This window comes from Halopenitus sp. H-Gu1, assembly GCF_041821145.1.
Taxonomy (GTDB): domain Archaea; phylum Halobacteriota; class Halobacteria; order Halobacteriales; family Haloferacaceae; genus Halopenitus.
Genome location: NZ_JBGUBC010000022.1, coordinates 1 through 45,280 on the forward strand (window position 1 = coordinate 1; position 45,280 = coordinate 45,280).

The following is a 45,280-nucleotide window of genomic DNA, read 5'->3' on the forward strand; positions in this document are numbered from 1 at the left end:
CATAGGCGAGTTTGTCATCAGCCGGAGACAGACACTCAGGGAGCAAAATAGTTCGGCAGTCTCTTCACTTTCACCCCGATTTGCGGACATTTTTAGAAAAGCGCCGTGTTATCCGAGATTATGAGCCCTGAACAAGTCATCCAATGGTTTACCAACCTCTCTTTAATCTTTCAGCTTACCTTGGTGGGGTTAGTTATGGTGGCAGTCCAACAAGTACGGCAGAAACATATCGGACGTGTTGGCACAGTCGGAATCGGCATCATCGTTATTCAACAAGCCTACCCCACATGGGAGACGCTTCCTCAGATATGGCAAATATATGTAGCCGGAGCGGGCGTGTGTGGTCTAATAGCAGGCGTTTCATATCTCACCAAAGCCTCTCTTCCAAGTGAGTTCTACAAATTCGTCTTCTATGTCTATGGAGCGTTCACGGTTGGGATAATTCTGATATTCGGATTTCCGTAGCGAAGATTGATTCAAGGAGAGTTTGCTTCGTCAAACGCCCATAGGGCCATATCCACTTCCCGTGGAAGAATCCCCTCTCGCTGAGCGATATCCCGAACAACACCCATGTAGAAGCTGTATGCTTCCGGGGATGAATTGTAGTCCTGAAAGCTTCGCATGAACTCAACATATTGGGGGTAGGTCTGAGGGTCTAACAGATGGGGCTCAGCGGCTCCGAGAGCGCGAAAGGCCCGATAGTCTACAACCGCATTATTCGCGGGCTCATGCATGGTGAGAATCGCTGAGGCGACGGGAACCCGAACCCCCTTGAGTTCCATTAGGGCTTCTACTTTGTCTACGTCTGAGTTCGTTTGAAATGCTACAGCACTTCGCTGTTCTACAAAATTGGCGTTGTTGTCTTTGAGAAGATGGTCTATCCGACCGCCGGATTTCCACTCGCCAATCTTCCGAAGCTCATCCCGGTAGATGTGTCCCCGCTGTTGGAACTCAGATGAGATAGACCCCAATCGGTAGTCCTTCTCTTTCTTCCACGCTCCCGAACCATCCCGATACTCTATAGATTCATCCGGGTTCACCGCTTCATACTCGCTTATCCACTTCGGGAAATCCAACGGCATTGAGAAGACCTTGAGATACCGGATGGATATTCTTTCTGTTGGGAAACCCAAATTTTGATTCTACTGGATAGGTCTTCACAGCACCAAGGTAGAGAGAAATAGAGATTATTCGTTCGGGACTACCAAATTTGTTCGACCGCGCTATTCCGCGTCTCCGCGTCGGAGTGAAGATACTTCATCGTCGTATTCAGGCTCTTGTGTCGAAGCTGTTCCTTCGCGTGGTGAGGCCCAACGTGGTTCGCCCAATAGGTAGCGACCCCGTGGCGGATGGAGTACCACGATATATCTCTGTGTTCGGGAATCGGAACGTCGCCGTTATTGATTATCCGCTGAAGGAGTGCGTTACAGGACTTAGAACCGTACTCAGCCGACTTCTGCGTTAGCCACAGTTCCTCTCTGCCGTCGTACTTCTCCAACGAAGCCCGTTCATCAAGCCACCGCTTGAGTGCCTTCGCCGTCCGTCTCTTTATCGCACAATTCCAATGCGCTTCGTTCTTCGTGGATTCGTCCTTCGGGATGTTCAGTTCGTTGTCTTCGAGGTTCACCCACGAAACCTTAGCCCGCCCAACTTCGATAGGCCGTAGCCCGGTATCTAGCGTGACGGCAATCATTGAAGGGTACTTCCATGAGTTCGCCCGCTTGAACTCCGCCGGGCCGACCTTCTCTTTCGGGATTCCAAGCCGTTGGGCTACGAATCCCTTCAGTTCGCTTCGTTCTTCAGGCGTGACGGAGTGGTAGCCTTTGACCGATGAGTGTTCGAGAGCGGCCTGATACAACGGTTCAAACGCACTACGGCGGAGATAGTCGCGCTCATCGCCGTTGGACTGTGAGAGTTCAATATCTACTTCCCACTCGTAATCCGTTCCCCGAACGTGGTTACTGAAGCGGAAATACCGCTGAATATCCTTGGCGTGATGGAGAACGGTGGAATCAATCATCCCATCCGATTTATCAAGAACACGGATGAACTTGTCCGCGTGTTCGGGCGTGAACCGCGTGGTGTATTGACTCTCGTAGCGCCACAGCCACCGGAAGACGGTTTCTAGCTTGTAGTGCGTTGATTCGAGGGTGGTTTCTGCTAGCCCTTCGTGTTTTTCGGGATTCTTCCCGTAGCTAGCGAGCCACGATAGAAGTTCGCGCTTGAAATCACGGTAGTCGTCTACCATGTTCAGCCCGAAGTTCTCCAAGTCGTCTCTCGACCGCTTACTCACCAATGGATACCCAAAGTCGTACTCTTCGGGCGCGGGGGATATCGCCGTGGTTTGCACATCCCCGCTTTCGAGGTTGTCCAAGGGGTCGGCCTTGTTCATCGTCCGCGCTCACCCCCGTAATCGCGGGACGGCGCGAGGGCCGAGTTTATAGTGTCCTGACAATACACCGAATCGCAAGACGGCGTAGGGGTGTCCGTGTAGTAAAACGGACTGTTTCTGAGTTCCATTTGTTCTCTCCTGAGAAGGGCGTAAAATGGGGAGAGACGGCTTGAAACACCGCTTAAGCCTAGGCCGGGATTTGAACCCGGGCTCTCGTCCTTACCAAGGACGCGCTTTACCGCTAAGCTACCCAGGCGCAGATGGTGGTTGGCCGGATTCGTCTTTAGGCGTTTCGATCCGTTCCCCGGTCGCGACTCCGTCACACGGTTCGGGTGGACGATCGTCGACGCTTGCATCGGCGTGTCGGGTCAAAATCGACACCCGTGGTCGGGTTCACACGCGCTCCTCGGAGAGCGTCGCGATTCGGTCCGCGGTCCCGTCCGAGAGAGCCTGTCCGGCGGGCGGGAACCCGCCGTCGTAGTCGGCGGCGAGCTCGCGGGCGTACGCGAGCAACTCCGTGGGTGGATCGCCGCCGACGGCGGTCGTTCCGGCCACGACCGCGAGCTCGAAGACGTCCTCCTCGAGGTTGCGGTCGAGGGCCTCGATATCGGCGTCGGGCTGCCGCCGCTGGGTCTGATCGCGACCGAACGACCGGACGACCTCGACGGCGGCGTCGGCGGCCTCCGTACGCGACAAAAGCGAGAAGCCGCGTGAGACGAGCACGTCCGCCGCAAGCACGTCGAGATCGGCATCGATATCGGTTCCTTCGGTGGCAGCCAGCCACGGTTCCTCGTGGGCGAGCCGGCGGGTGAGTCGGAGTCCCTCGTAGATAAGCTGGACGCCGGCCGCGCGCTCGGCCACTCGTTCGACGGCGATGTCCGGCGAGAGCGCTCGAGCGGTGACGATCGCCAGAACACCCGGCGTCACGGCGGTATCCACGAGCCTGTCGTCGAGGACCGAACGGAGACGCGTCGGCTCCACGTCGGCGAGCGCCTCGCGCGCGGCATTACGAGCCCGCACGACGTCATCCATCACGTTCAGCGTGGGCCGCAAGGGGCAAAGACCTTTGGAAACGCCGACATCGTGGACCGGTCACCGGCTTCGAGTCGGCCAGTTCACTCCTGGGGAAGGTGTCCGGACAGCGCCTCGGCCACGATCGTCGCGGAGGCCTCGTTTTGCATGGACGCCTCCCGACGGAGATCGACGTACGCATCGATCGGGAGATCTAGGGTGATGCGACCGGGGGTAACTCCATGGGTCCTGAGCGCGTCCGTGGTCGTCGTACCGTCGTTTATCTCGGAGGCGATGGACCGGACATCACGAACCGTGAGATTCCCGTCGAGGGCGCTCCAGGCGAGCAGGTACCGGTCCTCGCCGCCCACGCGAGCGATATGCTTGGCCGCGGTGGGTGGAATGTGACCGCGGGCAACGTGACGACGGATCGCCTGTGGCAGATCGTGAACGCGTGCCCACTTGCGGATGAACGAAACGGAGACGCCGTCGCCGGCACGTTCGGCGGCATCCTTGTAGGAGCCGACCCCACGAACCAACGCGGCACAGGCGGCAGCACCACGCAACATCAGGACGTGGTCGTCGCCACCGACGTCTCCGGTGGCGAACCGATGAACGACCGCGGCCGCCTCCGCGACGCTCTCCTCGTCGTCGGGATCGAATCCCATCGCTTGGGCGGCGCGCTCGCCGGTGATCTCGGGGTCGGAACGGACGACCGGTTCGCCGACCGGCGATCGACGATCGGCGCGTGGCTCCTCGGGCATACACGTATCTGGGCATCCAGACGCAAAATACCCTCGCCACTTGGCAAACGCTGTGACCGTCGATGACGGACGGATCCCCCGCGCTGGCTCGGTTTTCGTGGAAGCCACTCGAACTATGTCCCACAGCGACCGCCGGGATCGAAAATTCCGCTCGGGCGATCGTCCGGGTCACCGGCAAAATCGACGATCGACTCGTAGCGTCGATCATCGATCCACCGCAGAATCCGGCGCTATCGATCGATCGCCTCGCTGATGGACGGTGCTGACGCCTCGAATCCGTCAGCACGCAACTCCGCGGCGAACCGATCACATCGATCACCGTGGTTCACCAGGATCTCGGCGTCTGCATACGCTTCAAGCAACTCTCGAATGCCGGTCCGGTCCGCGTGTGCGGAGAAATCGTACTGCTCGAGTTGGGCGCTGATCGCCATGATGCGCCCGTCGATCTCGGCGCTGCCCGTCTCCAGGAGGTCTCTTCCCGGAGTCCCCTCGACCTGATAGCCGGTCATCGTGATCTTGTTCGTTGGGTTCGACCGAATTTCCGGGATGTACGTCATGGCGGGACCACCGGACAACATTCCACTGGTGGTGATGATCGCCGCCTTCTGATCGGTGAGCCGTTTGCGCTGACCATCCCGGCCGGTGACGAATCTGGCGTGTGATTTCGCCCGCCTGAGGGCATCGGCGTCGCGGACGAACTCGGGATACTGACGGAGCATCTCGGTCACCTGTTTCCCCATACCATCGACGTAGCAGGGAATGTCGTACTTCTCACAGATGAGCAACAGCTCCTGTGTGCGTCCGATCGCGAAGGCGGGGACGACGACCGTTCCCCCCTCCCAGAGCGTCGTCTTGACGCTCCGGGCGAATCGTTCCTCTAACGTACTTCTGTCCTCGTGTTCGACGTCGCTGTACGTGCTCTCACAGATGACGACGTCCGCATCAGGACGTGCGGTCGTTCCGGCGACGAGCCGTTGATCGTCGGTATGGAAATCCCCCGTATAGAGGAGTCTGGTGTCACCGTCGTCGACGAGAACGTGCGCACTCCCGGGGATGTGGCCGGCGTTGTAGAACGTCACCTCGTGGCCTGCGGCCGCAAACGATTCCTGGTACCCGTGGACCGTGGACGCTTCGGTGACACGTTGTACGTCGTTTTCCGTGAACGGGCACTGGAGCGTGCCCCCATGGAGCTTCAGCGTGTCGCGAGCGAGTGTGAGCGCCAGTTGGCCGGTCGGCGGCGTCCAGTGGATCGACGGTCGAGACGTCCCCGAAAGGAGGGTCGGAATGGTGCCGACGTGATCGAGGTGGCCGTGGGAGACGACCACGGCGTCGGGATCGGGCGTCTCCACCGGAAACTGGGGCGGGTTGCCGGTTAGCATCCCGAAATCGAGCAGCAGGGAGTCGTTCACGAGGATGGCACTCCGACCGACCTCGCGAGCGCCGCCGAGAAACCGGACCTTCATCGATCGATCGTGGGGGCGCCCGACGCTAGTGCGCGTCGATCCGCGACTCGGATCGCCTCACCTTGCGTCCGTGACGAGGTAGGTTCGGCCGCCCCGGCGTTCGAGGTAGACTTCGGTGCCGGCGACCGCGTTCGCCTCGATCCGTTCGGGAATGCGGCTGGCCGCGTACTCGGTCACGTCCACGCGCGTCGAGCCGGAATATCGAGTCGATCTCATCGCATCGGTGCTCATACCTGAACGCTCGCCACGATTTCACCTATAACTCATCCAACAGCATACTGAAAGTGAAACTGAAACGAGACCCGAGGAGAGAGGATCAGACCGAAGAGACGGGAGCAGGAATCAACGGGCTGTCGAACCGCTTGAGAACGGACCTGCGTGGGAGGATCATGGGGGGTGATCGCCGTCAACGATTCACGTCGAGTTCGTCGTCGTCCTCGACGACACGGACGGTGAATCTGTCGTAGCCGCCGTAGGCCGTCTCGAGCGCGCCCAGCCACCAGTTCCACCGCTCGACGAGCGTCGATCCCTCGGGAGCATCCCGGAGGTGCCGGAGGACGTCGGGGACCGTGAGTGCGTGGCCGCGATCGCGTTTGGGCTTGCCGGAGTCGGCGAGATCGCGAGCCTGACGGGCGATCACCCGCCGTTCGGCGTCGCTCCCGCCGAACTCCTCGGCCAGCGCGGACTCGAGACGACGGGCGTCCATACGCTATCTTGGAGCCGCACCTATATTAGTGTGAAGGTGTGTCATGAAACGTGCATACGATCGACCGCGTGCACGCTACCGTTCGGGTTACTCGCCGGGCTCCACGGCGTCGGGAGTCGCCGTTGGCTCCTCGGGTTCGACACGGCCGAGTCGCAGCGCGTTCCCCGTTACGCCGAGGCTCATGCCCATATCACCCACGAGGACCGCCATCGCGATCGTGACGTATCCGAAGGGGGCACCGGCTGCAAGCAGGGCCTTCACGCCCAACGAGGCGACGATGTTGGTTCGGATCACTCGCGACGCCCGATCGGAGAGGTCGACGAGATACGGCAGGCGGGTGAGGTCGTCGCCCATCAACGCGGCGTCGGCGGTCTCGAGGGCGGCGTCGGTTCCGGCGGCACCCATCGCGACCCCGACGGTCGCAGTCGCCAGTGCCGGCGCATCGTTGACGCCGTCTCCGAGCATCAACACGCCGCCGTCGCTCTCCTCGCGAAGCTCCCGGATGACCTCGAGTTTCTCGTCGGGAAGGAGATCCGCTCGTACCTCGTCGACGCCGACACGGTCGCCGATCGCCGCGGCCGTCCGCTCGTTGTCGCCGGTCACCATTACGACGCGACCGATCCCGAGATCGTGGAGCCGGTCGACCGTCCAGGCGGCCTCCGGACGGACCGTGTCCGCAACCGCGATGACGCCCTCGATATCCTCGGCCGTCCCGACGAGTATCACGGTCTTGCCCTCGCGTTGGAGCTGCGGAATCGTCTCGTTGACCAGATCGACGTAGGCACCGTGTTCACAGTCATCCGTCTCGACGTCGATCGCCTCCCCCCCCGCGAGCGTCGCTCCGCCGTCCGATCGCGGCGTCTCGTCGTGCGCTTCGTCTTTGCTGCTCCATGAATTACCTCCGTCGGTCCGGACGTGAGCGTGTTCGAGATCGAAGCCCAGATCCGCGAACAGCGCCGGTTTTCCGGCGTAATGCGTCTCACCGTCGATGTCGGCTCGAACGCCCTCGCCGGTGATCGCTTCGAAGCTGTCGATCGCGCGACTGGGGAGGCCCCCCTCCTCGGCGTGGGAGACGATCGCCCGCGCGATCGGATGCTCGCTACGGCGTTCGAGAGCGGCCGCACACGCGAGAACGTCTTCCTCGTCGTCGTGGGCGATCGGGATCACGTCCGTCACGCCGAGATCGCCCGTGGTGAGCGTCCCCGTCTTGTCGAGGGCGACGGTCTCGATCTCGCCTGCCGACTCCAGATGACGGCCTCCCTTTATGAGGACGCCGTTGCGGGCGGCCGCGGTGACTCCGGAGACGACGCTCACCGGCGTCGAGATGACGAACGCGCACGGACAGGCGATGACCAAAAGCGCCAGTCCGCGAACGAACCATTGGGTGAACGCGCCGCCGATCACGAGCGGTCCGATCACCATGGTCGCGATCGCGAGTCCGACCACGACGGGCGTGTACACCCCGGCAAACCGGTCGACGAACCGCTCGGCCTCCGTTTCCTCGGCGCTTGCTGCCTCGACGAGTTCGACCACCTTCGCGATCGTCGACTCGGCTGCGGGAGCGGTTACCTCGATCTCCAGGTACCCCTCCTCGTTGATCGATCCGGCGTAGACCTCGTCGCCTTCCGTTTTCCCCGCGGGAACCGATTCGCCGGTGATCGGCGACTCGTCGACCGCGGAGGAGCCGGTGACGACGACGCCGTCAAGCGGCACCTTCTCGCCCGGTCGAACGGCAACGTGCTCGCCCACGTCGACCTCGCTTGCGGGAACCGTCACCTCTTCTTCGTCGCGTCGGACCGTGGCCGTGTCGGGCGAGAGCTCCATCAACTCCTCGATGGAATTTCGTGCGCGGTCGATCGAGAACCGTTCGAGGAGTTCGGCGGCCGAGAACAACACCGCCAACGTGGCGGCCTCGAAGGGGGCGTCGATCGCGAACGCACCCACGATTCCGGCGGTCATCAACAGGTCGATGTCCAGATTCAGGTTGCGTGCGGAGTAGTATCCCGCCCGCAGGATCGGCGGCGCGGCGACCCCGATCGCGAGCACGTACGCGATCCACGATCCCGTTATCGTCCACGGACCGACCGTCGCGATCGACGGATCGAGACCGGGGAGCGTCCACTCGACGATCAGCCCGGCTGCAAGGAGGATCGCCCCAACGCCGGTGGCCATCGCCCGCGGCGTCCGATGTAGCGGCGGCTCCTCGTTGCCATTCTCAGTATCCACCACGTCATAGCCGGCCGACTCGACCGCCGCGATCAATCCCCTCTCCGTGACCGTCCGTGGGTCGTAGTCGATCACGACGATACCGGTCGTCGGGCGAGTATCCACTTCGAGGACGCCGTCGATCGACAGAGCGTTCTCCACCTTCCCGGCACAGGAGGAACAGTCCATATCCGGTACCGATAGCCGCGCCGTCTCCCCACGGTCGACCTGGTAGCCGGCCGACTTCACCGCATCGACGATCGCGTCGGGACGAATTCGCCCGGGGTCATACTGGACGAGCACCGTCCCGTTCGTGGGACGAGTGTCGATCCCGATTACCCCCTCTCGATCGGCCACTGCGTTTTCGACCTTCCCGGCACAGGTGGGGCAGTCCATATCCGGTACCGACAGCCGAAGGTCGGACGACGCCCCCGACGTGGAATTCGTCCCATTCCGGTCGAGATCCCCTTCGTCGTCGCCCCCATCCCGTGCGCAATCGGGATCGGAACCGTGTGTGCCACACTCACACGCATCTCCGACGGGGTGCGGATCGTCATCGGTCATTGGATCCGGGTATGTGCTCGATCGTTATTAACTCATCTACCAACTCTCCCCCGAAAATTGGGCGTCTTTGATAAACTAATGGTGGTGAATTATTAAAACACCAGTCGCCGAGACCGGACTGACCCGATCTGTATGGCTCGATCGGCAGCACCGATCGAGACTCCCTCACCGGTCGAGATATTCCCGCTGGATGGCGACGACCTCAGCGGAGTCGTCACACTCGGCGTACCGACGAAGCGGCTCCTCGTTGAGTTCGAGGAAGGTCTCTCCCCACGTGAACTTGCTGAGGAGCCGCTCGCCGTGGGACCGCTCCCCGAGGATCACGAGCGCCGCGGCGAGCGCCTCGACCGTGGTCAGCCGCATCGGTCGACCGAAGTTGACGGGATTGGCGGCGACCAGATACGGCAGGGCGCGATGGTCTCCGGGCAGTGTAAACTGCTTTTCCCCGGCCGACTCCCACGAACAGTCGAGTGCGACGAGCGCGTTCTCGCGTGCGATCTCTGCATCCTCGGGCGACAGCGCCCGATCGGCGTGGGGGTTCAACACGATCCCGTATGGCGCCGATCGGTCCGTCCGGTGGAGCGTCGCGAGATCGAAGCGCGCGAGCTTTCTGGCCGTGCATTTTTCAGGGTCGTCGTCCCCCTCATACCGGACGTGTACGTCCACACGTGACGTTCGTCGTTCGAGGGTAAAAGCGCCCCGCCCGGACCGCGTCTCGGCGCCTCACAGCGGTCGGAACAGCTAACGAAGGGTGGCTTCGAAATCCTTTTAGTTCTTTCGCGGGGAGATACTGGTAACTGACCATGGAGATCGACATCGTTTCCGAGGAAGAAAACCCCATGTTGCACAGAACGGATATTCGATTCGAGATCACTCACGAGGATGCGACCCCCTCTCGGCTCTCCGTGCGGGACTCGCTGGCGGCGACCCTCGATAAGGGATCCGATGAGGTCGTCATCCACGAGCTGAATACGAAGTTCGGCATGCGTAAGACGATCGGCTACGCGAAGGCCTACGATACGCCCGAACACGCCCGCGACGTCGAACAGGAGTACATGCTCGAACGCAACAAGATCGGCGTCGACGACGAGGTCGAAGCCGAAGTCGAGGAAGCCTGATCGGTTCCGACGGGTTCCGAATGCGTGTTCTCGGGATCGAGGGGACGGCGTGGTGTGCAAGTGCCGCCGTCTACGATTCCGAGACCGACGACGTCCATATCGAGTCCGATGCCTACGAGCCGGACAGCGGCGGCATTCATCCGCGCGAGGCCGCAGAACACATGTCGGAGGCGATCCCGGCGGTCGTCGATGAGGCATTGTCGTACGCCGAACATAAGTACGGGCCCGACCCGATCGATGCCGTGGCGTTCTCGCGCGGACCCGGCCTCGGTCCCTGTTTGCGGACCGCCGCCACCGCAGCCCGGTCGCTCGCCGGATCCCTTTCGGTCCCGCTCGTCGGGGTCAACCACATGGTTGCCCACCTCGAGATCGGCCGCCATCGGTCGGGATTCGAGAACCCGGTTTGTCTGAACGCTTCCGGCGCGAACGCTCACGTGCTCGGCTACCACGACGGACGCTATCGCGTCCTTGGCGAGACGATGGATACCGGCATCGGCAACGCGATCGACAAGTTCACTCGCCACGTCGGCTGGTCACATCCCGGCGGCCCGAAAGTCGAGACGGCCGCCGCCGACGGGGGGTTCCTCGAACTTCCCTACGTCGTCAAGGGAATGGACTTCTCGTTTTCGGGAATCATGTCCGCGGCCAAGGATCGATACGACGAGGGTGTCCCCGTGGCCGACGTCTGTTTTTCCCTCCAGGAACACGCCTTCGCGATGTTGACCGAGGTCTCCGAACGAGCGCTGTCGTTGACCGGTGCCTCCGAGTTGGTCCTCGGCGGCGGCGTCGGACAGAACGATCGCCTCCGCGAGATGCTCGAGACGATGTGTGCCCAACGCGGCGCGTCCTTTTACGCCCCGGAGCCACGATTTCTCCGGGATAACGCCGGCATGATAGCGGTGCTCGGCGCGAAGATGGCCGCGGCGGGCGATACGGTCCCGATTCCCGACTCGACCGTCGACCCGAATTTCCGTCCGGACAACGTGCCGGTTACCTGGCGGGCTGGAGAGGCATCGATCGCGGACGCCTCTCCAGCCCGGGATCACACCGGTGCCGAGGCGACCGTCGAGATCCTGGGGACTGGGCGCGTCAAAAAACGCCGACGGTCGCGGGCCTATCGACACCCGGAACTCGACGGGAAACTTCGAGAGAGTCGCACCACTCTTGAGGCTCGGTTATTGAACGAGGCGCGCCGGGCCGGCGTTTCGACCCCCCTCGTCCACGACGTCGACGTCTCGAACGCCACGCTGACGCTTCAACACGTGGGCGATCGGGATCTCGCCGCCGCGGTCGAGGAACCGAACGGGACGGGGACAACACACGCGCGACAGGTAGGTCGATACCTCGCCCGGCTCCACGACGCCGGGATCGTCCACGGCGATCCGACGACACGAAACGTTCGGATCCGAACGGAGGAGCGGTTGATGTCCCTCGAAGGCGACTCCACCGATACGCACGGCGTCCTCCTGGAGGTCGCGGGAGAGCCCTCCGGGTCCGATTCGAATTCTCGTCCGCACACGTATCTGATCGACTTCGGCCTCGGCTACCACACGGGCCACATCGAGGATCATGCGATGGATCTCCACGTCTTCGAGCAGTCCGTCGCCGGGACCGCACTGGACTCCGATCCGCTCCTCGATGCCTTCGAGGCCGGCTACGTCTCGATCGGTGACTCGACCGTGATCGATCGACTTCGGACGATCGAGGGACGCGGACGGTACCAGTAACACGCGAATTCCACCATATCGTGATGCGACACTCGTCGGGACGCCGAAATCGGTCAGAATGTCGACCGTCGACGTCGTCTCGATCCCATCGAGCCAAAACGATTTACCCCCTGGCAGTGTTAGTTGCCATATGGTAGAAAAACCGTCATCGGGTGAACTCTTCGGGATCCCATACAACTTCGAGCGACCCAGCCTCCGTCGGCTGATATCCTCGTACTGGAAACCCGGACGCGGAATGCTCGTCGAGAAACCCTTCGGGATCGGCTACACGCTGAACCTGGCCAACTGGCGATCGTGGGTCGTCATCGCGGTTGCGGTCGGGCTCTACTTGCAGGGCAAACAGTCCGGCGATGCCGAGGCTGAATCCGACGAGTCGGCCGACGACGAGCCCGTCGAGGTCGTCGTCGAGGACTGATCCCGGTATCCCGATTTCACCGACCGTATGCGGTGTCGTGTGTTCCAAATCCATTCGTTGACCGGCGCGTCCGTGACCGGCCCGATCGCCGCTCGGCACCCTCTCGACGCCGGGTCGAGTGGCGTGGACAACGGCCTTTTGCCCGTTCGTGGCCTCCGATCGGTATGGATGAGCTATCGAGTCGGATCCGGCGTGCCTTCGATGCGAGCGGAGCCTTCGAGCAGGTCGATGAAACGACGTGGCAATCGACGACCACGGCCTTCGAGGGTCGAATCGAGGTAAATCCGGAAGCCGTCGACGATTCGAATTCCGAGGCGGATGTTCCGGATCGCTCCGACGCCGATCGGCCTGTCCGGATCGAGTTTGACGTGACCGTGATCGTCCCGATGCTCGACGCCGTGACCGACAACCACGTCGCCGACGTCGTTGAGGACGGTTGGTTCGATACGTTCAAACGACGAGTCGCCGACGTCTCCGGCATCACGAGACGATCGCGGGAGCTGGGTCCGACGGTCCGCCGCGAAGGAAACGAAATCGTCGTAACGACGTCCCTCACCGACGTGAACCCTGAACGCGGCATCAAGGACGCCAAAGCGTTCATCGATTTCGTCGAGGGAACGTACGTGCAGGGGATCATTCCCGGGTACGACTACGTCGATCCCGTCGCCGGGATCCTCTCGCGGGCCCGCCGACAGGGCACTGCCGGCGACGTCTGACTTACGCTCCTCGTTTCGTTCCGTACCGTTCGGTTCCGTTCTGTTCTGCACCGTCGGTTCCCTTCAGCGTCAAGTTCGCTGAATACGGCCGTCTCTCGGCTGGCGAACAGGTGGCAATGCGAACCCGGACGGAGCGCCACACGACCGTCTCGTCCGATCCGGGACGACTCTCAGAACACGAGGGCGCTGGTTCGGTATCGGATATAAACGATCGGGGGGAGGGGGCGATCGCTGATCGAGTTAGTCCATCGCCACGTACGTCCGAGTTGTCTCGATGCCGTCAAGTGCCTGGATCGATGTCGCCGCCACGTCCTTGACGTCCGCGGGCGTCTCGACGGAGAGCCTGACGATGAAGTCGACGTCGCCGGCGACGATGCTCACCCGCTCGACTCCGTCGATCGCAGACATCTGTTGTTTTAGCCGGTCCGCTTCCCCCGTGTTGGCTTTGACCATCACGTAGGCGGTGACGCTCATCGGCCCTCTCCCGTTGCTGCCGTAGTCGTCGATTCGATGTCGCCGACGAGCAGTTGCCGGACGTCATCGAGCACGGAGTGGTCCGACAGGATGGCAAGCCGGTCGCCGGCCTCCAGCGTGTCGTCCGGGAGGGGAATTCCGAGTTGGTCGCCCTCCTTGCCGAACGCCAGAATGCGGGACGCCGCTGGAAGCGCGACCTCCGACATCGTATATCCCCGCATCGGAGATTTCGGAGTAATAGTGACGAGCAGGATCTGCAGGTTTTGAGCGACGTCGGCGATCGCCTGGATGTTACCGCCCAAAAGCGCGTTCTTTGCGGCGATCGCACCGAGACGTTCCGGGTACACGACCTCGTCGACCTCGTCAGCGTACTTCCGGTAGATCTCCTCGCGGTAGTCCTCGTCGATGCGCATCACCGTTCGACAACCGTGGTGTTTCGCGATCATGCAGGCGGCGAAGTTGACGTTGAGATCTCCCGTGAGCGCACCCACGGCGTTCGCGGAATCGATCCCAGCCGCCTCGAGGACGTCCTCTCTCCCTCCGTCACCTTCGACGACCTCGAATCCCGCCTCGCGGGCACGTTGGGCCTTCTCGGGATCGCGTTCAACGACGACGACCGTGTGCCCTTCCTCGGCTAACACGCGAGCCGTCCGACGCCCGACACGGCCCCACCCAATGTTAACAAACCTCATACAAGATCGTATAGACGGCTCGTAGAATAACCTTACTCCCGTTGACCTCCTCCCCGCGCTGAAGCGCGAGGATTCCCGACCGCCGTTGGGATATTGTGGTTTACGACGAGACCCGTTCTTGAGGTGCGAATACACCAGTTTCTTTGTCAAACAGGAACGTCGATGGCTGTGCCAACCAGCCGTTACTCCTATCTCCCCTGTCAGAGGCGAGACTCGGAGGTACTTTCTTTCGAATGTTCTCCGCGCCGTTCACATCTGCATTCGCCACTGTACCGCAGTTATCGCACACATACAGCCCCCGTTCAACACGGTTCGCGTCACTCGTTCGTCCACAGCACGAGCACGACTTGGACGTCTCCTCCTCAGACACTTCTTCGACACTGATACCCTCCATCTCGGCCTTGTAGGTTAACAGGTCTGTGAACCGGTCGAATGCCCACGAGTGAAGGTCAAGGTTCCCGTGTTTCCCCCAGTCCTTCGACTCGCTGTTCTCCTCATCCTCACGAATACCGGAGAGATCGCCAATCATGATTGTTCCAACATCGTCGTCCACACACCGCTGAACGATATGTTTTGAGAGCGTATGGAAATAGTGGGCACGGCGAGCCGACTTTGTCTGGTTCAAGCGGGCCGCTTGCTCCGAGTTTGAATCATCACACTCGGCGATCCGCTTGCTGAAGTAGTAGTCGTCCTCCTTCAGGCAGTTGAGTGGGTAAAGTTCGGCGTGGCCGCCCTCGTATGCGAGTGCGGCGAAGTTAGTGATGCCGAGATCAACGCCCACGGTCTTCTTACCGGGGGCTTCGGACACGTCGATTTCGACCTTGCACACGAAGTGCAGCTCCCACCCATCACCCGTCCAACCAGCTCGCACTTGTTGGACGCTCTCTACGGCAGAGAGATCAACATCGGGGCGAGTCTGGTATTCACAAAGGGTGAAATCTGACCAGTACTTCTTCAGATTCGAGCCTTTGGAGAGCCGGACTCGATTATACTTGGTGTCGAGTTTGAAGCCAGCGGCTTTGAACGTCACCGTCGAACGCGGATGTTCATCGCCGTGTTTGCGGTAGCCGGGCGGGTTCGCTCTCATATCTCCGTTGCGTCGTTTGCCGTACCAGCCGTTGAACGCTTCAGCGAGTTCTTGAAGGACTCGCTGACTTGACTGCGAATGCAGGTCATCATAGCGTTCGTGGTTCTTGAGGTAGGCGGTGAGTTCGTCGTGATTTGGAATATGGTCGATTTTATCCCAGATTCGACTGCATGTCCACCGGCCGACGTTCCAGAGTTTTGAGGCTGCGAACCCGAGGGCGTCAAGGTCGTCTTGCACCCGCGACTGATTCCGAATGGAAGCAGTGTAGGTGCGTGTGACGACCTGTTTTGCCATATGTAACCTATGTAGACAATTTTACTTGAAGGTGGGGATTCCAGCGTGGAATATCCAGTTGGGACATCGAACGCTGTGTTGTGAAGGGTTATGTCGGATTCATCCCCGCCCTAAAGGGACGGGGCTTTCTCCTTGAACTCCCGGTAAGGGCGAAGGTTTTTGCAGTCCATGGTGTATGGTAACATATGGTGCGAGCATACGTGCTTCTCAAAGCGGAGGTGGGAGAGGCCGCCACTCTCGCGGAGACGAGCCGATCGATCGACGCGGTGGAGACGGCACACGTCATTGCCGGGGATTGGGACGTGATCGTCGAGATCGAGGCCCCCGAGGTCTACGACGTTCTCTCGACGACGGCGACAGAGATGCAGGACCTCTCGAACGTCCTCGACACCAAGACGTACGTCTCGATCGACGAGGAGTGAACGTTCCACATGGCAGGAACGACGGCCCGATCCGGTTGGTCGTCGTTGTGGTTGCCGCCCGAGCCGATAGACGAAAAAGCCCGCGGCCGCTATGTCCGATATGGCCTCGATCGTCGGCGTGCTCGCCTTTCTCGTGGTGTTGGGGATCCACACGCTTCTGGCGGCGGTGATAACTCGATATCTCCGATTGCGCCTTTCGACCATTTGGGGAACCGCGATCTACGTCGCGTTTCTCGTTCCGGTCGTCCTTTTGATCTCGACGCTCGTGTTCAGCGGTCCGTTGGGGATCGGCGTGGATCTGGGGACGCCGACGGCCGTTCTCGCGGTGATGATCCTGCTTCCGGGCACGCTCGGGGTGGCGATCGACGTTCTTTACGTCGAACATCCCGACGAGTACGACCTTCCCGAACCGACCGAGTGATACGGCCGGTTCACTCCCCGGCGTGGAGCCGATCGTCGATCGTCGACTCCACGCGTTCGAGGACGATTTCGGGCGATCGCGTGGCGTCGATGCGGACGAATCGATCGGGGTGATCCTCCATCAGTCGTTCGTAGTTCGCCCGGACTTCGGAGAGATATTCTCGCCGCTCGAACTTGTTCGTCGAACCGGAACGCGCCGCCGCGCGCTCGGCATCGAGATCGAGATAGATCGTGAGATCGGGGACGCGAGTGAACGGCTCGTGGATCGATCGAACGTACTCCATCGGTCGGTCGATCCGGGTTTCACGGAGCGTCGCGCCTTGATAGGCGTATCGCGAGTCGCTGTAGCGATCCGAGACCACGAGTCGCCCGTCATCGAGCGCCGGTTCGATCGTCTCGGAGAGGTGGTTCGCGTGGTCTGCGGTGTACAAGAAGAGCTCCGCGATCGGATCGGCGTCGTCATCTCCGATCGATCGGTAGACCGCGTCACCGTACCACGAGTCCGTCGGCTCGCGGGTGAACACCGCGTCGGGATACGACGGCTGGAGGGCCTCCCAGACGGTGGTCTTTCCGCTCCCGTCGAGTCCCTCAAGGGTAACGAGCATGCCTCCCGCTGGGCAGCGCAGTCACATAATCGAACTGGATCTCGCGGTAGTTTTAGGTGGATTCTGCCCCAATGGTCGCTATGGAAATCCTCGTAGCCGGCGGGACGGGATTCATCGGATCGTATTTGTGCCGTGAACTCGCCGACCGGGGCCACGAAATAACTGCACTTTCACGTTCGCCGGACGACGCTTTCGAGGACGTGGAATCGGTCGAGACCGTGGTCGGGGACGTTACCGCCTTCGACTCCATCGTGAATACGTTCGACGGTCACGACGCCGTCGTGAATCTCGTCGCGCTCTCGCCGCTTTTCGAACCCTCGGGGGGGAACGAGCTCCACGATACGGTCCACCGCGGCGGGACGGAGAACCTGGTTGCCGCCGCCGAGGACGGCGACATCGACCGCTTTCTCCAGTTGAGTGCGCTCGGTGCGGACCCGAACGGGGAGACGCATTACATTCGCGCGAAGGGACGTGCAGAGCGAATCGTTCGCCAGGGGGACGTCGCCGAGACGATCGTCCGTCCCTCCGTGGTTTTCGGCGAAGGCGGTGAGTTCGTCGAGTTCACGAAGCGGCTGAAGTCGTGGTTCGCTCCCGCCCTTCCGATCTACCCGCTTCCCGGCGGCGGTCGTCAAACCCGGTTCCAGCCCATCCACGTCGCTGATCTCGTTGACATCCTCGCGACGGCCATCGAGGACCCTGATCACGCCGGCGAGACCTACGAGCTTGGCGGTCCCGAGACGCTCACGCTCCGGGAGGTCACGGAACTCGTCTACGCGGCCGAGGGACGAAACATCCGCATCGTCCCGCTCCCGATGCCGCTCGCGAAGATCGGCCTCACCGGGTTGAGCGTGATACCCGGGTTCCCGATGGGACCCGATCAGTATCGATCGTTGACCTTCGATAACACGACGGACGAAAACGACATCGACGCCTTCGGCATCTCCGAGGACGAACTCACGACCTTCGAGGAATACCTGACTCGTTCGGTGGACGCCTAGGCTTCGGCTCATGGGATCGATTCTTTAGGCTTCGGCTCACGGGATCGATTCTTTAGGCTTCGGCTCACGGGATCGATCCTTCCCGCATCGCGCGCGCGCGTCAGACAACTATCGGGTCGATCGGTCCCCAAGTGGCGCGTGTGACGTGATACCATCCTCCAGATATACCTCCAACGTCGACGGGCGGACGGGAGACGATCGACGCAACGGTCGAGTTCATCGTCCAGGAACGACTCGCAGTCGGCCGATTTCCCGTTCGCAATCGCGATTCGGACGATCTCACCCATCACAAGGCTTATATTCACCATGGTACTGTTCTTTTTTCAAACACCGACTGGGGGATTCCATGAAATTGGCAATGATCGGCTTCGGACAAGCGGGGGGAAAGGTCGTCGACAAGTTTCTCGAGTACGACAAACGGACCGGTTCCGAGATCGTCAAGGCCGCGGCCGCGGTGAATACGGCAAAGGCTGACCTGATGGGTCTCGAACACGTTTCCGAGGAACAGCGGGTGCTCATCGGGCAATCCCGAGTCAAGGGCCACGGCGTCGGCGCGGACAACGAACTCGGCGCGGAGATCGCCGAGGAGGACATCGACGAGGTTCAGGGAGCGATCGATTCGATTCCCGTCCACGAAGTGGACGCGTTCCTCGTCGTCGCTGGACTCGGCGGCGGAACGGGGTCCGGCGGCGCGCCGGTGCTCGCGAAACACCTCAAGCGTATTTACACCGAACCGGTCTACGGGATCGGGATCCTGCCCGGGAGCGACGAGGGCGGGATCTACACGCTGAATGCGGCGCGGTCGTTCCAGACCTTCGTCCGCGAAGTGGACAACCTCCTGGTCTTCGACAACGACGCCTGGCGAAAGACCGGCGAGTCAGTTCAGGGCGGCTACGAGCAGATCAACGAGGAGATCGTCCGCCGGTTCGGCATCCTCTTTGGGGCCGGAGAGGTTCAGCCGGGCCAAGAGGTCGCAGAAAGCGTCGTCGACTCCTCGGAGATCATCAACACGCTCGCGGGCGGCGGCGTCTCGACGGTCGGCTATGCCGAAGAGGAGGTCGAGGAAACGAGCTCGGGCGGGCTCCTCTCTCGGCTCCGCGGCGAGGAGGGAGCGGATGAACTGGACACCGCCCACACGACCAACCGCATCACGAGTTTGGTCCGGAAGGCCGCACTCGGCCGGTTGACGCTCCCCTGTGATATCGAGGGCGCAGAACGAGCGCTACTCGTGCTTGCCGGACCGCCGGAGTACCTCAACCGCAAGGGAATAGAACGCGGCCGCAAATGGCTCGAGGAGCAGACCGGATCGATGGAAGTCCGCGGTGGCGATTACCCCTACCAGGGCTCCGGTTTCGTCGCCTCCGTGATCCTGCTTGCGGGCGTCACGAACGTCCCGCGCATCAAGGAACTCCAGCAAGTCGCCATCGAGGCCCAGGACAACCTCGCAGAGATCCGCGAGGAAAGCGAGGAGAACCTCGAGGAACTCGTCGACGACGGCCAGGACGAACTCGAATCGCTGTTTTGATCGGTCACCCAGTTTCCAGTGATGGATGTCATCGTTCCGTTCGCCACCCGTAACCCGAAGACTCGTCTTTCCGACGTCCTCGATCGCCGCGAGCGGAACGCGTTCGCCCGGGCGATGCTCGCGGACGTGTTGGAGGCGATCGATGCCGCCGGCGGGACTCCCCACGTGCTTGCGACGCGACCGCTCGATCGGGACCTCGATATCGATCGCGGCTCGTTCCCCCCGATCGACGCCGAGACGATCGTCGACGATCGTGATCTGACGACCGCGGTGAACGCCACACTTGCGGCGTCGTTCGAGGAATCAACCGCGTTCGGCCCGCCGCTTGCGGTCGTGATGAGCGACCTGCCGCTTGCGACGCCCACGAGCCTTCGGACGCTTCTTGAGACGAAGGGCGAGGTCGTTCTGGCACCGGGACGCGCCGGGGGTACAAACGCGATCGTCGTTCGCCACCCGTCGTTTCGGGTCGACTATCACGGGGCGTCGATCCGCGATCATCGACGGGCCGCCCGTTCGATCGACGCCGATCTCGTCGAGATAGACTCCCGTCAGTTGGCAAGTGACGTCGACGATCCGGACGACCTCGTCGAGGTGCTCGTCCACGGCGACGGGAGATCGCGTGATTGGCTCGTCGACGCCGGGTTCGAACTCGCCGTCGACGATGGGTCCGTCGAGGTCGTCCGCAACGACGGGTGACGACGACTTCACGGGTGCGGATGACCGGGCGTTTGGAGTGATACGTTTTTGAGGGTCGACCGACGATGGGGAGGCGTGTTCCCCGCGACCGAGCGGTACGACCTCGACGTCGAGCCCGACCCCGAGGCGGTCGACCGCCTGCTCTCGGTGACGCCCGCCGACGTCGAGCCGTCCGAGACGCTCACGTTCTCGCGAAACGTCTTCATTCCGCTTACCACCGCCTGTCGATACACCTGTACCTACTGTACCTACTACGACGTCCCCGGCGAGGCGAGCCTTCTGTCCCCCGAGGAGGTGCGAAAGCGATGTCGGATCGGCGCGGACGCCGGCTGTACGGAGGCGCTTTTTACCTTCGGCGACGCACCCGATGATCGGTATACGGCCATCCACGAGCAGCTTTCGGAGTGGGGTCACGATTCGATCCTCGGATACCTGCGGGAGGCGTGTACGATCGCCCTCTCGGAGGGACTGTTGCCGCACTCGAATCCCGGTGATCTCGTGGAGTCGGACTTCGAGCGCCTCCGTGAGGTCAACGCCTCAATGGGCGTGATGATCGAGACGACCGCCGACGTCGACGCCCACGCGGGCACTCGTCGAAAGACCCCGGGACAGCGACTCAACACGCTTCGGGCGGCCGGTCGTCGAAACGTCCCCTTCACGACCGGCATCCTCGTCGGGATCGGCGAGACGTGGCGTGATCGCGCCGAAAGCCTGCTTGCGATCCGCGAACTCCACGAGCGACACGGACACGTTCAGGAAGTGATCATTCAGAACGTCGTCGAGAACGAGCGGTCGAATTTCGAGAGCCCCGACCTCGAATCGATGCGCCGGGTCGTCGCGATGGCGCGAGCGGCGCTCCCCCAGGAGGTGTCGATACAGGTTCCGCCGAACCTCTCGCCGGCCGTCGATCTCGTCGACTGCGGGATCGACGATCTCGGCGGCGTCTCGCCGGTCACTGATGACTACATCAACCCCGACTACGAGTGGCCGGGACTCGAGGAGCTTCGTGCCGTGGCCGACGCCGGTGGGATGTCCCTTCACGAGCGGCTCCCCGTTCACGACCGATATCTTCCGGACGGGATCCGCAGATCGGGAGTGGCTCCCGCGACGTCGCCCCCCGACCGCGAGTGGATCGCAGCGCCGATCCGCGACCGGATCCTGGAGGCGGACGTCCACGGCCGAAGACTCCGTCAAGTCGCTCGACGCGAGGGACCGCTCGAAGCCTGACGGGCCGTCGCGACGCTCGTCGTCACCGATACGTCTGCCAGTACTTTCTTTATAAACGCGTCCGAACCGATCCTCCATGACCGTCCCACTGCAAGCGGATCCGATCGTGAACGCGATCGACATCGCCGGGATCGGGGTCTCGATAGCCTCGTTCGTCGTTGGATTCGTCGTGGTTTATCTGTTCGGCCGGCTCGTGTTCGTCCCCGGGGTTCGTCGGATGCTCGACGCAAAGGGGTTTGATCGGGCTGTCGAGAGCCTCGCCGAGAGCGTCGCGAACGCGGTCGTCTGGATCGGTGCGCTGGCGATCGGCTTGACGGTAGCGGGGTTCGGAACGTTCCTGTCGGCGTTCGCCGTCTTCGGGAGCGCGATCGCGCTCGCCGTGGGATTCGCCGCACAGGATCTGCTCGGAAACTTCGTTGCCGGCGTGTTCATTCTCAAGGACAAACCGTTCGAGGTGGGCGATTGGATCGAGTGGAACGGTCGAAGCGGCCGCGTCGAGGACATCGACCTTCGAGTCTCGCGCGTCCGGACTTTCAATAACGAACGGGTTACCGTCCCGAACGGGGAACTCGCCAACAACGCCGTCACGAATCCCGTTGCCTACGAGACGCTCAGACAGACGTTCCTCTTCGGGATCGGCTACGACAACGACATCGACCGGGCGACGGATGTCATTCTCGAGGCGGCCGAGGCGCACGACGGGATCCTCGACGATCCCGGTCCCTCGGTTCGGCTCGTCGAACTCGGTGACTCGGACGTTGGCCTCCAGTCACGCTGGTGGATCGAGGACCCGGAACGGGGTGATTTCGTTCGGATCCGCTCCGAATACGTCCAGACGGTCAAAGAGCGGTTCGACGAGGCGGGTATCGACATCCCCTACGTCCACCGCGAGTTGACCGGCAGCGTCGAGACGGTCGAAGCCGTCGCCGGCTCCGAGGACGCCTGATCCGGTCGTCGGCCCTCGCTCGTCGTTCAGAACTTGCTTCCTTCGTTCGTCGTCCAGCCGTGTCGTCCTCACTCCCTGAGTAGTCCGATCACGGCCACGATCGCGCCTGCGAGGAGCGCGATCGCGATCACGATACGACCGGTCAGGATGCTGCGTGCCGCGGCGATCACGTATCGGACCGCGAACAACCCGACCACGATCGGACCGACCACGGCGGCTCCCTGTAGGATCGATCGAGGTGTTCGATGAAGCTCGGGGAGCATGCGGGACGCGAGTAGTCCCGCAAGCAGCCCCACGAGGATCCCGACAGGAAGACCGACCAGGACGGAGAAGGCGATTCGAGACTCGAGGGCCGCCGTGATCGCGCCGGCGACGACCAGAAACGTGGTCACGGATATCCCGACGGCGACGAGACGGTGATCGAACATACTATGCTCTCTCGGGGATCCGATAAATAGGTTCGTGCCGGTAGGGCCGTCCGATCACGCCCCTCGACGGAACGCCGGGGGGACGGTGGCTGCCGCGCTGCCGCGGCGTCGGCCGACTCAGTCGTCGGCGGGTGCCGCGCCCTCGCCGGCGGAGACGCCGGTTCCGGGTCCGACGTCGATGTCGAGTTCGTCGAGTTTCTCGTCCGGGACGATGCCGTCGACCCAGCCGCGAGCCTCGTAGTACTCGGCCTTCATCTCCTCGAGTTCACACAGCTCGCCCTCGCTTGCGCCCTGGCCGGGAATGGCGTCCGGATGGCCATCGAGGAACCGGTTCGGTAGGGAGTCGTCCTCGCCGTCGAGGCCCGCGAGGTTGTTGTAGTAGCGCTCGAGGTTGTAGACACGCTCGCCGGCCGCAAACAGGTCCTCCTCGGAGGCGTCCCGTCCGGTGATTCCGTTGTACTGGAGCACGTACTCCTCGATCCCTTCGGCAAACGCGTTGAACTTGCAGATGTCGAAGGAATCTGAGATCGCGTGCAGGTCCTGGAAGGTGGCAGTGAGTTCGCCTTTCCCCTCCCACTCGTAGGGATCGACCTTCTCCGGAATGCCGAGAATCTCGGCGGCCGGCGTGTACCCACGGAGGTGGCACGCGCCCCGGTTTGAGGTCGCGTAGGCGATTCCCATCCCCTTCATACAGCGGGGATCGTAGGCGGGGATCGTCTGGCCTTTAACCGACAGCTTGTTGTCGTGTGCGCCGACCTCGTCGGCGACGCGTTCGGCTCCTTCCGCGAGCAGGTCGCCGAGTTCGCCGTCACGGTTGCCGATGTCGGTGATGAGGTCGATCATCGTCTCGGAGTCGCCCCACTCGAGGCCGTCGCCGTAGCCGTCGAGTTTGCCCTGTTCGGACATCTCCATGGCCATGGCCATCATGTTCCCGACCTCGATGGTATCGACGCCGACGTCGTTACACCGGTCGATCATCAAAGCGACATCGTCACGCTCGGTGTGTCCGGAGTTCGGGCCGAGTGCGAAGGCCGACTCGTACTCGTAGGACTCCATCCGCACGTTCATCTCCTCGCCTTTGTGCATCGTCTGTACCTCGACCTCTTTTTTGCAGGCGACGGGACAGGAGTGGCACGTCGGCTCGTCGACGAGGATGTTCTCACGGACGTTCTCGCCGGAGATGTGCTCGGCTTCGATGTCCACGCCTTCCGCGTCCTCGTAGCTTCGCGTGGACGTGTATTTTCCGTTCTTCGTCGGCAGGCCGTCCATCTCCTCCGTGATGTTCATCAGGACGTTGGTCCCGTACACGGAGAGGCCGCCCTCGTTGGGAGCAGTCACGTCGGATTCCTGGATGACCTGCATCGACTGCTGATGGCCCTCCTGGAACGTCTCGGGATCCGCGGGCGCAGGCATGTCCGTGCCGGATTTGACGACGACTGCCTTGACGTTCTTGTTGCCCATCACGCAGCCGGTTCCGCCACGGCCGGAGGCTCGGTCGTCCTCGTTGATGACGCAGGCGTAGCGGACGCCGTTCTCGCCGGCCGGCCCGATCGCCATCACCGAGACGTTCTTGCCGACCGTTCCATCGACCTCCTCGCCGAGGGTGTCGACCGTCTCGCGGACGCCGAGCCCCCACAGGTGGGAGGCGTCTCGAACCTCGACATCGCCGTCCTCGACGACGAGGTAGACGGGATCATCGCTTTCACCGTCGAGCAGGATGCCGTCGAGGCCGGCCCATTTGAGGCGCGCGCCCGACCAGCCGCCGTGATGGGAATCGGTCACCGTCCCCGTGAGCGGGGACTTCGTCACGAGCGCGATCCGACCACTCATGACGGCCTGCGTGCCCGTGAGCGGTCCGGTCATGAACGCGAGCCGGTTTTCGGGACCATCCGGGTCGATATCCGGTCCCTTCTCGAAGACGTATTTGACGCCGAGTCCTCGGGCGCCGATGTACTTTTTCGCATCCTCGTCGTCGATCCCTCGGTAGGAGACGTCACCGTCGCCGAGGTCGATCTGTGCTACCCGGTCGCGATATCCGCCGAAGTCGGTCATGTAATGGTCGTTCCTTATATTGGGACTGCAGGCTGTTAGATGTTCACACGAGAACGTAATCGAATATGGTTTCACACACGACATTGCCGTTTCGGTGGAACCGTGTCGGTCTGACTCGAACGAACGGACCGTTCGATCCGATCGGCGGCGGTGTGGACCGTCCGCGTCGTCGATCGGCAGCCCGCAGGAGGCAAGGCGGTATTCCCGGACGGATAGCCAGGATCCGAGCGTGCGGCGCGTTCAAGTGACGGCACCGATCGGCAGTCGAGTTCCTCACCCCTAGTTGACACGACGTCCGTATCCGACGTAAACGGCTTCGTAAGCGTCGATCGGGGCGGTGGCTGTTCCCGGGGAGGTGCGCTTTTGTATCCGGACGACGGTGTTCGGGTGATGGCTGACTCGCTGCGTGCGTTTCTCGACCGACTCCACGATCCCGAACGCTCGCTCGTGGTCCTCGATCGATCCTCGCCCGAGGCGACGTGGGGACTCCTGGAGGATCTCCTCGCAAACCAGCCGATTTCGGTGACCGAATCGATCGATCTGAACGACGAGTCGGCGGACGACGAACCGGAGAACAACGAACTAGAGATCGATGAACCGGAGGACGACGTCGTGCTGCTCCTCGAGGACGACCGCGTTCTGGCGCGTTCGACGATGGACGAGTTGCTCTCGTCCATCCTCCTCATCAACTCCGATCTCTACATGACGGGGAGTAGATCCCTCTCGGAGATCGATCTTCCCGAGGTGATCGAGCGACTCGACGACATCCCGTTTCGCCTTCGCGGGTACCCCGACTCGAACAAGGAGAAGCTTCTGCTGATCACGGTGTCGCGCATGATCGAGCGGACGGCTGCCGAAACGGGCTCGGGCACTCTCCGATCGTCATTCCAGCGACTCTCGCGGATCGAGGACGAACGAGGCACACGCGACGTCTATGAGACGGTCAGTCACAGCGGAGCCGACGTCCACGTCTACGGGATTCCCGATTGGGACCCCTCGCCGGAGATGCCGGTGACCGTTCACGGTGGGACTACCGAGGAGTATCGTCGATCCTGGTTCGTCGTGTTCACGCCAGAGGATCCGGGAGCCGACCACGTCGGGCTGCTCGCGCTGGAGGACGACCGAAACGTCTGGGACGGGTTTTGGACCTATCGTGCTGATCTCGTTCGGGAGCTTGACGCCTACATCGAGACCGCTCTGTAGGACCTCCGATCGTCTCGAGGAACGAAAGTCGATCGCCGCGACTCCGATCCGCCGGTCACACTCCCGTCGACGGCGCCCAGCCCTCCCACTTCAGGAGGTCTGCCGCGCGATCGGCGTCCGCAAGCAGCACGTTCTTTCGGGAGGGAACCGTCTCGTCGGCGAGCTCGTCCGGGATCGCGAGCGTCCCGCTTGGTATTCCCTCGTCGCCGTCGACGGGGATATGCCCAGTGTCGATCTTCATCACGAGCGGCGCGTCGAGTCGATCGATGCCATCCTCGCTCGCATAGAGCTGCTCGTTGACGCGCTCGTGGTCCGCACGCTGGATGAGCGCACGGTCGCAATCGTGCGGTTCCACGTATAGTTCTCCCAGGTAGTAGCTGCTTGAGAATCGTTCGAACATTCTGTGCATGTTACCAATGCACATGGTAACTGATAAGCTTTGTCGCCAACGTTTATGTCGACCACTGTTCGAGCGCTCTACCGTTCCGCCGTCCGTCTTCGTCCTCTCTCCACCATCGGCTCCGTCTTTGTCACTCCGTCTCCAGTACCTCCCTCGCCTCGATCAGTCCTCTTCACCCTCCGTACCGCTCTCGATCCGATCGGTGAACCATTCGTAGTGATCGAGGAGTGCCTGCTCTCCCGCCTCGGTGAGCCGGTAGACGTCCGCGATCCCCTCGGTGTGGGATTCGACGTGGCCGGCCTCCTCGAGCGCCGCGATCATCGCGTGAAACGATTGGGGGTCGATCCGCTCGTCGTAGTGGTTCGTGAGGCGGTTTTTCAGGCGCTGTGCCCGCAGTTCGTCCGCTTCATACAGGAGTGTACAGACGTCGCGGCGACGACCGCTGTGGAGCCACTTGGACATACCGGCACTTCGCGGCCGGACGTATATCGGTTGAGACTACGACCGACCGTCGGAGACGGGTACATGCGGGAGGAAACGAACGGAGAACTGTGGTCGACTGCCGGGAGGAGAAACGCCTTTCCCCGCGAGGCTCCCGAACCTAGACAATGCGTGGGAGGTCGTCCCGCGGTGGGACACGATGAAGGTCGCCGAAGCGGTCCCGGAGTTCGCCGACGCGTTCGGCTTCGAGGAGTTCAACCGGATGCAACGGGAGACGTTGCCCGCGCTGCTCGATACGACGGCGAACGTCGTCGCGAGCGCGCCGACCGGCTCCGGCAAGACCGCGCTGGCCGAGTTGGCCATCTGCAAGACCCTCGCCTCCGGCGGAACGGCGCTTTTCGTCGCGCCGCTTCGCGCGCTCACTAACGAGAAGGAGAGCGAATGGGAGCGCTTCGAGGATCTGGGCTACTCCGTCTACGTCGTCTCCGGCGAGCGTGATCTGAACCCCAGACGAGCCGAACGCGCGGACGTCATCGTGATCACACCCGAGAAGGCCGATTCGGCGACGCGAAAACACGAGTCGGCCCGCTACTCGTTCATCGCCGATGTCGACTGCGTGCTCATCGATGAGGTGCATCTTCTCGACTCCGATCGCCGCGGCGGCGTCCTGGAGGTCGTCGTCTCCCGGCTGCGTCGGATCTGTGACCCGCGGATCGTCGCCCTCTCGGCAACGATGTCGAACGTCGAGGACGTGGCTGACTGGCTCGATGCGCCGCCGGAGGCGACGTTCGAGTTCGACGACGAGTATCGTCCCGTCGAGTTGGAGACCGGCGTCAAGACCTACTCCCACGGTGACAACGCCTTCGCGGACAAATACCGACGTCTCTACCGGGCGATCGATCTGGCGGAACCACACGTCCGCGAGGACGGGCAGGCGCTCGTGTTCGTCTCCTCCAGACAGGACACGGTGCAGGCGGCAAAAAAGACCCGCGACGTTCTGGCGGAACGTGACGTGCCCATCGGCGCCCGCGGCGAGTACGATTTCCACACCGAGGCGAGCGAGCTCACGAACGACACGCTCCGTCAGTCGGTACTCGATGGAGTCGGATTCCACCACGCCGGACTCGGCAAGGACGACCGTGACCGCGTCGAGAAGTGGTTCCGAGAGGGACTGATCTCGATCCTCTTTTCGACCTCGACGCTGGCGTGGGGAGTGAATCTCCCTGCCCGCTGTGTCGTTATCCGCGACACAAAATACCACGATCCTCTTGAGGGTGAAACTGACGTCTCTCCGCTTGACGTGCTCCAGATGCTTGGACGGGCGGGACGCCCCGGATACGACGACATCGGCTACGGCTGGGTCGTCTGTGACCGCGAGGACGCCGACCGCTACCGCCGCCTGCTGCGCGAGGGCAAACCGATCGAATCGCGGCTCGCCGAGGAGCTTCCTTCCCATCTCAACGCCGAGATCGCGATGGGGACGATCCGCGATCTCGACGACGTGATGGAGTGGATCGGAACGACGTTCTATCACGTCCGCGCGCGATCGAATCCGGAAGCGTACGGCTTCGATTCGATCCGCGATCGGGTCCGGAACACTCTCGAAACGCTCGTCGAGGACGGGTTCGTCGAGACCGACGCGGATCTGGGGATCGAGCCCACTGCCGTCGGCCGTCTCACCTCGAAGTATTACCTCCGTCTCGATACTGCGAGACGGTTTCACCGGCTCGCGGAACGCGATTCGCTTTCGGTCGAGTCGATCCTGGAGGCCGTTGCGGCCGCCGGTGAGTTCGATTCAGTCTCCGCACGCTCGGCGGAGGCGGACGCGATCGATCGGATCTTCGATGCGGCCGATCTCGAGACGAATCTCGAGGAGGGCCACCGGAAGGTGTTCGCCATCTGTGCGGCGAGCATGGACGATTCGGTCCCCTCGGATCTCCGGTCGGACGCCTGGGTGATCCGCCAGAATGCGCTCCGGCTGATCGCCGCGTTGACCGAGTTCCTCGATCGGTTCGCCGGCCCGCGGGCGGCCAACCTCGCGTGCCGCGTGGAGGCGCGACTCGAACACGGCGTTCCCCGCGACGCGATCGGGTTCACGGCGATCGAGGGGATCGGCGCCAACCGCGCACGGCGGCTTTCCGACGCCGGCTTTGACTCTCCCGCGGCGATCGCGGACGCGGACTCGACCGCACTCGAAGAGGCGGGACTGAGCGAGGGCGTGGTGAGTCGGATCGTCGAGGCAGCCGCCGACCTCCCTCGGATCGACGTCGAGTGGAATTCATTCCCCGAGACGGTGGCCGTCGGCGAGAACGACCTTCGGGAGGTGACGATCCACAACCGCGGCGGCGGTGCCCGTACCGGGATCCGGGTAACCGTCAACGATGTCGAGATGAACCGGAAGACGGTCTATCTCGACGGGGAGACGACCGTTCCGGTCGGGATCTTCGGCCCGCCCGAGGCCGATGAATTGACCTTTACCCTGGAGATCACCTTCCCCGATCGGCCGCTTTTCCCGGTGTGTTCGGTCCGGTCCGTCGACGTGCAGTGACGTCCTTGTTGCCGTCCACGCTCCCGATCATGGCCGACGGTTCCGGTCGTGATCGACGACTCCGATCACGGTCGACGAGTCCAATCATAGTCGACGAGTCCGACTAGGGCCCACGATCGTCCGGCGGGCGAGGGTTCAAATTGGATGCCGGGACCAACCGGTCGTATGCCATCACGACTCCGCGTTCTGGCCGGCGACTGTACCACGACTCTGGACGGCTCTCACGAGGAACACACGCGCGGCCGCGTCGTCGTCATCATCAAGCCCGACAACACGACGCTCGTTCACGACGCCGACGGCTATCAGCCGGTTGAATGGCTTACCCGTCCCGAATCGGTGACCGTCGAGTCCGATTCAAGCGGATTCACCGTCACCGCCCGCGACGGCGACCGGACGCTCCGGGTGATCGCTCACGAGGCTACGGCGGCACGCGACGTCCCGGTCACGGCGGGTGGAACGCCGGTCGGCGACTGTCCGGATTGCGAATCACCGCTCGTGCGATCTGCCGGCACGGTCGTCTGTATGGGCTGTGAGTCCCGATACGGTCTCCCGACCGATGCGACCGTCACCGAACGGACCTGTACGGACTGTGGACTTCCCCTCCTTCGCGTTGAGCGCGGGGAGGTCCTTTCGGTCTGTCTGGACGTCTACTGTGATTCCCTCGCCGACGCCGTTTCCGAGCGATTCGATCGCCTCTGGTCGTGCCCCGATTGCGGGTCGGACCTCCGGGTCCAGCAAGCAACGGGCCGGGTGTTCCTCGGATGCTCGGAGTATCCCGACTGTGAAACGACGTTCTCGTTTCCCTCGGGCGTCGTCGTCGACGACTGTCCGTGTGGCCTCCCCGTCTTCGAGACGGCGGCTGATCGGCGGTGTCTCGACGGTACCTGCGACCAGTGGGGCGTGAACGGACCGCGACCGACGGCGGACGATCGCTCCGTCGACGATGAGCGTTCGGTGAGGAATGGTGAATCCACCGAATCCGGGCCTCGTTCGGCATCCTCCCGGCCGAACGACCCTTGATCGTGGGATCGCGGACCGCAACCCGTTTACGGCCGCCGCGTCGCCCTACAGCCATGCAACCGGAAGGGGTCCTCCGTGCGGACGGCGTCCACGTGGGCGGCGACGCCCGCCAGCGGTTCTACGACTCGCGGGGGTACGGTCGGCCGATTAACGGCAACGAAATACTGGTCACCTATCTGGAGGCCGCACACCTCCTGTTCCGTGGCGACCTCGCCGCCGTCTCCGTCGACGGCGACACGCTTGGGTTCGAGTCCTTTTTCGTCCATGCGGCGGGGACGGTCGACCGATTCGCGGTTCGGTTTCTCGTCTACGCTGACCTTCGCGATCGCGGATTCTACCTCTCGCCGACGCGGGAGGGGTGGCCCGGCGATCGGCATCTCGACGGTGAGGATGCCGACTTCGTCGTCTACGAACGTGGCGCGAGCCCGCCGGACGGGCCGATCGCATACCGGCTTCGCGTCGTCGGCGAACGGGAATCGATCCCGGTCGAGGGGCTCGCCGGCACGACGCTTGCGATCGTCGACGAGGAGAGCGATCTCACGTACTTCGAGGCGACCGCGGTCGATCCCGATGGCAGTACGCGATACGACCCGCCGGCGGAACTCTCCGGCGTCCTGCTTGAGGACCGCGTCATGGTGTGGGACGCGCCGGAGGCGCTGTATGAACGCGGCTTCTACGGGCGACCGCTCTCCGGCAGGGCGTCGACGCTCGAAAGCGCGATACAGTTGTCACTTCTGGAGGCCGCCTTCCTCGCCGAACACGGAGCATTGCGTCTGCAGGAGGCGGTCCCAGTGGAGAGCGATGCGCAGGGAGAGGCCAGGGGAGGAGACGGTGACGCCACGGACGATGCCGCCGTCGACGGTGATCGTGTCGACGCGGCCCAAGCGATCCGCGAGCGCGGCCGTGACGTCGAGGGTTCGCGTTTCGACGGACGGCTCAACGTGTACGCGGACCTTCGCGAGCGTTCGATCGTTCCGAAGACCGGATTCAAGTTCGGGGCCGACTTCCGGACCTACCTTGACGTGGAGACGGTGGCGGATCTCCCACACTCCGAACACCTCATTCGGGTCCTTGATCCGGACCACGTCTTCGTCCCCCGTGAGCTGTCACTCGACGTGCGGCTCGCCGGTGGCGTCCGCAAGCGAATGGTTTTTGCGCTGACCGACGCGAGTTCTATCAACTACCTTTCGGTAGCTCGACTCACGCCATGACCGACCACGACCATACTCCACGCGAGGCCGCCACTGACGCCGACGCGATCGACGCGGATGCGATCGACGGTGGCCGCGCGCCCGCGACTGACGGTGGGACCGACACAGCAGCCGGCGCCGACGACGTGGAGCTCGATCCGTGGGGCTCGGCGACGGTCGACGACTATCGGAAGCTCTTCGAGGAGTTCGGGATCGAGGAGTTCGAGGAGATCCTCCCGGACGTCCCGCATCCCCACTACCTGATGCGCCGCGGCGTCATCTTTGGCCACCGCGAGTACGATGCCGTCGCGGAAGCGATGGCGAACGACGAGCCGTTCGCGGCCCTTTCGGGCTTCATGCCGACCGGGGATCCACACATCGGCCACAAGCTCGTCTTCGACGAGATAATCTGGCACCAGCGTCAGGGCGGCGACGCGTTCGGGCTGATCGCCGACCTCGAGGCGCATTCCGCGCGCGGACTTTCCTGGGAGGAGATCGACGAGCACGCACGAAGCTACGTCCTCTCGCTGCTCGCGCTCGGATTTGACCCCGATGAGGGGACGATCTATCGCCAGTCGGACAACCGCGAGGTCCAGGACCTCGCGTTCGAACTCGGAGCAAAGGCGAATTTCTCGGAGCTACAGGCGCTCTACGGCTTCGACGGGGAGACGAACGTCTCGCATATGCAGTCGACGATCACGCAGATGGCCGACATCCTCTATCCGCAACTGGTCGACGAGCCGAAGCCGACAGTCGTTCCCGTCGGTCCCGACCAGGATCCACACCTCCGACTGTCGCGCGATCTGGCGGTTCGAATGCGATATTTCAAGGTCACCGAGGCGTTCGCCAGCTTCGAACTCGAGGATGACGAGCGCCAGCTCGTTCGGGCGGCCTACGATGCGCTCGCGGCGTCCGACTCCGGTTCCGACACGGACGGGGACGCCGCCGTTTCCGAGGCGGACGGGAGCCCGATCCGATGTGAGACGGCCGCCGACTGGCTCGAGACCTACGATCCTCCGGCCGATCTCGCGACTGCCCGGGCGTCGGCCATCGAGACGCTTCGTGCCGCCGGGAAGGAACCGATTCGGCCGCGTGTTCGGTTCCTCGATCGGAACGCGACCGACGAGGCCTTCGAGGACCTCATCGAGCGGATCAACGGCGAAAAGCGCGTGTTCGAGGGCCACATCGACGCCTTCGATCTGGGGCGGACGGCAGCCGAGGAACTCGCCAGGACGGTCGAACTCGATCACGGTGGATTCGGTTTCCGACAGCCCTCCTCCATCTATCACCGATTCATGTCGGGACTCACCGGCGGAAAGATGTCCTCCTCGGTTCCCGCGAGCCATATCTCGCTGCTCGACGACCCCGATGACGGCCGCGCGAAGGTGCAAGCGGCGACGACCGGGGGTCGATCGACTGCCGAAAAACAGCGGGAGCTCGGCGGCAAACCGGATGAATGTCCGGTCTACGAGCTGTACGCCTACCTGCTGGCCGGCGACGACGACGATCTGGCGCGGACCGTCCATGACGAATGTCTCGGCGGGGACCGACTCTGTGGGGGATGTAAGGATCAGGCCGCCGAGTTGATGGCCCAGTTCCTCGCCGACCACCAGGAGAAACGCGAGGAGGCAGCCGAATTGCTCGAGGATCTGGACATCGACTTCGATTCCGATCGTCGCGGGACCGGCGGCGAACACTAATCCCTGCCTCGGATCCGTTCGACTCGAACGTGGTCGAGAAGAGTACGTTCTCGTCGTCCCGCTTGTCGTTGGTTCTCGTCGACTCGTTCTCGTCGTCCCGTTCTCCCCGGATAGCCAACCCTGTCGTTTTCAGTAGGCCGACTCGAATATTTCGATGATGTCGTCTCTGTCCATCGACCGCGGGTTTCGGTCGATGTTGTGTTTCGAGTGTTCGAGCGCGATGTCGGCAAACTGACCGAACGCCGAGTCGTCGACACCGCCGAGTTCGCCGATCCGGTTCGGGATCCCGACGTCCTCGTTGAGCGCCTCGACCGCCTCGACGCTCCGGTATGCACGCTCGATGGTCGATTCGTCCTCGCGTTCGGGGACGCCGAGGAGACCCGCGATATCCGCGAACCGTTCGGGTTCGGCCGGGACGTTGTACCGCATTACGTGCGGGAGCAACACCGCGTTCGCGAGTCCGTGGCCGATACCGCACTCGATGCCGAGCGGGTAGGTGAGCGCGTGGACGGCGCCGAGACCGGAATTGACGAACGCCTGTCCCGCGGTGGTCGCGGCGAGGCTCATCCGGTATCGCGCCTCGTCGTTGTGTCCCCCCTGATGGACCGCGGGCCGAAGCGAGTCGCTGATCAGATCGATCGCCTGTCGTGCCAGACCGTCGGTATACGGGGTTCGAAGCGTCGAGACGTAACACTCGATCGCGTGGGTGAGCGCATCCTGGCCCGTTGCGGCCGCGACGCCGGCCGGCATCGTGCGGGTCAACTCGGGATCGACGAGTGCCAGATCCGCAAAGAGGTGATCGGAGTAGACGACCTTCTTGTTGTTCTCGTCCTGTTTGTCGGCGAAGACGCCGATGTGGGTGACCTCGCTTCCGGTTCCGGCAGTCGTCGGGAGCAGGACCGTCGGTCGGCCCGGACCGGGAACGTTGTGCATGCCGACCATCTCGCGGGTGGGAACGTCGTGTTCGACGAGGACGGACGCGAACTTCGCCGTGTCCATGCTACTGCCGCCACCCACCCCGAGCACGACGTCGGCGTCGACACGATCGATCTCCGCGGCAGCCGCCTCCGCCAGTTCGAGTTTCGGTTCGGGTTTGACCCCGTCGTAAGTCGCCACCTCGACGTCGGCGGCGTTCAGTGCATCAAGGACGGGATCGGCCGCGCCGGCCGCGAGCACGTGCTCGTCGGTGACGACGAGTGCCGTGTCGATCTCCTCGTTTGTGGCGTACGCCGTCAGTTCGCTCGCCGCCCCCATACCGTAGCGGACCTCGTCGGGGCTTTTGATGTCGTTGACGTCGTCGATCGAACCGAGACCATCGAACATACGAGCAGAATGACGCATCACGAAGAAAAACCTTCGCACGACGACGGGAATACGAGAGGGAAGCCCCCGACTGCTTTCGGGTCCTTTAACCGCCACAGACGACAACCGTGGATATGGCCGATCCACGCGTTCCGGGCGCCGAGGACGCCGTCGAGCTACCTTGCGGGGAGACGATTCGATACGGCGATCTCGATCTGGGCATGCGGGAACTCGAATGTGCGTGCGGGGCGACCCACGGGGTCGTCATGGATGTCCACCCGCCCGACCGGTTCCTCCCGGAGTTCCTCGTCGACGTGTTGCGCGAGGCGATCGAGACGACGAGCGAGGAGATGCCCGAATTCGGGACGCCACACCTGCTCGGCGTGGTCTTAGAGGAGTTCCCCGACCGCGTGGTTGCGATCGATGCCTCCGACAACGCCGAGGTCGGCTACGCCCTCGCGTGGGTGACCGATTTCGATTCCCGCCGGCTTCACGAAATTCTCGTCGAACTCGTCGTCGAACTAATGGAACACGCCGTGAGCCACGCCGAAGACGATGACGCACTCCGGGAGTTCGAACGGCAGATGACCGACTTCGACGTGGCGGAGTTCGTCGATCGATATCGCGCGGAACGCGATATCGAGATCGACGATCCGTATCAGTGATCGACACGTGATCGTCGTATTCGGGCTTCGGTTGGAATCCGGCCGCCGTCGCCCGCATCGTTTTCCACCCACACGTGTCTGACGTTCGTCGGACCGCTGTCTCACTGAAGACTATGTGTATTCCCCCCATATGTAAGACACATGCACACCCAGGAGTTCGAGTCGTTGCGCGGTGTGCTCGCCGACGCCGACGAGCCGTTGACCGCGCGGGAAATCCTCTCGCTCGTCGAGGAGTTCGAGGAGCGCGAGGAGTTCGACAGCCCGCATCGTGTCGCGACCGTGTTGGGTCGGTGGGCGCGGCGCGGCGAGGTGGAGGTCATCGCGGACAGCCCCTACCGCTATCGGCTCAATACCTGATCGCTCCCGATCGACTCCGGGGGGCCGATCGCAGGTCGACGGCCGACCGATCGTGGATCCGACGATCGAGAGCGATACCGACAATAACAGCGGTGTTCGTCCCTCTCGTGGCCATTCCCGATATCGATCGGGACCCCGATGGCTCGTAATATCGTTCGCCAGCCGTGGCACGTGATCGCGTGCCTTGCGAATTTCGAAATTCTCCTGCGAGAATCGTATTCTTTCGCCGGCCTTATTACGATGTGCGTACTCCAAACGGGTAATGAGCGAGACAGACGAGACGTCCGGGGGGAACGATTTCTCCGAGGACCGCACGATCCTGCTCATCGGGAGCGGCCCGATCCAGATCGGACAGGCTGCCGAGTTCGATTATTCCGGCGCACAGGCGTGTCGCGCCCTTCAGGAGGAGGGGGCCCGAGTCGTCCTCGTCAACTCCAACCCCGCGACGATCATGACCGACCCGGAGATGGCCGATCGGGTGTACATAGAACCCATCACGCCCGAGGCGATCGCCGAAGTCATCCGCAAGGAGACCCCCGACGGCGTCATCGCAGGTCTCGGCGGCCAGACCGGCCTCAACGTCACGGCGGAACTGGCCGAGCAGGGCATTCTGGAGGAACACGACGTCGATATCATGGGGACGCCACTCGACACCATTTACGCGACGGAGGACCGCGATCTCTTCCGCCAGCGCATGGAGAAGATCGGCCAGCCGGTCCCGAAATCGACGACGATCTCCCTTGGTGAAGACGAGTCGGTTACCGACTTCGACGAGGAGGCCTTCCGTGGGCGCGTCCGCGACGCCGTCGACGATGTCGGCGGCCTGCCGGTCATCTCCCGTACGACCTACACGCTCGGCGGCTCGGGCTCCGGCGTCGTCGAGGAGTTCGACGAACTCGTCGAGCGCGTCCGCAAGGGACTTCGCCTCTCGCGGAACAGCGAGGTCCTCGTCACTGAGTCGATCGCGGGCTGGGTCGAACTCGAATACGAGGTGATGCGCGACGCCGACGATTCGTGTATCATCATCTGCAACATGGAGAACATCGACCCGATGGGCATCCACACCGGCGAGTCGACGGTCGTCACCCCGTCACAGGTCATTCCCGACGACGGCCACCAGGAGATGCGCGACGCAGCCCTCGACGTCATCCGTGAGCTGGGCATTCAGGGCGGATGTAACATCCAATTCGCCTGGCGCGACGACGGCACCCCTGGCGGCCAGTACCGCGTAGTCGAGGTGAACCCCCGCGTCTCCCGCTCTTCCGCGCTCGCATCGAAGGCGACCGGATATCCGATCGCCCGCGTCACGGCGAAGGTCGCGCTCGGCAAGCGGCTCCACGAGATCGAAAACGAGATCACCGGCGAGACGACCGCCGCCTTCGAACCTGCGATCGACTACGTGGTGACGAAGGTCCCTCGCTGGCCCATCGACAAGTTCGATGACGTCGATTTCGAACTCGGTACGGCGATGAAATCGACCGGCGAGGCGATGTCTATCGGTCGGACCTTCGAGGAGAGCATGCTCAAAGCGCTGCGTTCCTCGGAGTACGACCCGGCCGTCGAGTGGACCGACGTCGACGACGAAACCCTCGAAGACGACTACCTCGAGACGCCGACACCAGACCGCCCGTACGCGATCTTCGAGGCATTCGAGCGCGGATACACCCTCGATGAGATCCGTGAACTCACGGGTATCAAGGAGTGGTACCTCGAACGCTTCGAACGGATCGCTGACGCCTACGAGGGCGCGACGCGCGGGGAGTTCACCGATGCCGCGATCGCGGGCTTCACCGACGCCGAGATCGCTGATGCGGCCTCGTCGGAGGCGCCGGCGGATGTGGACCCCTCGACCACCTCGACCGACGGCGGGACCACCCAGGAAGCGGTCTCAGTCGAGGAGGTGGAGTCGGCGACCTCCGACCGGGCGTTTAAACAGGTCGATACGTGTGCGGGCGAGTTCGAGGCATCGACGCCGTATTACTACTCGGCGCGACTTCCCGAGTTCCTCACCGACACGGATGCCGGCAGCGGGGAGACCGACTACGGGGAACTCGAGCAGATCGATCCCGACGTCGAAAGCGTGGTCGTCATCGGCGGCGGTCCGATCCGCATCGGACAGGGCGTCGAATTCGACTACTGTGCGGTTCATGCGGTCCGTGCACTCCGCGAGATGGGAATCGACGCGCACGTGGTCAACAACAACCCCGAGACGGTTTCGACCGACTACGACACCTCCGACGGACTCTTCTTCGAGCCGATCACCGCAGAGGAGGTTGCGGACGTCGTGGAGGCGACCGACGCGGACGGGGTAATGGTTCAGTTCGGTGGACAGACCTCCGTCAACGTCGGCGAGCCGCTCGAAGCCGAACTCGATAGGCGTGAACTCGACTGCGAGATCGTGGGCACCTCCGTGGAGGCGATGGATCTGGCGGAGGACCGCGATCGGTTCAACACGCTGATGGATCACCTGGGGATCGCCCAGCCTGCCGGCGGAACGGCGACGAGTCGCGAGGAGGCCCTCGAACTCGCTCACGGGATCGGCTATCCCGTCCTCGTCCGTCCCTCCTACGTACTCGGCGGTCGTGCGATGCGAGTCGTCGAGGACGATGCGGAACTGGAACGGTACATCGAGGAGGCCGTCCGTGTCTCTCCGGACAAGCCGATCCTCGTCGATCAGTTCCTCGCGGACGCGGTCGAACTGGACGTGGACGCAGTTGCCGACGGCGAGGACGTCCTGCTCGGCGGCGTGATGGAACACGTCGAGAGCGCGGGCGTCCACTCGGGCGACTCCGCGTGCATGATTCCCCCGCGCTCGTTGTCCGAGGACACTCTCGAACGGGTCCGTGAGGTGGTCGAGGAGATCGCGACCGCACTCGACACCGTCGGGCTGTTGAACGTCCAGCTCGCGGTGACCGGCGTCCACGATCCGGACGTGGAGTCGACCGTCTACGTGCTCGAAGCGAATCCGCGCTCCTCGCGGACGGTCCCGTTCGTCTCGAAGGCGACGGGCGTTCCGATCGCAAAGATCGCGGCGAAAGTGATGGCCGGCGAGACGCTCGCCGATCTGGACATCGACGAGCAGATTCCCGAACACCTGAGCGTCAAGGAGGTCGTGCTCCCGTTCGACCGCCTGCCGGGATCGGACCCACGGCTCGGTCCGGAGATGAAATCGACCGGCGAGGTGATGGGCACCGCGACCTCCTTCGGGAAGGCCTATGGCAAAGCGCAGGATGCGACCGGTAAGCCGATCCCCGACTCCGGCACCGCCGTCGTCGACCTGTCTGCCGAGGAGTTCCCCGACCCGGACACCGAGGCCGGCGAGGAACTCGTCGACGGCTTCTCCGAGTACTTCCAGTTATCCACCGCGACCGACCTGGTCGAGGCGGCCCGCAGCGGCAACCTCGACCTGATCGTCTCCCGACAGCGCGAGCTGCTTGAGGTGGCCGTCGAAGAGGAGATCACCTACTTCTCCACCCTGGCCAGCGCGAAGGCCGCACTCGAAGCCCTCGACCACGCGGAGGACGATCTCGACATCCTCGCGGTCTCCGACCGGCCGAAACGGGTCGCCGACTGGGGAACCGGCGAGTAGGCACCGATCGGGATCCGTTTGCGATCCCGTCGTTCGGTCTCACGGTTCGATCGTCCGACAGTATTACCCATTCTACCCCCGATCATCGCGTATGCCCCGCGAGCCGCCCCCGGGAGGGTCCGAATCGTCGGGGCGCTCCTCGTCACCGGAACCTTCCTCGTCGCCGTCTGGTTCGCCTCGACCCACAGGGGATGACCCTGAGGCGCGCCTCGACGACGAGATTCCCGAGTCGGTTCCCGGCAAATCCCGATTCCGGGAGGCGAACGACGTCCGACTGCACGTCGTGGAGGCGGGTCCCGAGGACGGCGAGTTGCTCATCCTTCTTCACGGCTTTCCCGAGTTCTGGTACGGGTGGAACGAGGCGATCGCACCGCTCTCCGAGGCCGGCTTTCGCGTCGTGGTCCCCGATCAGCGCGGCTACAACCTGAGCGAGAAACCGGCCGAGATCGCGGCGTATCGGATCGACGAGTTGGCCAGCGACGTCGTCGGCCTGATCGAGGCCTACGGTCGGGAGACGGCTGTCCTCGCCGGACACGACTGGGGGGCAGCCGTCGGCTGGTGGATCGCGCTTCATCATCCCGACCGCCTTCGGCAGTTCGTCGCAGTCAACGTTCCGCACCCGACCGTCTTCGAGCGGACGCTTCGCGAGTCGTGGCACCAGCGGCTACGGAGTTGGTACTTTCTCGCGTTCCAGATCCCTCTGGTCCCCGAGCGCGTCGCGCGAATCGGCGATTGGGCTCCGATCGTCTCTGGCATGCGACGGTCGAGTCGCCCGGGAACGTTCGACCCGGGTGATTTCGATCGGTATCGTCGTGCGTGGTCACGACCGGGAGCGTTCACCGCGATGGTGAACTGGTACCGGGCGGTCGTCCGTGAGCGCCCCTCGCCGGCACGAACGAGCGTTACGGTCCCGACGCTTGTCATCTGGGGAGCCGAGGACGAATTCCTCCAGCAGTCGATGGCTGCGGCGAGTGTCGAACGCTGTGTCGATGGTCGACTCCGTACGGTTCACGACGCGAGCCACTGGATCGTCCACGAGCGCCCCGACCGAGTCGTCGCCGCGATCCGCGAACACACCGAATGCGACTAGATGTTCACAGAGGGCCCATCGATCGCTTCGATCGCCCCGTGTACGTTCGATAGCACGGACCGGCCAGAAGCAGCGCGGCAACGCCGATCATCCCGACGAACAGGGTCGGATCCAGGACGGAGATGTCGCCGGCGAGCAGGTGATCGGCGGAGACCCCGACTGCCACGCCGGCGACGACCCACGGCGTCTCACCGATCGCGGTACCGAGGAGGAATGGCCGGAGATCGACGCGGGAGACGCCGGCTCCTACCGAGACCACGTCGGAGGGGAGCGGCAGAAATCGGCTCGCAACCACCGCGCGGGTTCCGCCCGTCAGGTCGACGACGCGTTCTCCGGTTCTGACGAGTCGTCCGCTCGTTCCCCTCCATCCCACTCGCGAGAGCACGTACGGCGGGATCGCGGTGAGCGTCAACAATGCGATCCCGAGAGGGACGCCCGACCAGCCGTAGCCGTAGCCGACTCCGACCGCCAAAAGCGTCGTCGGGAGCGCGAGAAACGGTCTGAAAGCGGCGAGTGCGACCAGGGCGATCCCGAACATGATCGGCGCGCCGGCGATCCGCTCAAGCGGTGCGAATACGGCCGCCGGCGAGGTGGTCCACGCGGCGGTCGCGACGGCGGCGCAGACGGCGATCCCGGCGACGAGGCGGCGCTTCACGCGCCCGAGTTCCCGGCCGAACGATAAACGCCTTGTGGAGTCCGAACGCGTTCGATTCATCCCGCCGGCTTATACGCGTCGGCACCGAACGGGGTGCGTGATGAGCGATCCGCGCGGCGATTCGGGCGACGCTCCCGCCAGCGACCCACCGAGTGACGGGGTCAACGAGAGAACCGGCGCGAAAACCCGCAAGCGAAAACGCGAGATCGGGATCGAGCTACTCGCCCACCTGGAGGACGAGTCGCTGTCACTTCCGGAGGCGGTAGACCGGATAGAGACCGTCACCGAGAGCCCCTCGCTCACCCGGGAGATCCTCGATACGGCGGAGAAACGCGGGATAATCGTCCGCGAGGACGGTCGACTTCGAACACGCCGCGGTGGGACGTACGTCTCCTTCGACCGACAGGTCGCCGTTCGCGAGGGGGACTTCGAATGCCGTCGGTGCGGTGCTTCGATCTCGACGGGCCATTTCGTGCGCTTTGAGGCCGGCGAACTCGGTCCGTTCGGATCCTCATGTGTCCGTAAGGTTACCGGCCGCGAGTCGTGAGACCTCAGGGGCTCGCCCGATCCGGATCTCACCCACGGAAGCTATCGACCGCGCCGAAGCTCCTCGATCAGTTGGTCGATGAGTTCTGCCTGTTTGTCGATCCGGTCGCTTTGCGCCTCGACCGCCTCGCGCAGCGCCTCGATCTCAGCCGCGATCTCATCGTCCTCAAGTCCGGCGGGTTCGAACCTGGTGTCGCCGAACGCCGCGCCATCGTCGCTCGGTTCGGCGCCCGTCACTGCGTTGTTCGAGGCTTCGTTCCGCTCGGTTGCGAGCGAGTCGGACCTTCCGCCGAGTGACTCCTCTTCGAGCGGCGTCTCCATCGCCGTCGACGCCTCCGATCCGGTGTCTGTATTCGTCGAGGGCGATGGCGAGAGCGGATCGGGGCCTTCTCCGAAGTCCGTCGAGGCCGATCCGGACGCGGTCTCCTCGGTGGCTGCTTCCGCTTGCTCTTTTTCGTGGATGGCGCGAAGCTCCGCGATGCTCTCGACGTCGTGATACGCACAGATCGCATCGCTCAGGGTTTCACGAACCGACCGCGCCGACTCGTTGGGTGCCTTGAACCGCTCCTGGCGCCCGTCGAGAGTGAGCACGATGGAGGTCGCAACCGTTCCCTCCTCGAAGTCCAGATCGACGACGTCGCCGTAGTGGAACTCCTCGAACTCCTCGTCCCAGACGACTGATCCGATGTGTTTGACGATCCGATCGCTCGTGATTATGAGCGTGAGTTCGGAAAACCGGAACGTTCGAAGTACCGATTCGCCTGGATCGGTCACGTCCGCAGCCGAGAGGACGCCCGCGAGAAGCGGGTGTAACGCCTCGTCGGTCCGCGTTGTGGGAACGGTCACGGTCTCCTCGCCGTCGAGGCCATAATCGAGCGTGAACGTCGTCTTTCGTCGTCCCTCGGAGACGTCGATCCGCTCTGCTCCGTGGGGATACTCCTCTATCGACTCATCCGAGAGGAGTCCATCGGCACGATAGATGAGCGTTCGGTCGGCCGTCACCGCGAGGACGTCCTCGCCGCCGAGATCGACGGTCGCCACGACGTCCCCCTCGCCGACGGCGGATGCGAGCAGATCGGGAAGGCTCATTGGAAAGTGAATCCATCGCCCACAGTATAAATCCGCGGGTCCCGACAGCCAACTCGTCATCGATTCGATCGATTGGCGTCGAGAATCGGACCATCGATCCATATCGACGCCTCGACTGATCTACCGCGATCGGTACGATTCGTCATCCACGTTTGTCATCTACGTTCGTCAGCCCAGTCCCTCATCCCAGTCAATCGTCCCAGTTCGACGTCCGAGTTCATCACCCCAATCCCTCGTCCGTTCGACCGTCACGTCCGTCGGTCCGACCGTGATCTCGGGTCCCAAACCGCGGGGAGATGGGAAGCTTAAAGAGTCCCATCCCGGTACGTGAACATGAGGCCGGGTGGCTTAGCTGGACATAGCGCCGCACTCATAGGGTTTCGCAGATTCGGTGCGGCACTCGCCTTGGAAGCGTCCGCGACCCCGTCGGGGCCCGCCGAGCCTCGAACCTGGGCGATGCGGAGATCGCGGGTTCGGAGCCCGCCCCGGCCATCTACCATTTTGTCGACCTGAACAGTCATAAACACCGATAGACGACGTGATGGCAAGTGTGCGGATTCTGTTGCGAGTACGGCAGTTGGTCCAGATCCTCGGTCGCAGGCGTTGAAACGGTGTGTCCGGATGATCGTGTTCGGCCACTCTCACCACGTCGGTCGTTGGAGCTCGATCGTTATGATATTGCCACGTGGATCGTTTTCTTCGAAGGTGAGTGTGCCCCCAGACTGCTCGACGATCCAGTTGACGAGCCACAACCCGAGCCCGCTGCCGTGATAGAGTGGCTCGACGTCGTACTCTCGGGTCAAGACGTTAGCTTCCTCCTCCGGAATTCGAGGCCCCGTGTCAGCGATCGCTACTCGAACCGTTTCGCCGTGCGGTTCGACAGTGAGTGTCACGTCGGGCGTCTCCTGATCGTTATGGATGATCGCGTTCTCGAGCAGTTCCTCGATAGCCCGCTCGAGCGTTCCTATCGCAATTGCGGAAGCCTCCTCGGGATGGTTGAATTCGATGGCGGCCTCAGGATAGTCGTCGCGTACGTCAGCCACGACGGGCTGACAGACGTCGCCGACGACCTCAACTTCCTCCCGCTCGGGCCGTTCGGCGATGACGTCGACGATTTCCCGCTCCTTCTGGATCGTTTCCATAAGTCGCCGGCTCGTTTTGAGAATCATCTCCGTTTCGTCAGCCATATCGTCGACCTCGGACCTGATCGTCTCCGCATATCCCTGGATCGTCGCCATGGCGTTCCGCAGATTGTGCCGCAACACCCGGTCCAGAACACGTAACTGTTGGGTCCGATCGGTCCGATCGGAAACGTCCCTGATCGCGGTGATCGTTGCGGGTCTCCCCCCGTAATCGAACAGACCGACACTCAGTTCGACAGGAAGGGTATCACCGTCCCGTCGACGGATCTCGATTTCGTAGGTTTTTAACTCCTCGTCGCTTGCAAGTCGCTGCTGGTGCCGCTCTGCAACCGTTGTGTGATACTCCTCAACGATGAAATCGGTCATCGGCTCACCGATGAGTTCATCCGGTGAATAGCCCACCAACTCAGTAATACGACTGTTTACGAACTGGATGACGTCGTCCTGGATGATCACGAGTCCATCGTGGACGTTCTCGATGACGGCCTCGTATTCTTCCTTCTTTTCTTTGAGTCTCTGTTCTCTTGCTTTCCGTTCAGTAATATCCTGGACGACTCCGATCGCTCTCACGGGGTCGCCTGAATCGTCGAACGTGAACTCTGCTTTTTCTCGCATCCATCTCACACCCCCATCACTGGTTATGATGCGATGACTGATATCGTACGGTTCGCCCTCCTTGGCAGCCTTCCACTTTTCGTTGACGTATTCTCTGTCGTCTGGATGAATAAACGACAGAAACGTGTCATGATCGATCAGACCCCCCTCATCCTTGGCACCCCACATTTCGGCGATTTGATCGGACCAATACGTTTTGTCAGACGAGATGTCTTTTTGCCACCAGCCGATATTTGCCACGCCCTGTGCAGTCTCGAGATGTATCCGGCTTTCCCGGCTCTCGGTGACGTCCTGCAGAACGAAGTCAACGACGTGGCCCTCGGGAGTTTCAGTGCAGAAGGCGGTGATGCGTCCCCAGATGAGTTGCTCATCCAGTGTCTCCAATTGCGCGGTCGTCGTCGCCAGTTCACCCTCGGAAACCTCTTCGAGGAATGATCCCAACTCGTTTTCGTCACGCCACAACTCTGCAAAAGGGTGGTCAAGGAGTGCCTCCTCCGAGTGTGCGTCAGTAATCTCGACGAATCGTTCGTTCACCTGCAAAAATCGGTGATCCTCGTTTGGATCCAGGCGACCCACGCCGACAGGTAGATTCGTCCAGAGCTGCTTGTAGCGCTCTAACTCACTTTGGCGCTCCTTTCGCTCGGTTATGTCCCGTTGAATGGCGACGAACCTTTCGACAATACCGTCTGCATCTCGAATAGGGGCGATCGTCTGCTCGGCGTGGTATCGCTCGCCGGATTGCTTTACGTTTGTAATCTCCTCTTTCCAGATCTCGCCATCG

General features: G+C 62.8%; 43 protein-coding genes and 2 tRNA genes. 23 read left to right on the top strand and 22 right to left on the bottom strand.

From position 1 onward, the window contains the following. The first annotated feature begins 120 nt into the window (after positions 1-120). The gene (locus ACERIT_RS13370; RefSeq protein WP_373675361.1) at positions 121-465 is read left to right on the top strand and encodes a hypothetical protein; all 345 of its coding nucleotides are present in this window, start codon (positions 121-123) and stop codon (positions 463-465) included. Between the two features lie 11 nt (positions 466-476). Here ACERIT_RS13370 and ACERIT_RS13375 read toward each other — a convergent pair whose 3' ends face one another. From ACERIT_RS13375 to ACERIT_RS13420, 10 genes are all read right to left on the bottom strand, one after another. Further along, complete coding sequence (locus ACERIT_RS13375) at positions 477-1,082, bottom strand: hypothetical protein (protein WP_373675362.1); 606 nt, start codon at positions 1,080-1,082, stop codon at positions 477-479. A 119-nt stretch (positions 1,083-1,201) separates the two neighbouring features. Continuing rightward, positions 1,202-2,392 carry a tyrosine-type recombinase/integrase gene (locus ACERIT_RS13380; RefSeq protein ID WP_373675363.1) on the bottom strand — a complete coding sequence of 397 codons (1,191 nt, stop codon included), beginning with the start codon at positions 2,390-2,392 and terminating at the stop codon, positions 1,202-1,204. Between the two features lie 184 nt (positions 2,393-2,576). Further along, positions 2,577-2,648 (bottom strand) — tRNA-Thr (locus tag ACERIT_RS13385). Between the two features lie 137 nt (positions 2,649-2,785). Further along, complete coding sequence (locus tag ACERIT_RS13390; protein ID WP_373675364.1) at positions 2,786-3,424, bottom strand: hypothetical protein; 639 nt, start codon at positions 3,422-3,424, stop codon at positions 2,786-2,788. Positions 3,425-3,507: 83 nt separating this feature from the next. Further along, entirely contained in the window at positions 3,508-4,167 is a 660-nt protein-coding gene (locus ACERIT_RS13395; protein ID WP_373675365.1) for a hypothetical protein, read from the bottom strand. Between the two features lie 230 nt (positions 4,168-4,397). Then, complete coding sequence (locus ACERIT_RS13400) at positions 4,398-5,630, bottom strand: MBL fold metallo-hydrolase (protein WP_373675366.1); 1,233 nt, start codon at positions 5,628-5,630, stop codon at positions 4,398-4,400. Between the two features lie 57 nt (positions 5,631-5,687). After that, a complete protein-coding gene (locus ACERIT_RS13405) occupies positions 5,688-5,861 on the bottom strand; it encodes a hypothetical protein (protein WP_373675367.1) in 174 nt (57 codons plus the stop codon). 175 nt (positions 5,862-6,036) lie between these two features. Next, complete coding sequence (locus ACERIT_RS13410; protein WP_373675368.1) at positions 6,037-6,336, bottom strand: hypothetical protein; 300 nt, start codon at positions 6,334-6,336, stop codon at positions 6,037-6,039. A gap of 87 nt (positions 6,337-6,423) precedes the next feature. Continuing rightward, positions 6,424-9,105 (bottom strand): heavy metal translocating P-type ATPase, encoded by a 2,682-nt coding sequence (locus ACERIT_RS13415; protein ID WP_373675369.1) that lies wholly within the window; start codon positions 9,103-9,105, stop codon positions 6,424-6,426. A gap of 165 nt (positions 9,106-9,270) precedes the next feature. Beyond that, on the bottom strand, positions 9,271-9,771 hold the full coding sequence (locus tag ACERIT_RS13420; protein WP_373675370.1) for a DUF367 family protein: 501 nt from the start codon (positions 9,769-9,771) through the stop codon (positions 9,271-9,273). A gap of 137 nt (positions 9,772-9,908) precedes the next feature. Between ACERIT_RS13420 and ACERIT_RS13425 the strand changes: the two genes are divergently transcribed. The 4 genes from ACERIT_RS13425 (at position 9,909) to ACERIT_RS13440 (ending at position 13,081) form a co-directional block, all read left to right on the top strand. Next, on the top strand, positions 9,909-10,223 hold the full coding sequence (locus ACERIT_RS13425) for a 30S ribosomal protein S24e (protein ID WP_373675371.1): 315 nt from the start codon (positions 9,909-9,911) through the stop codon (positions 10,221-10,223). 20 nt (positions 10,224-10,243) lie between these two features. Then, on the top strand, positions 10,244-11,950 hold the full coding sequence (locus ACERIT_RS13430; RefSeq protein ID WP_373675372.1) for a bifunctional N(6)-L-threonylcarbamoyladenine synthase/serine/threonine protein kinase: 1,707 nt from the start codon (positions 10,244-10,246) through the stop codon (positions 11,948-11,950). Between the two features lie 130 nt (positions 11,951-12,080). Beyond that, the gene (locus tag ACERIT_RS13435) at positions 12,081-12,365 is read left to right on the top strand and encodes a DUF5808 domain-containing protein (protein WP_373675373.1); all 285 of its coding nucleotides are present in this window, start codon (positions 12,081-12,083) and stop codon (positions 12,363-12,365) included. A gap of 164 nt (positions 12,366-12,529) precedes the next feature. Further along, positions 12,530-13,081, top strand: a complete 552-nt coding sequence (locus ACERIT_RS13440; protein ID WP_373675374.1) for a DUF5813 family protein — start codon at positions 12,530-12,532, stop codon at positions 13,079-13,081. A 240-nt stretch (positions 13,082-13,321) separates the two neighbouring features. On the opposite strand, the gene ACERIT_RS13445 is transcribed toward ACERIT_RS13440, so the two are convergent. The 3 genes from ACERIT_RS13445 to ACERIT_RS13455 all read right to left on the bottom strand — a co-directional run bounded on the left by ACERIT_RS13445 (position 13,322) and on the right by ACERIT_RS13455 (position 15,628). Further along, positions 13,322-13,555 carry an Lrp/AsnC family transcriptional regulator gene (locus ACERIT_RS13445; RefSeq protein WP_373675375.1) on the bottom strand — a complete coding sequence of 78 codons (234 nt, stop codon included), beginning with the start codon at positions 13,553-13,555 and terminating at the stop codon, positions 13,322-13,324. Then, positions 13,552-14,247, bottom strand: a complete 696-nt coding sequence (locus tag ACERIT_RS13450; protein ID WP_373675376.1) for a TrkA family potassium uptake protein — start codon at positions 14,245-14,247, stop codon at positions 13,552-13,554. The genes ACERIT_RS13445 and ACERIT_RS13450 overlap by 4 nt, the downstream gene beginning before the upstream one ends. Positions 14,248-14,347: 100 nt before the next feature. Further along, a complete protein-coding gene (locus ACERIT_RS13455) occupies positions 14,348-15,628 on the bottom strand; it encodes an RNA-guided endonuclease InsQ/TnpB family protein (RefSeq protein WP_373675377.1) in 1,281 nt (426 codons plus the stop codon). A 185-nt stretch (positions 15,629-15,813) separates the two neighbouring features. Between ACERIT_RS13455 and ACERIT_RS13460 the strand changes: the two genes are divergently transcribed. Next, entirely contained in the window at positions 15,814-16,050 is a 237-nt protein-coding gene (locus ACERIT_RS13460; RefSeq protein ID WP_373675378.1) for an Lrp/AsnC ligand binding domain-containing protein, read from the top strand. Positions 16,051-16,150: 100 nt separating this feature from the next. Beyond that, positions 16,151-16,471, top strand: a complete 321-nt coding sequence (locus ACERIT_RS13465; RefSeq protein ID WP_373675379.1) for a hypothetical protein — start codon at positions 16,151-16,153, stop codon at positions 16,469-16,471. Positions 16,472-16,481: 10 nt separating this feature from the next. On the opposite strand, the gene tmk is transcribed toward ACERIT_RS13465, so the two are convergent. Then, positions 16,482-17,075: a dTMP kinase gene (gene tmk, locus ACERIT_RS13470; protein ID WP_373675380.1), complete on the bottom strand. Its 594-nt coding sequence runs from the start codon at positions 17,073-17,075 to the stop codon at positions 16,482-16,484. 80 nt (positions 17,076-17,155) lie between these two features. Here tmk and ACERIT_RS13475 point away from each other — a divergent pair, with 80 nt between their 5' ends. From ACERIT_RS13475 to ACERIT_RS13495, 5 genes are all read left to right on the top strand, one after another. Further along, a complete protein-coding gene (locus ACERIT_RS13475) occupies positions 17,156-18,073 on the top strand; it encodes a complex I NDUFA9 subunit family protein (RefSeq protein ID WP_373675381.1) in 918 nt (305 codons plus the stop codon). Positions 18,074-18,419: 346 nt separating this feature from the next. Next, the gene (locus ACERIT_RS13480; RefSeq protein WP_373675382.1) at positions 18,420-19,598 is read left to right on the top strand and encodes a tubulin/FtsZ family protein; all 1,179 of its coding nucleotides are present in this window, start codon (positions 18,420-18,422) and stop codon (positions 19,596-19,598) included. Positions 19,599-19,619: 21 nt separating this feature from the next. Further along, entirely contained in the window at positions 19,620-20,294 is a 675-nt protein-coding gene (gene cofC / locus ACERIT_RS13485) for a 2-phospho-L-lactate guanylyltransferase (RefSeq protein ID WP_373675383.1), read from the top strand. 75 nt (positions 20,295-20,369) lie between these two features. Then, on the top strand, positions 20,370-21,521 hold the full coding sequence (gene cofG, locus ACERIT_RS13490; protein WP_373675384.1) for a 7,8-didemethyl-8-hydroxy-5-deazariboflavin synthase subunit CofG: 1,152 nt from the start codon (positions 20,370-20,372) through the stop codon (positions 21,519-21,521). A 76-nt stretch (positions 21,522-21,597) separates the two neighbouring features. Beyond that, a complete protein-coding gene (locus tag ACERIT_RS13495) occupies positions 21,598-22,467 on the top strand; it encodes a mechanosensitive ion channel family protein (RefSeq protein ID WP_373675385.1) in 870 nt (289 codons plus the stop codon). 68 nt (positions 22,468-22,535) lie between these two features. Here the strand turns inward: ACERIT_RS13495 and ACERIT_RS13500 are convergent, their stop codons facing one another. Together ACERIT_RS13500 and ACERIT_RS13505 are read right to left on the bottom strand one after the other, a co-directional pair. Further along, positions 22,536-22,895 (bottom strand): hypothetical protein, encoded by a 360-nt coding sequence (locus ACERIT_RS13500; RefSeq protein ID WP_373675386.1) that lies wholly within the window; start codon positions 22,893-22,895, stop codon positions 22,536-22,538. A 117-nt stretch (positions 22,896-23,012) separates the two neighbouring features. Further along, on the bottom strand, positions 23,013-24,947 hold the full coding sequence (locus ACERIT_RS13505) for an aldehyde ferredoxin oxidoreductase family protein (protein ID WP_373675387.1): 1,935 nt from the start codon (positions 24,945-24,947) through the stop codon (positions 23,013-23,015). 390 nt (positions 24,948-25,337) lie between these two features. Here ACERIT_RS13505 and ACERIT_RS13510 point away from each other — a divergent pair, with 390 nt between their 5' ends. Continuing rightward, positions 25,338-26,150 carry a DICT sensory domain-containing protein gene (locus ACERIT_RS13510; RefSeq protein ID WP_373675388.1) on the top strand — a complete coding sequence of 271 codons (813 nt, stop codon included), beginning with the start codon at positions 25,338-25,340 and terminating at the stop codon, positions 26,148-26,150. A 55-nt stretch (positions 26,151-26,205) separates the two neighbouring features. Here ACERIT_RS13510 and ACERIT_RS13515 read toward each other — a convergent pair whose 3' ends face one another. Continuing rightward, positions 26,206-26,550 (bottom strand): DUF5802 family protein, encoded by a 345-nt coding sequence (locus ACERIT_RS13515; RefSeq protein WP_373675389.1) that lies wholly within the window; start codon positions 26,548-26,550, stop codon positions 26,206-26,208. A 162-nt stretch (positions 26,551-26,712) separates the two neighbouring features. Then, positions 26,713-27,012 (bottom strand): PadR family transcriptional regulator, encoded by a 300-nt coding sequence (locus ACERIT_RS13520; RefSeq protein WP_373675390.1) that lies wholly within the window; start codon positions 27,010-27,012, stop codon positions 26,713-26,715. 178 nt (positions 27,013-27,190) lie between these two features. On the opposite strand from ACERIT_RS13520, the gene ACERIT_RS13525 reads away from it, so the two are divergent. The 4 genes from ACERIT_RS13525 (at position 27,191) to ACERIT_RS13540 (ending at position 33,449) form a co-directional block, all read left to right on the top strand. Next, positions 27,191-29,539, top strand: coding sequence for a DEAD/DEAH box helicase (locus ACERIT_RS13525; RefSeq protein WP_373675391.1), 2,349 nt, complete (start codon positions 27,191-27,193; stop codon positions 29,537-29,539). Positions 29,540-29,704: 165 nt separating this feature from the next. Next, positions 29,705-30,559, top strand: a complete 855-nt coding sequence (locus ACERIT_RS13530; protein WP_373675392.1) for a topoisomerase DNA-binding C4 zinc finger domain-containing protein — start codon at positions 29,705-29,707, stop codon at positions 30,557-30,559. A 53-nt stretch (positions 30,560-30,612) separates the two neighbouring features. Continuing rightward, a complete protein-coding gene (endA, locus tag ACERIT_RS13535) occupies positions 30,613-31,770 on the top strand; it encodes a tRNA-intron lyase (protein WP_373675393.1) in 1,158 nt (385 codons plus the stop codon). Continuing rightward, complete coding sequence (locus ACERIT_RS13540; protein ID WP_373675394.1) at positions 31,767-33,449, top strand: tryptophan--tRNA ligase; 1,683 nt, start codon at positions 31,767-31,769, stop codon at positions 33,447-33,449. Before endA ends, ACERIT_RS13540 begins: the two co-directional genes overlap by 4 nt. A gap of 129 nt (positions 33,450-33,578) precedes the next feature. Here the strand turns inward: ACERIT_RS13540 and ACERIT_RS13545 are convergent, their stop codons facing one another. After that, complete coding sequence (locus ACERIT_RS13545; RefSeq protein WP_373675395.1) at positions 33,579-34,772, bottom strand: iron-containing alcohol dehydrogenase; 1,194 nt, start codon at positions 34,770-34,772, stop codon at positions 33,579-33,581. 113 nt (positions 34,773-34,885) lie between these two features. Here ACERIT_RS13545 and ACERIT_RS13550 point away from each other — a divergent pair, with 113 nt between their 5' ends. From ACERIT_RS13550 to ACERIT_RS13565, 4 genes are all read left to right on the top strand, one after another. Further along, positions 34,886-35,416, top strand: coding sequence for a DUF5815 family protein (locus ACERIT_RS13550; RefSeq protein ID WP_373675396.1), 531 nt, complete (start codon positions 34,886-34,888; stop codon positions 35,414-35,416). Between the two features lie 141 nt (positions 35,417-35,557). After that, on the top strand, positions 35,558-35,773 hold the full coding sequence (locus ACERIT_RS13555; protein ID WP_373675397.1) for a hypothetical protein: 216 nt from the start codon (positions 35,558-35,560) through the stop codon (positions 35,771-35,773). Between the two features lie 262 nt (positions 35,774-36,035). Further along, positions 36,036-39,362 carry a carbamoyl-phosphate synthase large subunit gene (gene carB, locus ACERIT_RS13560; protein ID WP_373675398.1) on the top strand — a complete coding sequence of 1,109 codons (3,327 nt, stop codon included), beginning with the start codon at positions 36,036-36,038 and terminating at the stop codon, positions 39,360-39,362. Between the two features lie 91 nt (positions 39,363-39,453). Next, the gene (locus tag ACERIT_RS13565) at positions 39,454-40,452 is read left to right on the top strand and encodes an alpha/beta fold hydrolase (RefSeq protein WP_373675399.1); all 999 of its coding nucleotides are present in this window, start codon (positions 39,454-39,456) and stop codon (positions 40,450-40,452) included. Between the two features lie 4 nt (positions 40,453-40,456). On the opposite strand, the gene ACERIT_RS13570 is transcribed toward ACERIT_RS13565, so the two are convergent. Next, positions 40,457-41,107, bottom strand: coding sequence for a TVP38/TMEM64 family protein (locus ACERIT_RS13570; RefSeq protein WP_373675400.1), 651 nt, complete (start codon positions 41,105-41,107; stop codon positions 40,457-40,459). Positions 41,108-41,207: 100 nt separating this feature from the next. Between ACERIT_RS13570 and ACERIT_RS13575 the strand changes: the two genes are divergently transcribed. Next, positions 41,208-41,654: a DUF5830 family protein gene (locus ACERIT_RS13575; RefSeq protein WP_373675401.1), complete on the top strand. Its 447-nt coding sequence runs from the start codon at positions 41,208-41,210 to the stop codon at positions 41,652-41,654. A gap of 41 nt (positions 41,655-41,695) precedes the next feature. Here ACERIT_RS13575 and ACERIT_RS13580 read toward each other — a convergent pair whose 3' ends face one another. Continuing rightward, on the bottom strand, positions 41,696-42,742 hold the full coding sequence (locus tag ACERIT_RS13580) for a hypothetical protein (protein ID WP_373675402.1): 1,047 nt from the start codon (positions 42,740-42,742) through the stop codon (positions 41,696-41,698). A gap of 337 nt (positions 42,743-43,079) precedes the next feature. Between ACERIT_RS13580 and ACERIT_RS13585 the strand changes: the two genes are divergently transcribed. After that, positions 43,080-43,234, top strand: a tRNA-Met gene (locus ACERIT_RS13585). A 149-nt stretch (positions 43,235-43,383) separates the two neighbouring features. Here the strand turns inward: ACERIT_RS13585 and ACERIT_RS13590 are convergent. Further along, a partial coding sequence (locus tag ACERIT_RS13590) for a PAS domain S-box protein (RefSeq protein ID WP_373675403.1) occupies positions 43,384-45,280 on the bottom strand: 1,897 nt, incomplete at its 5' end.

Excerpts from the sequence above, each read along its gene's own strand:
- ACERIT_RS13515 (WP_373675389.1), bottom strand. The coding sequence starts at position 26,550 with ATGTTCGAACGATTCTCAAGCAGCTACTACCTGGGAGAACTATACGTG.
- ACERIT_RS13475 (WP_373675381.1), top strand. The coding sequence starts at position 17,156 with ATGGAAATCCTCGTAGCCGGCGGGACGGGATTCATCGGATCGTATTTG.
- ACERIT_RS13415 (WP_373675369.1), bottom strand. The coding sequence starts at position 9,105 with ATGACCGATGACGATCCGCACCCCGTCGGAGATGCGTGTGAGTGTGGC.
- ACERIT_RS13450 (WP_373675376.1), bottom strand. The coding sequence starts at position 14,247 with ATGAGGTTTGTTAACATTGGGTGGGGCCGTGTCGGGCGTCGGACGGCT.
- ACERIT_RS13425 (WP_373675371.1), top strand. The coding sequence starts at position 9,909 with ATGGAGATCGACATCGTTTCCGAGGAAGAAAACCCCATGTTGCACAGA.
- endA (WP_373675393.1), top strand. The coding sequence starts at position 30,613 with ATGCAACCGGAAGGGGTCCTCCGTGCGGACGGCGTCCACGTGGGCGGC.
- ACERIT_RS13480 (WP_373675382.1), top strand. The coding sequence starts at position 18,420 with ATGAAATTGGCAATGATCGGCTTCGGACAAGCGGGGGGAAAGGTCGTC.
- ACERIT_RS13520 (WP_373675390.1), bottom strand. The coding sequence starts at position 27,012 with ATGTCCAAGTGGCTCCACAGCGGTCGTCGCCGCGACGTCTGTACACTC.
- ACERIT_RS13390 (WP_373675364.1), bottom strand. The coding sequence starts at position 3,424 with ATGGATGACGTCGTGCGGGCTCGTAATGCCGCGCGCGAGGCGCTCGCC.
- ACERIT_RS13510 (WP_373675388.1), top strand. The coding sequence starts at position 25,338 with ATGGCTGACTCGCTGCGTGCGTTTCTCGACCGACTCCACGATCCCGAA.
- ACERIT_RS13505 (WP_373675387.1), bottom strand. The coding sequence starts at position 24,947 with ATGACCGACTTCGGCGGATATCGCGACCGGGTAGCACAGATCGACCTC.
- carB (WP_373675398.1), top strand. The coding sequence starts at position 36,036 with ATGAGCGAGACAGACGAGACGTCCGGGGGGAACGATTTCTCCGAGGAC.
- ACERIT_RS13575 (WP_373675401.1), top strand. The coding sequence starts at position 41,208 with ATGAGCGATCCGCGCGGCGATTCGGGCGACGCTCCCGCCAGCGACCCA.
- ACERIT_RS13370 (WP_373675361.1), top strand. The coding sequence starts at position 121 with ATGAGCCCTGAACAAGTCATCCAATGGTTTACCAACCTCTCTTTAATC.
- ACERIT_RS13445 (WP_373675375.1), bottom strand. The coding sequence starts at position 13,555 with ATGAGCGTCACCGCCTACGTGATGGTCAAAGCCAACACGGGGGAAGCG.
- ACERIT_RS13380 (WP_373675363.1), bottom strand. The coding sequence starts at position 2,392 with ATGAACAAGGCCGACCCCTTGGACAACCTCGAAAGCGGGGATGTGCAA.
- cofC (WP_373675383.1), top strand. The coding sequence starts at position 19,620 with ATGGATGTCATCGTTCCGTTCGCCACCCGTAACCCGAAGACTCGTCTT.
- ACERIT_RS13440 (WP_373675374.1), top strand. The coding sequence starts at position 12,530 with ATGGATGAGCTATCGAGTCGGATCCGGCGTGCCTTCGATGCGAGCGGA.
- ACERIT_RS13525 (WP_373675391.1), top strand. The coding sequence starts at position 27,191 with ATGAAGGTCGCCGAAGCGGTCCCGGAGTTCGCCGACGCGTTCGGCTTC.
- ACERIT_RS13395 (WP_373675365.1), bottom strand. The coding sequence starts at position 4,167 with ATGCCCGAGGAGCCACGCGCCGATCGTCGATCGCCGGTCGGCGAACCG.
- ACERIT_RS13550 (WP_373675396.1), top strand. The coding sequence starts at position 34,886 with ATGGCCGATCCACGCGTTCCGGGCGCCGAGGACGCCGTCGAGCTACCT.
- ACERIT_RS13540 (WP_373675394.1), top strand. The coding sequence starts at position 31,767 with ATGACCGACCACGACCATACTCCACGCGAGGCCGCCACTGACGCCGAC.
- ACERIT_RS13400 (WP_373675366.1), bottom strand. The coding sequence starts at position 5,630 with ATGAAGGTCCGGTTTCTCGGCGGCGCTCGCGAGGTCGGTCGGAGTGCC.
- ACERIT_RS13565 (WP_373675399.1), top strand. The coding sequence starts at position 39,454 with ATGCCCCGCGAGCCGCCCCCGGGAGGGTCCGAATCGTCGGGGCGCTCC.
- ACERIT_RS13545 (WP_373675395.1), bottom strand. The coding sequence starts at position 34,772 with ATGTTCGATGGTCTCGGTTCGATCGACGACGTCAACGACATCAAAAGC.
- ACERIT_RS13530 (WP_373675392.1), top strand. The coding sequence starts at position 29,705 with ATGCCATCACGACTCCGCGTTCTGGCCGGCGACTGTACCACGACTCTG.
- ACERIT_RS13375 (WP_373675362.1), bottom strand. The coding sequence starts at position 1,082 with ATGCCGTTGGATTTCCCGAAGTGGATAAGCGAGTATGAAGCGGTGAAC.
- ACERIT_RS13580 (WP_373675402.1), bottom strand. The coding sequence starts at position 42,742 with ATGAGCCTTCCCGATCTGCTCGCATCCGCCGTCGGCGAGGGGGACGTC.
- ACERIT_RS13465 (WP_373675379.1), top strand. The coding sequence starts at position 16,151 with ATGGCCTCGATCGTCGGCGTGCTCGCCTTTCTCGTGGTGTTGGGGATC.
- ACERIT_RS13500 (WP_373675386.1), bottom strand. The coding sequence starts at position 22,895 with ATGTTCGATCACCGTCTCGTCGCCGTCGGGATATCCGTGACCACGTTT.
- ACERIT_RS13555 (WP_373675397.1), top strand. The coding sequence starts at position 35,558 with ATGCACACCCAGGAGTTCGAGTCGTTGCGCGGTGTGCTCGCCGACGCC.
- ACERIT_RS13435 (WP_373675373.1), top strand. The coding sequence starts at position 12,081 with ATGGTAGAAAAACCGTCATCGGGTGAACTCTTCGGGATCCCATACAAC.
- ACERIT_RS13410 (WP_373675368.1), bottom strand. The coding sequence starts at position 6,336 with ATGGACGCCCGTCGTCTCGAGTCCGCGCTGGCCGAGGAGTTCGGCGGG.
- ACERIT_RS13460 (WP_373675378.1), top strand. The coding sequence starts at position 15,814 with ATGGTGCGAGCATACGTGCTTCTCAAAGCGGAGGTGGGAGAGGCCGCC.
- ACERIT_RS13405 (WP_373675367.1), bottom strand. The coding sequence starts at position 5,861 with ATGAGCACCGATGCGATGAGATCGACTCGATATTCCGGCTCGACGCGC.
- ACERIT_RS13430 (WP_373675372.1), top strand. The coding sequence starts at position 10,244 with ATGCGTGTTCTCGGGATCGAGGGGACGGCGTGGTGTGCAAGTGCCGCC.
- tmk (WP_373675380.1), bottom strand. The coding sequence starts at position 17,075 with ATGCTCGTTACCCTTGAGGGACTCGACGGGAGCGGAAAGACCACCGTC.
- ACERIT_RS13455 (WP_373675377.1), bottom strand. The coding sequence starts at position 15,628 with ATGGCAAAACAGGTCGTCACACGCACCTACACTGCTTCCATTCGGAAT.
- ACERIT_RS13495 (WP_373675385.1), top strand. The coding sequence starts at position 21,598 with ATGACCGTCCCACTGCAAGCGGATCCGATCGTGAACGCGATCGACATC.